Raw genomic sequence first — 51,974 nt, 5'->3', positions numbered from 1 at the left:
TGCGTATGACATTGGCATAACTTCTACATAAAACCGTGGGGCACACGGGGTTAGCTCGCTTATGCTGTAGCCGGTAGGCTACTCGAACGAGAAGCCCCCACTTCTATAAGTGGTGGGAGTATGTCACGAATCGCTGATTAAAGCCGGAGGCTAAAAAAGCATGTTAAAAAGCACCTTAAAAAAACACCTAAAAAGAGCTGATCCCCGGGGAAAGATCCCGGAAAATCAGCTCCTTTTATTTTGACAGTGGGTATTTTTACAGTCTGTATATTGTATAGTTTTTTTAAAGAAAGACAGCCCTGACAGCGGGTTTAAACTCTTAGGTATAAAGGGTGTAGTCTTCGTTGAAGGAGGCAAAGTCCTTTCGTTCTTTAAAGCCCCGGTTTTTATTCTGAAAGTAATACTGAATAATTTCAGCGGCTAGAGGGGCCACATCCTGTCGGGTCATGATTTCCTCCCGGGTGAAAAAACGGGCATCGGTATTCTCAAACCCGTCGGCCTTGGGGGTGCCTTCCACATAGTCTATTTTAAACACGATGTAGCAGTCCACGACCTCTTCCGTACTGTTGGAACGAATGGCAATAATATCCGTAGCCTCCCCTTTGATTCGGGTCTCCTCGAAAATTTCCCGTTCCACCCCGTGATTCAGCTTCTCCCCTTTATCCAAATGTCCGCCGGGCATCAGCCACATACCCTTTAGGCGACCGTAATTCTGCTTAACCATCAGTACCTTGTCATCCACTTCCAAAAGGCCTCCCACACCGATGAAATTGTTGGGATAAACCCATCTGTTATAGGCGTGCTCATTAATGACGGATAAATCATTTCGTTGTTCCTTTTCCTGCTTTGCCCGGTCCAAATCAATAGAGACCTGATAGAGTCCTTCCGATTGATCCCCCTCGAAAAGCACTTCCCCTCGAGGGTCCACCACAAGGGAGTGACCGAAATAGCCGGTGCCTACCCGGTTCACCGCGGCGATGTAAACCTGGTTTTCAATGGCCCGGGCTTTTAACAGGGTGATCCAGTGGGGATACAGGGGTTCCGGAAATTGGGCCACCAGAAAGATGATTTCAGAACCGTTTAAGGCAATTCCCCGGAAAATTTCAGGGAAACGAAGATCATAACAGTTGGTAACCCCAAAGGTGGTTTTAGGGGAGAAAAATCGCGGGATCCGATCGCCCCGATCAAATATCTGGCCCTCCAGATTATTTTGGGAAACCAGATGCATCTTCCAATAGCTGCCCTGTAATGTTCCCGTGGAGTTGATAATAAAAGTGGTATTAAAAAGTTTATCCCCGGTTTGTTGAGGTACACTGCCCCCAATAACCGTGGCCTTGTGTTTCCGAGCCAACTGCTGTAAAAACTGTAAGGGCTTATCATAATTTTCACCATGGCTTTTCATGTTCTTGAAATCAAAATCCACGGACCACATTTCCGGAAGGATAATGAAGTCGGTGGGGTCCGAGTCTTGAAGGAGGGTTCGGATTTTTTCCTTATTCTTCTGGAATCGATCTTTTTCAATATCCATTTGGACAAAAGTAAGATGGACTTTATTCATGGGATTCTCACTTCCTTATTGTTTTTTACCATACAGTATGTTATAAAAGATTCTATAGTAATTTTCCTTAAATTTCAATACAAACACCGAAGAGAAATCCTCTTTGGGTAAAGGAGCGTTTAGTTATGATTCAAGTGGTCCTAAAAGGACATAAAAATATTTACGATACAAGGGAGTTGACAAAACTTTTTGTCTCAGAGGTAGAGGTTTTAGAAGATATTGCAGACCTGTCCGGGGAGGAAAACTTTGTAATCTCTCAGTTGGAAAAGGATGCCCTGGGAAACCATCAGGCCCTTGCCCAGGGAAATATCCACGGGCATACCGCAAACTATCAGGTGCCGGTGGAAAGTCCCGAGGAGGGTCTAACTCCCCGGGAAAGGGCCCTGGCCTACGACAAATACCAAAGAGAAGCCTTAAGAAGCACCCTGTTTATGGTGCTGAGGGAGTTAACGGGAAAAAAACCGGTATGGGGAATTTTCACAGGGATCCGTCCGGTGAAAATCGTACAGAACATGTTGGAGGCGTCGAAAAATTATCAGGAGATTTTTGAAGAATTAACGAAGGAGAAATACCTGAAGGAGGAAAAAGCCCAACTGCTCATCGACATTGCAAAAAAAGAGCGGGATCTGATATATCCCTTAGAGCAGCGGGCCGTGAATATCTATATCAGTATTCCCTTTTGCCCCAGCCGCTGTTATTACTGCTCCTTTCCCTCCAACGACCTGCATCGGAAGGATCGGGAAGTCCAGGAGTACTTAACCAATCTTCATAAGGAACTGGAGGCTTCCATCAAGATTCTCAATCAGAAAAACATCAAGGTGAACACCCTTTATGTGGGAGGGGGTACCCCGAGTATTTTAAACCGGCAACAGTTTGAAGATCTGTTTACTTTGTTAAAGGAGCTTCAGGGATATTCCCGGTTACAGGAAATTACTGTGGAGGCGGGAAGGCCGGACACTTTTTCCGTGGAAGTGCTGCAGTGTCTTAAGGATCAGGGGGTTGGAAGAATCAGCTTAAATCCCCAGACCATGAACCAAGAGACCCTGGTGGCCATCGGAAGAAAACACAGTCCTGAAGAAATTCACCGGGCCTATGAAATGATTCAAAAAGTCGGATTTGACTCCGTGAATATGGATTTGATTGTGGGTCTTCCGGGAGAAACGGCGGCTTCCCTGGACCATACATTAAAGGAAATCGAGAAACTACAGCCGGAAAATCTGACGGTGCATACCCTTGCGGTAAAAACCAACTCCTATTTTAAAGAGCATCCGGAACTGCTTACCCTGGGAGAGGAAGGGGTGCTTTCCATGTTGAAGAAAGTGGAGGCGTTTACCGAGGACCAGGACTATACTCCCTATTATATGTACCGGCAAAAAAATATGTTGGGAAATTTTGAAAACGTGGGTTATAGTAAAAGAGGGAAGGAATCCCTTTACAATATGAAGATTATGTCGGAAAAAGAGACGATCCTGGGTTTTGGCGCCGGGGCGGTATCCAAGGTGGTAAACCTGGAAACCGATGAGGTTCAGCGGGTTCCCAATATTAAAGGCTTGGGCCATTATATGGACCGGATTGACGAAGCCCTGGAGAAGAAAAAGGAAATATTAGAAAGGTTTTAACCCTTCCCGGGGAAAACCCCTTTGAAAAGTTGCTAATCATGTTATAATAAGGGATATATTCATAAAGTGGATGAAAGAATGAAAGAAATTAAGAAAAGATCGTTATCGGAATTCTACACAAGGAAGAAAGGACGTTATCTATGTTCGATTATGTACTCCGAATTGCGGTGATCCTATGGATCGTAAGCTTAACTGGATACATTTTTATTGTACTGAAGGAAAAGATTTATTTGAAAAACAATATGATTTACCTGGATTACAAAAATGTGGACCCGGATCAGATTAAAGAGGTGGAGATTAAGCATTTTAAGCTTGGAAACCATGAACTGATGGCGGGGGACGAAATAAAAGTGAAACTAAAGGGAGCAAAATCCATTAAGGGAACGGTTCTCGGTTTAGCCAAGGATAAAAAAACCATTTTATTGATGGGGGCTAAAGGGGTAAAAAATTTAGAGATCCATGCCATCAAGGAATTAAAAGTGGCTAGTAAATATGGGAAATTTTTCTAAAACCCCGGCAAAACCGGTATGATTATTAAAAAAAGTCGTTTTTTTTCAAAAAAAACCCTGATTTTGCGAAAAAAAATAAAAACTTAGCAGGAATTTTAAAATCAATGGAGAATAGATAAGATAAGGACTCTAAGAAGAGGGGAGGTTCCCTTCGTTGATACCAGAAAATGGAACAAAAACCCATTCTTTCAAAAGAAAAAGAAGAAAAAGGAAATTCAACAAAGCTTTTATTTTGTTAATTGTTTTAGTATACATCGTATCGAGAACCACTCCGATTCTTACAGAAAACCCCAATCGATTCCATACCCTAACCCATGGAACCCTGGAAGACCGTTTATCCTTTGAAGGCCTCATCCTTCGGAATGAAGAAGTGGTAAGAAACGCTTCCCGGGGATTAGTGGTGGAGCCGGGAGAACGGGTGGGGAAGGGACAATTGATCACCGAAGGCTTAAGCAGTCCCGCCTCGGGGGTAATTGTGGAAACCCGGGACGGTTTTGAAGAAAAGCTGGCATTCAATCGGGTGCTGGAAGCTCCGGAGGCTCATCTGGATACCGCGCAAGAGGTAATGGACTTAGAGGCCGTTGACAGCAAAGAAGGCATTCGAATCATTAAAGGCTACCACTGGGGAATCCTGGGAGAGGTATCCCTAGAAGAAGGGAAGGAACTTCAGCCGGGGCAGAGAATCTGGATAGAATCCCGGGGAAAAAGAGTTCGGGGAACCGTTGCATGGAGCGGAGAAAAGGAAACCGGAGAGGGCGCCTGGCTAATGGTGAAAAGCACAGAGCACCTCGATGGTATTTACGATAATCGTAGACAGGATATCACTTTGATTAAACGAGAAGTGGAAGGTCTCAGTGTCCCCCTGGATACTATCTATTATCAGGAGGATCAAGCCTATGTAACCCAACGAAAATCGGGGAATAATGAGAAGGTGCCGGTGAATATTCTTTTAGCCGACGAGGAAGGAGCCATTTTGTCCGCCGATGAATTCACGGATGCCGAGGGAGAAGTGCACCGGACGGTTTCACTGTACGATGAAGTTTTATTAAATCAAGGAAACAGCCGAGGGGAGGAGGGACCTGATGAATAATACAATTAAAGAAAATTGGCTGGAAACCGAGGAAAGAATAAAAAAAGCCAATCCCGACGGAAAAGACATTACGGTGGTTGCAGTAACCAAGACCCATAGCACCCAGGTGATTGAAAACGCTTTGGCCCTGGGATTTTCGGAAATCGGGGAGAATAAAGCTCAGGAGTTTGTTGAGAAATATGACCGGATGGAAGGCCAAAAGGAAAACATTAACTGGCACATGATCGGTCACCTGCAGCGGAACAAAGTGAAGTACGTTGTCGGCAAGACCAAACTGATCCAATCCCTGGATTCCATGCGACTGGCCAAGGAAATTGAAAAGCGGGGAGCCGCTGAAGGGATTACCGTGGATACATTGTTACAGGTTAATGTAGCCAGGGAAGAGGCAAAATACGGTATTTTTATGGAGGATGTCATATCCTTTTTGAAAAATATAGAAACTTTCAAGTCCCTTAAGATTCGAGGGCTGATGACCATGGCCCCTTTTTACCAGGACCCTGAAGAAACCAGGGAATGTTTTAAAAAGTTGAAAAATATGTTTGAAGAGCTGAAAAAAGAGGAATATAACAATGTAAGTATGGATTATCTCTCCATGGGAATGTCCAACGATTTTGAGGTGGCGGTGGAAGAAGGATCCAACATGCTTCGACTGGGAAGAACCTTATTTGGGGAAAGACCTAAATCAAAAAAATAATAATAGGAGGTTTTAGCAATGGCAGAAAAGTTAATTGAAAAAGTGAAGTACTTTGTTGGAATGGATGAGGACGAACTGGAAAATGAAGAGTATGACGGCGAAGTAGAAGAGGAGCAGACCATGCAAACTTCAAAAACAAACAAAGTGTATAACCTTCACAAGAATGAACAGGTAAACGTCGTGATTTTCGAGCCCAAGGATTTTGAAGAAGCCTCTGTAATTGTGGATAATTTAAAAACACGAAAGCCCGTAGTGGTGAACTTAGAAGAGGTGGAAACGGAGCTGGCAAAGAAATTCTTTGACTTTTTATCCGGAGCGGTTTATGCTTTAGATGGTAACATTCAAAAAGTTTCTGCATCGATTTTCATTTTAGCTCCCAGCAACGTGGAATTAACCGGAGCGGGAACCCGGGAAGATTTTAAGGCGAAGGGACCTTTCCCCTGGCAGAAATAGAATGTTAACTGACATAAATTAAGGAGTTGTTCGACATTGTTTGATGCATACACCGTAAGCCAAGCCCTGTTTCAATTGGGCAGAATAATAAATTTTTTGATCCTGGCAAGGATTATCATGTCCTGGGTAAACCCCAACCCCACAAGTCCCATTGCTTCAGTTTTGTACAGTGTTACAGAACCGATTTTGGGCCCCATACGAAGTTTGATATACAACGTGTTTAAATATCAGGGAATGCTGGATTTTTCACCGATTGTGGCGATTTTACTGATCAATTGGCTGATCATTCCCTTCCTGAGAAATTTAGCCTTTATGGTATTGTAATGGAGGGATGTTTTGATCGATAAGGAAAAATATACCCAACATATACAGGACCAGGAGGCAAAGGAACGGGTTGTACGAGCCTTAGGAAAAGTGGAAGGGGTACTAAAAAGTCATGATATACGCTGGACGGAATTTCTAACCCCCTATGAACAACAGCAGGTCATCGGAATTATAAATAGTTTTCAGGATATTACCTATAGAACCGAAGGTGGTTATCAAGGGGCTGAACGTCAGGTGATAACCATTTTTCACGACTACCTGCCCCGGGAGACGGTTCCCCCCGCTGTTGTACTGATGAAAATCAAGAATAAGAACCGGTTCAAAACCCTGAACCACCGGGATTATTTAGGCAGTGTCTTGAATTTAGGTTTAAAGCGGGAAAAAATCGGGGACATTTTGGTCCATCCTGATTACTGCCATATGATTGTGGATCGGGAAATCGGGGATTACATTCTGTTTCAGCTGGAAAAAGTGGGGAATGCTCCTGTGGAAGTACAGCTGGATGACCTTAATAATCTAGAGGTTCCTGAGGAGGAGGTAAAGGAAATCCAAGGAAGTGTATCCTCCCTGAGATTGGATGCGGTTTTGGGGCTGGGTTGCAAGCTTTCCCGGAAGGATGCCCAAAGTCTCATTAAAAAAGGGGATGTGAAGGTGAACTTTCAGGTTGCCCTAAAGACGGCCCAGGAACTGCAAGAGGGAGACCAGATATCCGCAAAGGGCTTCGGCCGAATAAAGCTTCGGGCCCTGGGAAAGGAAACCAAGTCCGGTAGGATTAAAATCACGTTGGAAAAGTTGCTATAATAAGGAGGTACATAAAATGATCACTCCATTGGATATTGAAAAAAAAGAGTTCAGCAAAGGGGTACGAGGTTATAAGGAACGGGAAGTGGAGGAATTCTTAAATGAAATTCTGACGGACTTTGAAACCCTTTACAGTGAAAACAGTCAACTGAAGGAAGAGATTCAAAGGGTAAAGGAAGAAATGGAAAAATACCAAAACATAGAGGAAACCCTGAAAAACACCTTGGTCGTGGCCCAAAACACCGCGGATGAAGTGAAGCGAAATGCCAATAAGGAGGCGCAGCTGATCCTGGATAAGGCGGAGAATGATGCCAAGCTGATCGTGGAAAAAGCAAAACGGGATCAGGAAAAGATCGAACAGCAGCATGAAGAAGCGAAAAAACAGATGAATATATTCAAAGTGCGATGTAAGACCCTGTTGGAATCACAATTAAGCACCATACTGGATGCAGACTTTAACCAGGAGGATGAAATTGACTAATGAAGAAACTCGCTCCGAGGAATGAGAGCGAGATTTTTTTTGAAATAAATTATGGGAGGGATTGATTATCATGATTCAATATGGAATAATTGGAGCTATGGATGAAGAAGTGGATATCCTGCAGGAAGAGATGGAAGTACACTTGGAAAAAGAGATTGCAGGCCTTCATTTTTATCAGGGGGTCCTGGAGAAAAAATCCGTTGTTCTGGTCAGAAGCGGGATCGGAAAAGTGAATGCCGCGGTATGCACCCAGATCCTGATCAGTGAATTTAAAGTGGAAAAAATCATCAATACCGGGGTGGCGGGAGCCCTGGGGGAGGATTTAGAGATATTAGACATCGTGGTATCCACGGAACTGCAGCAATACGATGTGGATGCCAGCAAATTCGGTTACAAAACCGGAGAGATCCCGAGAATGGACACCTCGATTTTTTCCGCTGAACCGGCCTTAGTAAAAAAAGCTTATGAAAAAGGGCTGAGACGATTCGGGGAAAAGGGCATTAAAAAGGGAAAAATTGTTTCCGGGGATACGTTTGTCAGCAGTGTGGAGATGAAGCATCGCCTGGAAAAGGAATTCAAGGCCCGGTGTACGGAAATGGAAGGGGCAAGCATAGCCCAGGCCTGTTATATGAACCGGGTTCCCTTTGTGGTCATCCGAACCATGTCGGATAAAGCCGACGGATCCGCCAATGATAATTATAAAACCTTTGTGACCAAGGCGGCTTTTCGTTCAAAGGAGTTAGTAAAAGACATTATTAGAGAAGAGAACTTTTAGACCCAGGAAGGGAGTTTTTGTTTTGAATATTGGGATGTTTATCATTATATTAGCCATGGATATGGCGACGAAATACTGGGCATACAACTATCTTAGGGAGATTGGAAGCATCCCTGTTATAGAAAATATTTTTCACCTGACCTATGTGGAAAACCGGGGGGCCGCCTTTGGAATTTTACAGGATCAACGGTGGATTTTCATTGTGGTAACCATCGCTACCTTGCTGTTTATTTTGTGGTATTTACGGCAGATGGATCCGGAGATTAAGATACTGAAAATCGGATTAAATCTGATTTTTGTAGGAGCCATCGGCAATCTGATCGATCGTATCTACCTGGGTTTCGTAATCGACTTTATAGATTTTAGGATTTGGCCCGTATGGAATGTGGCGGATATGGCCATTGTTGTGGGAACCATTATTACTATCGGGGTAATCATCTTTTATGAAAAAGCCATAGAAAAGGGGCTGTAAATATGGAAAGACATGAATTCATTGTTGATGCAGAAGACGAGGGGAAGCGCCTGGATGTCTTCTTAGCGGAAAATTTGGAGGAGTACAGCCGGAGCTACCTGCAAAAATTGATTAAAGAAAAACGGGCCCTGATTAAGGGCGAGCCGGGGAAAAACCGGAGCCCTCTAAAGGAGGGGGAGGAAGTAAGCATTGAAATTCCGGAACCGAAACCCTTGGAAATCAAAGGGGAAAACATACCCCTGGAGATAATCTACGAAGATGGGGATCTTTTAGTGGTAAACAAGCCCCAGGGAATGGTTGTCCACCCCGGTGCCGGGAATTACGAAGGCACCATGGTGAATGCTTTGCTGTATCATTGTCAGGGAAAGCTCTCTTCCATTAACGGGGTCATTCGCCCGGGGATTGTGCACCGGATTGATAAAGATACTTCGGGACTGTTAATGGTAGCGAAGACCGACCAGGCTCATCGCAGCCTACAAAATCAATTGAAGGACCGGAAGGTGACAAGAGTTTACCGGCTATTGGTCCACGGTGTAATGGAAGAGGGGCAGGCGGTGATCGATGCACCCATGGGACGGTCCCCGAATAATCCGTTGAAAATGGCGGTTCGGGATGAGGGAAGATTTGCCAGAACCCATATCACGGTTCTGGAACGATTTGAAAAATACACCTTGCTTGAGGCCCGTTTGGAAACGGGAAGAACCCATCAAATTCGAGTGCACCTACAGTATATCGGTCATGCCTTAGTGGGAGATCCGGTTTACGGACCGACGAAAGCCCATTTCTCCTTGGAGGGACAGATGCTCCATGCTAAAACCTTAGGCTTCCTTCACCCAAGAACCGGGGAGGAAATGGAGTTCGATTCCCCCATGCCCGAGGATTTTCAAAAGGTGATTGAAAGCCTGAGAAGGGATAAAACCCGTGAAGAGGAATAAATCAAAGAAAGGGGGGGACACTCCTTGAAAAATATTCTGGATGAAAATGCAATCAAACGATCCATTACTCGAATTTCCTATGAAATAATCGAAAAGAACAAGGGGATTGAAGACCTGGTTCTTGTGGGGATAAAAACCCGGGGAGTGCCCTTGGCGGATCGAATTGCCAAGAGGCTCTTTGAACTTGAAGGACTGCAAGTTCCTGTGGGGAAATTGGACATCACCCTATACCGGGACGATCTTACGGAAAAAAACAAGGACCCTGTGATTAACAATAGTGAAGTACCGGAAGATATCCAAAAGAAAATTGTGATCCTGGTGGATGATGTATTATACACCGGAAGAACCACCCGGGCCGCCCTGGATGCGGTGACGGACATCGGAAGGCCTCAGATCATACAGCTGGCGGTATTAATTGATCGGGGCCATCGGGAACTGCCCATTCGAGCGGATTATGTGGGAAAAAATGTACCCACTTCCAAAAAGGAAATCGTGAAGGTGGAACTTGCCGAGGTGGATGGCAGGGACCGGGTATCCATTATCAAGTAAGAATATAATAAGTAAGGATAGAAAAAGTGACCGCACCCTTAAGGGTGGGCCACTTTTTTTATGGTCTTGATATTTTCTTCCAGGGCGTCCACTAATATCGTGGAAAAGTTTTCATAAATAACCATGCCCGGTTTTGAACCCTTTGGGCTTTTCACGTGTTTTCGCCGGGTGTAGTCTACGGAGACCTTCGTGGCATTTTGCCCTTTGCTGTAGTAAGCCGCCAGGGTTGCGGCTTCCAGAATACTTTCTTCGGAAGGTTCTTTGCCCTCCGACAGCAGGACGGTGTGGGAGCCCGGTTGGTCCTTAACGTGGAACCAGAGATCCTCTTTTCCTGCAATTTTAAAGGTGATTTTCTCGTTTTGTTTGTTATTTTTCCCCACCAAAACTTTTAAGCCGTCGGAGGTTTCAAAGGCAAGGGGGTTTGCCGGGGAGGATTTTTTCTTCTTCGTTTTTTTCTTGGCTTTTAAAATCTTTTGCTCCTCCAGTTCCTCCCGGATTTCTTCAATGTCCGATAAATCCTGGGCATGATCAATACTTGAGAGCACTCCCCGTAAATATTCGATTTCTCTTTTGGTCTGAATCTTTTGTTTTCGAATTTCGATCAGGGCATTTTTTGCCTTGTTGTATTTTTTATAAAACTTCTGGGCATTTTCCGAGGGACTCATCCGGACATTTAAGGGGATGGTCACGGTTTTTTGCTCCGGGTCATAGAAGTTTTGCACTTCGATTTTCTTATCCCCTTTTTTCATCCGGTGCAGATTAGCGGTAACCAAATCTCCTTTGAGTTTATGTTCCTCCGCATTTTCCGCGGTCTTGTAATCCTTTTCCAATTTCCCGTATTTATTGACGAGACGCTGAAGGCGTTGACTTACGGTTTTCCGTAAATCCTGGGATTTTTGTTTTAACCGTTCCCGGTGGTCCTTGGTGTAATAGTAGTATTCTAAAACCTCGCTGATCCGATCAAAGGATTTTTTTTCATAGACCGACAGATGGGTTAAGGGATAGATACCAAAGGCTTTGGGTTTATCCTTTTCCAGATAAACCGCCGGAGAAACCTCATGTTTTTTGAGACTGTCCAGAAGCTTTTTGTATTCCTGATACAGGTCGTAAAAGTTTTCATCCTTTAGGGAATGGAGAGGAAGGTCTTCATCAAGACCTGCCCGTTCAATAAGTTCTCTGGAGATCAGAGGGGAAAATCCGATGATGTTTCCAAAGAGCCCCTTGATTAAAGTCTCCGTGGAAGGGGAGGATATAACCTCCTTGAAGGTCCTTAGGGAATCGATGTCAAAGGGGGAGGTTTTATCCAGGGGCGGGTGTTCATAGGAAATTCCCGGCAGTACCTGGCGAAGGCTGCTGACTTCCATGCCCACCCGTTTAATGCTGTCAATGATTTTTCCGTTTTCCCCGTTGACTAATAAAATATTACTGTGTTTGCCCATCATTTCGATGATCAGTTCCTTCGGCTGCAGAATATTCAATTCATCATAGGAATCGATGGTGATCTTTAACACCCGGTCAAAATAGGGTTGCTCTATGCTTCGGATTCTTCCGTTTTGCAGGGTTTTTCGAAGGAGCATACAAAAGTCGGGGGCTTTTTTAGGATTGGTTTTGTTTATCCTTGTAAGATGCACCCTAGGGTAATTGCTGTGGGCGGATAGGAGCAATCGGTAATTGGTCTTTTGACTGCGGATCAACAGATGGATTTCATCTTTTTCCGGCTGGTGAATTTTGTCCACTTTTCCGTCAATCAGCAGGTTTTCCAGTTCGTTTTTCAAACTATAAAGCAGTGTGCCGTCGAGGGCCATAACTTTTTCCTCCTTCATTTACTTATTGCTTAAATATAGCATAAAACGTAGGGCAAGGCAAAAACCTGAAAGAATCTTTCTCGGTAGAGGATGAAAAACAAAAGATCAGTGGTTAAAAAAGAAAAGATTTGTTATAATGAGGGCAAGCTTATTGTAAATAAAACAAGAAAATGAGAGGAAAATCATGAAAATCGATTTTATAAAAATCCATGGAATCGGCAACGACTTTATTATCACTAAGGATCAATTAGAACCCGGGGATTATTCCCGGGGGGCAAAGAGTATTTGCAACCGTCGTTTCGGCGTGGGGGCCGACGGCTTTATGGCGGTGGAAAAAAGCCTGAAAGCCGATGTGAAGATGGTATATTATAACAATGACGGGTCCCTGGCTAATATGTGCGGCAACGGTCTCCGTTCCTTTTCGAAATATGTTTTCGACAACAAAGAAGTAAAAGGGCGGCGTTTTACCGTGGAAACCCTGGATGGTATAAAACCCGTGGAGATTACCGAGGTGGATCCCCGGGGCCGGGCAGAAAAAATCAAGGTGGAGATGGGTTGGTATCAACTGGATTTTCTATCGAAAATCCTGGAAGTACAAGGGGAAACCTTGGAACTGGGAAGCCTTATCCTGGGGGTTCCCCACGGGGTGATCTTTGAAAAACGCCTTTCCGAGGAACGGCTCAAGAGTTTAGGGCCGGCGGTGGAATCCCATCCCCTGTTTTCGGAAGGTATCAATGTGAATTTTGCTAAGGTTCTTGACGGGGAAAATGTGGAAATCATAACCTGGGAAAGAGGCTGTGGCTATACCCTGGGTTGCGGGACCGGTATGACCGCCGTGGTGGTTCTGGGAAACCTGCTGGGAAAACTTTCAAGGAAGGTTAAGGCCCACTCGCCGGGAGGGACCTTGGAAATTGAAATTTTGGAACGAGAAAAGAGGATAACCATGGAAGGGCCTGCGGAAACCATTTGTGAAGGCACCTATGAACTAAAATAGAGAAAATAGGAGGTTACCCTATGTTAATCAGTATGACCGGTTTTGGAAGGGGAGAAGCCCGGGTTGGGAATAAAACCTTTTCCATTGAGGTAAAATCTGTTAATCATCGTTATCTGGATATGAACATCCGTATGCCTAAACAATTTTTAAACTTCGAAGAACCCATGCGAAAATTGATTAAAGAACAAGTGCGAAGAGGAAAAGTGGATGTATTTGTAAATTATGAAACCTTAGAAAGCTCCAAGGGGGAAGTGAAGGTGGATTTGGAACTGGCCAAGGGATACTATGAAGGCCTCAAAGCCATTGGAGAGCACCTCTCCATTACCGATGACGTAAACACCCTGGCCATCGGACGAATGCCCGAGGTTCTTTCCCTTGAAACCGGGGAAGAGGAGGAAAAGGTGATTGAAGAGGGGATTCATAGTGCTCTGACCCAGGGTCTGAGTCATCTTTCCGCCATGCGTAAAAATGAGGGGGAAAAAACAGAACAGGACTTGGCCCACCGGCTAGAAGAGGTGAAGGCATCCCTAGAGATCATTGAAAATCTTGCCCCCACCCAGGTGGAGCAGTACCGGGAGAAGTTGATGGAGCGCATCGGAGAGCTGGTACAAAACCAAATAGACATTGATGAAGAACGAATTCAGGGAGAAGTGGTGTTCTTTGCAGATAAAAGTAATATCAACGAAGAGGTGGTACGGCTGAAAAGTCATGGAGAAGAGTTTCATAAAACCCTAAGCCTCCGGGAACCCATGGGAAGAAAGCTGGATTTTATTCTCCAGGAGATGAACCGGGAAATCAACACCATCGCCTCAAAGTCTCACAGCATGGAAATATCCAGGGAAGTCGTCCAGGTAAAAAGCGCCTTGGAAAAAATGCGGGAGCAGGTTCAAAATATCGAATAATCCCTATAGGACCGGCAATCCTTTCAGGGAAGGATATAGTTACCGAACAAACAGCAATCCATAAAAGATTAACCATAAAGGAGGAAAAGTATGAGCGGCGGATTAATAAATATCGGATTCGGAAATATTGTGGCGGTGAACAGAATCGTTGCCATTGTCAGTCCCGAGTCGGCACCGATCAAACGGATGATTCAGGAGGCCCGAGAAAGAAGCATGCTGGTGGACGCCACCTATGGAAGGCGTACCCGGGCCGTGATTGTCACTGACAGTGAACATATAATACTATCAGCGATTCAACCGGAGACCGTGGCTCAGCGCTTAGAGAACCGGGAAAAGGAAGAACAGGAAATTCCGGTGGAAATAGATATAGAGCAAGAGGAAGACTAAGATAACCAAGATTCTCAAAATAGGCTTAAGAAATAATCAGAAAGAGGGATGGTATGGAAAACAGCGGACTGTTAATAGTAATATCCGGCCCTTCGGGAGCAGGGAAAGGAACGATTTGTAAAGCTTTACTGGAAAAAGATCCAAGCATTCATGTATCGGTTTCTGCCACCACAAGGGCTCCCAGGATGGGGGAAGTCCATGGGGAAAATTATTATTTTCTTACTATGGAGGAGTTTAAAGAGCGCTTAGAGCAGGATCAATTCCTGGAATACGCTAAGGTTTATGACAACTATTATGGAACTCCGAAGGAAAATGTGATGGAGCAGCTTCAACGAGGAAAAGATGTGCTTTTGGAAATCGATACAGAGGGAGCCTTGAAGGTAAAGGAAAAATTCCCGGAAGGGGTATTTATTTTCATTCTACCTCCCAGGATCGAAGATTTGAAAAGACGAATTATGAATAGAGGTACGGAAAGCGAAGAGGATATTAAGAAGCGATTAGAGGCGGCAAAGGAAGAAATTCAGAAAATCCATGAATACAATTATGGAGTGATCAATGATGATGTGGAACGGGCCACCCTGGATGTGCAAAGCATTCTATCCGCGGAGAAACTGAAAACCGAAAGAAATTATCAGGATCTGATTGAAAAATATATTTAAAGGAGTGTTATTAATGTTAAACCCATCAGTTAATGATTTAGTCGAAATTGTAGGAAGCAAGTACACCTTAATTGTCCTAGCGGCAAAAAGAGCAAGAGAAATCAATTTAGGAGCCATTCCCACAGTGGACATGCCGAATTCCAATAAAGCGGTGTCCATTGCAACCCAGGAGATTTACGAAGGCAAAATTACCTATACAAGAATCAAAGAATAGAGGTGATTCGATGTTAAAGGGAAAGAATGTAGTACTAGGCGTAACCGGGGGCATTGCAGCCTATAAGGCCTGTGAAATAATTAGCGGTCTGAAAAAAATCGGTGCGAACATTGATGTTATTATGACCCGTTCCGCCACGGAATTTATCACCCCCTACACGTTTCAGTCCTTAACCGGGAACGCCGTGGTGGTGAATATGTTTGAAACACCTAAATACTGGGATATGGAACATATTTCTCTAGCTCAAAAATCGGATATATTGCTGGTGGCACCAGCCACTGCCAATCTGATCGGGAAGGTGGCCACAGGGATTGCGGATGATATGCTTTCCACTACGATTATGGCCTCCGACAAACCTGTAGTATTTGCTCCGGCTATGAATACGAAAATGTTTGAAAACCCTGGGGTTCAAGAAAACATGAAGACCCTGCTGAAACGGGGATATCATATTATTCCCCCTAAGGGGGGGATGCTGGCTTGTGGAGACGAAGGGCAGGGAAAGTTGCAGGAAGTCTCCATAATCCTGGAGGAACTGGAAAGAATCTACGACAAAGAGTTGCAAAGGGAAAATAAGGATTTAGAAGGAATCAAGTTTCTCGTAACCGCCGGCCCTACCCGGGAGATTATTGATCCGGTACGTTTTTTAAGCAACCACTCCACGGGGAAAATGGGCTATGAAATTGCCAAAGCCATTATAAAGCGGGGCGGGGAAGTGAAACTGATTTCGGGGCCCAGCGGTTTAGAGGCGCCGGAAGGGGCAGACACGGTTTTAGTTGAAAGCGCGGAAGAGATGTTTGAAGCCGTTCAGGAGTCTTATCCCTGGTGTGATGTGTTAATCAAGTCCGCGGCGGTATCCGATTACCGACCGAAAACCCGGGAGGGGCAAAAGGTAAAAAAAGATTCCCGGAAGGAAGAAATCCAACTCACCTTGGTGCGAAATCCCGATATCCTCTTTGAAATGGGAAAAATAAAAGGTCCGGGGAAAATCCATGTGGGTTTTGCTGCGGAGACGGAAAAAATAAAGGAACATGGAGAAGAAAAAATCCAAAAGAAAAACCTGGACTTTATTGTGGCCAATGATGTAACCGAGGAAGGGGCAGGTTTTGCTCATCATACCAACATTGTCCATTTTATTGATAAAAACGGAGATCACAGTAAAACCGAAAAAGTGGAAAAGTCCGCCATCGCCCATGAAATACTGGATAAGGTACTGCTGAAGAAAAAGTCTGAAAACAGCTAAAGTATTACTGTTAAAATTGATTGCAAAAGGAGGGGTTTTATGGAGGTTGCCAAGGTCATAATCGATCAAAATTCCCATCACACCGACCGACCCTTCGACTATAAAATCCCCGGGGAGTTAAGGGAAGCAGTGAAAGTGGGAAGCCGAGTGCAGGTGACCTTCGGAAAGGGTCATAAGAAAATGGAGGGGTATGTCCTTGGAGTTAAGGATATTGAAAAACCCCGGTATACCATAAAAAATCTTCAAGGGGTGGTACAAAACGTACCACCCTTGTCTGAGTTGCAAATTGACATGATTCTTTGGATGAAAAAAACTTATTTATGTACCTATATGGAGGCAATTTCCGCCGTGGCGCCTCCGAAAGCCTATGGAAACATCAAGGAGAAAAAGGATGTTTATGTAAGAAGAAAAATCTCCTCGGAAAAACTGGAAAGCCAACTGGAGAAAACGCCAAACAACGCCAAACGGCAAAGAGAGATTCTACAGTATTTCCTAGAGGAAGAGGAACTATTACTAAAATCCCTGCCGGGCATTAAAAGCCTATACAAAAATGCAGTTAATGCTTTGGAAAAGAAGGGGATCCTTGAGGTCATAGAAAAAGAAAAGGCCTCTAAGCTCTTAAGTATGAAATCTCCGTCCAATCCTCCCAGGGTGCCCTTAACCACGGAACAAAAGAAGGCCTTGGAAACCATGAAAGAGGGTTTTCAGCAAACTCAGCAAAATGGAGTAAAGGGGAAGACTTACCTGCTTCATGGCGTTACGGGAAGCGGAAAGACGGAACTTTACCTAGGACTGATAGAAAAAGCCTTGGAGATGGGGAAAACCGCCATCGTTCTGGTGCCGGAAATTTCTCTGACCCCTCAAACCATGGAACGGTTTACCGCCAGGTTCGGGGAAGCCATCGCCCTTATTCATAGCTCCCTGACCTTAAAGGAGCGCTACCATGAATGGGAAAAAATTCAACAGGGGAAAGCGAAAATCGTAATCGGTGCCCGTTCCGCAATTTTTGCCAATCTTGAAAACCTGGGGATGATTGTGGTGGATGAGGAACACGAATATACTTATAAATCCGAGCAAAATCCAAAATACCATGCCATAGAGATTGCCAAGTACCGCAGTGAAAAAGAAGGGGCTCAAGTTATACTGGGCTCTGCCACCCCCTCCGTGGAGAGTTATTACCGGGGGGAAAAGGGGATATACGAATTAATATCTTTGGACCGGCGGGTAACGAAGCATCAGCTTCCCCAGGTGGAAATGGTGGATATGCGGGAGGAACTGGATGTAGGGAATTTAAGCATGATCTCGGGAAGTTTAAAAAGTCAGATCGAAGAAAACTTAAAAAACCGGGGACAAACTATACTATTTTTAAATCGTCGGGGGTTTTCAACTTTTCTTTCCTGTAAGAAATGCGGATACGTGGAGAAATGCCAAGACTGTGATATTACCATGACCTACCATCTGCCTTCCGATGAACTTATCTGCCATTACTGCGGAAAAAAGAAAAAGCCTATTACGGAGTGTCCCGACTGTGGCAGCACAACCATTAAACATTTCGGATACGGCACTCAAAAGCTGGAAAAAAATATCGAAAACCTATTTCCCCAGGCGCGAATTCTTCGAATGGATGTGGATACCACCACGGAAAAAGGGGCCCACGAAAAGGTATTAAATGCTTTTAAGAATCGTGAGGCGGATATCCTGATCGGAACCCAGATGATTTCCAAGGGACTGGATTTCCCGGGAGTGACCTTAGTGGGAATAATCGCCGCGGACTCCATTTTAAATCTTCCGGACTTTCGGGCTTCAGAGCGGACTTTTCAGCTACTGACCCAAGTGGCGGGCCGCGCGGGACGGGGAGAGGACTTAGGCTCCGTAGTCCTTCAAACCTATAAACCGGAACACTATAGCATTGAGGAGGCTATAAAGCAGGATTATGTCGGTTTTTATAAAAGAGAAATCGGCCTTCGGGAAGCCTTTGAATATCCTCCCTTTACGGCTCTTTATTTGGTAAATCTTATGGGGGAGGATGAAGACAAGGTGTATAACACCGCGATAAAAATTTCCAAAGGCATTCGATATATACTGAAAAATGAAGGGCATAGTGATTGTTTGGAAGAGTGTATTTTAGGGCCGAACCCCTCGGTAATTACAAAGATTAATAAAAACTACCGTTACAGAATTTTACTGAAAAACATTAATATTGACAAACAGCTATTGAAAAAAGTTCTCAAATATGTTTGTATTAATAAAAGAAAACAATTTGTTCCCGATGAGGTAAACTTAAGTATCGATTTTAATCCCTATAGTATTATTTAAGCGGAGGGTTTTCTGCTTGGGATTTATTTCGAATAGCCCCTGGTGGAAGAGCTGATCAAGGGTTAGGAAAACTTAAAGTCATAGAACAAATTCCCTAGGGTAAACCTAATAGTTCAATGAACACAGGAGGAGATGAACGTGGCAATTAGAATCATTCGTAAGGACGAAGATCCCATTCTTCGTAAAAAAGCAAAAACCGTGGAAAAAATAGACGACCGGGTAAAAACATTATTGGAAGATATGAAAGATACCATGTATGATGCTGACGGCGTCGGACTAGCCGCTACCCAGGTCGGGGTGTTAAAAAGAATAATTTTAGTGGATGTGGGTCAAGGCCTGTTGGAGATGATCAATCCTGAGATCGTAGAGACCTGCGGCGAAGAGATTGACGAGGAAGGTTGTCTAAGCTTACCGGGAGTAAACGGAGAAGTTTCTCGGCCCGAGGCGGTCACCGTAAAGGGACTGAACCCCCAGGGACAGGAAATCGTTGTGGAGGCGAAAGACTTATTTGCCCGGGCCCTATGCCATGAAATTGATCATTTAAACGGGGTACTGTTTACGGACCGAATCATCAAATAGCAAACAACCAACTGAAAAGAAGGTGAAAAGTATGAAGGTTATTTTTATGGGGACCCCGGATTTTGCGGTCCCCTGTCTTGAAGGATTAATTAAGGATAAAAACCATGAAGTGGTGGGGGTTTTCACCCAGCCCGATAGGCGAAAGGGCCGGGGGAAAAAAATGCAGGGTACTCCGGTGAAAACCCTGGCCGAAGAGGAAAACATCCCGGTCTATCAGCCGGAAAAACTGAACACACCGGAATCCTACGAAATTCTTAAGAATATCAACGCCGATATTTTTGTGGTGGTGGCCTACGGGCAGATCCTTTCGAAGGAAATGCTGGAACTCCCCCCTTATGGTGCCGTGAACGTCCATGCTTCTCTGCTGCCGAAATACCGGGGAGCCGCACCGATTCACTGGGCCATCATTAACGGAGAGGAAACAACGGGGATTACAACCATGCAAATGAATGAAGGATTGGATACGGGGGATATGCTGTTGCAAGAGGGCATCTCTATCGGAGATGAAGATACCACGGGAGATCTTCATGACCGGCTGGCCTTACTTGGGAAAAAACTTTTAGTTGAAACTCTGAATAAACTGGAAGAAAAATCAATCACACCCACGCCACAGCCTGAAGAGGGCAGCAGTTATGCGCCGAAAATTTCAAAAGCCTTAGCAGAGATTGATTGGAGTACTTCCGCAAAGGAGATCTACAATCTGATTCGGGGACTGAGCCCCTTTCCCGGGGCCCGGACCCGGTATCAGGAAAAATCTTTAAAAATCCATCGTGCCCGATGGATCGAAGAGGAGCATTCAGCGGATCCCGGCATGATACTTGAGGTTTCCAAAGAAGGAATCCTGGTTGCCGCAGGAAAAGGTAAGATTCAAATTACCGAGCTGCAACTCAGCGGTAAAAAACGCATGGGGGTATCGGAATTTTTAGCGGGAAATAGCCTGGAAGTCCATGGGAAATTAGGTGCTCGGGATGAATAGCGTAAAACGGCTCCTGACCCTACTTTCGGTGATGTTTTTGATAGGTATTCTTATTCTTGCAGGGGGATGGGCTCTTTCCCGGGGGGCGTCCGCGATACTTTTAGGAATCATCAACTATGGCTTGCTGATGGGAGCGATAGCCTTTTTTGCGTTAACTTTTTTACTGATTTATGCTATAATAATGCTTAGAGCAGAAAAGGTGATCCCGAAACCGTTAAAAAACGGGGTGAGGTTATCCATTCGACTGCTGTATCCCATCATTGTGGGAATCGGAAAACCCCTGGGCTACGATAAAAAAACCATACGAAATGCTTATGCCCAACTGAATAATCATCTGATTCTCAGCAACGAGTATCAATTTAAAGGGGAAGAGATCATGATTTTAACCCCCCATTGTCTTCAAAAGTCCACCTGCGGCCTTCGGGTTACCCAAAACCCGGATTTATGCAAGCGATGCGGACAGTGCAATGTGGACGATCTGGTGGGATTGAAAGAAAAATACGGAATTCAACTGGCGATTGCCACCGGGGGAACCCTGGCAAGGCGTAAAATAATGGAAATGAAACCGAAGGCGATTATTGCCGTAGCCTGTGAACGAGACTTAATCTCAGGACTGCAGGATGTAAAAGATCTGCCGGTTTTAGCCATTGTCAACCGGCGCCCGGAAGGCCCCTGTGTGAATACAGAAATGGATATTGAACAGGTGGAGCTGGGAATCCGCCATTTTCTAAAGGAGTGATATAAATGCCAATGCCTTTAATGATGAGTACACAGTCTTTGATGCTGATGATTCCGGCGATTCTTTTTACGCTGTATGCTCAAAGCAAAGTAAAATCAACGTTTAATAAATATTTACAGGTGCGGACACTTAAAGGATTTACAGGATCTCAAGTAGCAAGAGGGATTCTGGATCGAAACGGAATGCATGATGTGAATGTGGAAAGAAGCCAGGGAAGTTTAAGCGATCATTACGATCCGAGAAGCAAAGTGGTTCGACTGTCCCCGGAGGTTTATGAAAGAAGTTCCGTGGCCTCCGTATCCGTCGCCGCCCATGAGGTGGGGCACGCCCTGCAACATGCCGGGGGTTATTTGCCCTTGACCATTCGGAACAATTTTGTGCTACCCATCGCCAACTTCGGATCAAAGACCGCCTGGATTTTTATTTTGGGAGGATTTTTATTCCGAGGGGAAATCATGGGGGTGGACATGCTGGATCTTGGAATTTTACTATTCGCCGCGGCGGTGGTTTTTCAAATCGTAACCCTGCCGGTGGAATTTAATGCAAGTACCCGGGCCGTTGCCTTACTGGAAGGGAACGGTTATCTGGAAGCCTCGGAAATGCCTCAGTCGAAAAAAGTATTAAATGCTGCGGCCCTCACCTATGTAGCCTCCATGGCAGCTGCGGTTTTACAATTAGCTCGGCTGATTATGTTGAGAAATAGACGATAATAAAAAAGGCGCAGAAGTCGCCTTTTTTATTTAAGTAAAAAGGAGGAAATTTATGAATCCGAGAAAAGGAGCTTATCGGGTCTTGTCAAAAGTACTGTATGAAGAGACCTATTCCAATATCGCATTAAACGAAGAAATTCAAAAAGGAGATTATAAGGATAAGGATTTAAACCTCCTGACGGAGATTGTCTATGGTACCATTGAAAAACTCTTGACCCTGAATTTCGGGATCGATCATTTTTCCAAAGTGAAAACAAAGAAGATGGATGAGGCCACCCGACTGATTCTTCAAATCGGGGCCTACCAAATACTTTTTCTGGACCGTGTTCCCGATTTTGCCATTGCCAATGAAGCGGGAAAACTTGCGAGGGTCTATGCCAAAAGATCCAAAGGCTTTATCAACGGCATTCTTCGGAATATGATTCGACGAAAAGAGGAGATTTCCTGGCCGAAAAAGGAGGCGAATCTTCCCTTGTATCTGTCGGTAAACTACTCCTATCCTATGTGGTTAGTAGAGGAGTTGCTGAAATATTATTCAGCGGAGTTTACGGAAGGGTTCATGAAAGCCTCTGCTGAAAATCCCCCTATGTATTTTCGGGTGAATACGCTAAAAGTCTCAAGAGAAAAAGTTCTGGAAGCTTTTAAAAAACAGGGGCTCGAGGCGGAAATCTCAGCCCTTCTTCCTGAGGCAATTAAAGTGCAGGGTCTGAAAAATATTTCCGATTTTCAGCCCCTCAAAGAGGGATGGGTTCATATTCAGGATATCAGCTCCATGTTTGCAGCCAAGTTCTTAGATCCAAGGCCCGGAGAGTATGTCATGGACCTTTGCAGTGCACCGGGAGGGAAAACCACCCATATCGCCCAGTTGATGGAAAACAAAGGGGAGATTATTGCCCGGGACATTTTTCCCCATAAGCTTCGGTTGATCGAAGAGCATAGCCACCGTCTGGGAATTAACATCATTAAAACCCGGCAGTTCAGCGGGGAAAACCTGGACAAGGAGTCCATAGGGAAGGCGGACCGGGTGTTGGTGGACGCCCCATGCAGCGGTCTCGGGGTCATTCGCCGAAAACCGGAAATTAAGTACCGGGTTCGAAAAGAAGGACTCGAAGCACTGCAAAAACTTCAGCGTACCATACTGGAAAATGCGGCGAAATATGTAAAGTCCGGAGGGGTACTTTTGTATAGCACCTGCACGATCCATCCTTTGGAAAATCAGGGGATAACCGAAGCTTTTCTAAAAAACCATGGAGATTTTGTCCCCGTGGATCTAAAAGAAGAAACCGAAAGCCGTGTTAATAGCAACCTCGGTTTTTTCAACGAGTCCGGAGCGGTCGTCATTTTTCCCCAGGAACATCAAATGGACGGTTTCTATATACGCAAATTTCAAAAGCAATAGATAAAGGTCCGTTTTTATAGTAAAATGATATGATAAATAGAAGGGAGGACTTTCATTGTCCGAAGCAAAATTAGATTTACTCAGTATGACGGAAGAAGAGTTACAGAAATGGATGAAAGAAAGCGGTCAACAAAGTTTTAGAGGAACCCAGATCTTTGAATGGGTGCAAAAGGGAAACAAAAATATCGAAGAGATGTCCAATCTCTCCAAGGATTTACGGGGATTTTTAATGGAAAACGGTAAGGTGACGGATTTAAAAGTTGATAAAATGATTCACTCGAAACTCGATGAGACGGTTAAATTTCTGTTTCAATTGGAAGACCAGCATAAAATCGAGTCCGTGCTGATGCGATATAAACATGGGTATACCCTGTGTATTTCAACCCAAGCCGGTTGTGCCATGGGATGCAGCTTCTGCGCTTCCTCTAAGGGAGGCCTGCAACGGGATCTGACGGCAGGAGAAATCATCGACCAGGTGCACCAGGTTCAAAAGAATAAAGGGATTCGAATCTCCAATGTGGTTTTAATGGGGATCGGAGAGCCTCTGGATAATTTTAAAGAAGTGAAAAAGTTTTTATGGAATATACACCATCCCAAGGGACTGAATGTCAGTAATCGAAATATTACCTTGTCCACCTGCGGCTTGGTACCGGAGATCTATAAACTGAGGGATCTGGATTTACCCATTAACTTAGCCATATCCCTACATGCTCCCGAGGATGAGATGCGTGAGGCGATCATGCCCATTGCAAGGAAGTATTCCATTGATCAGGTTCTAACCGCATGTAAGGATTATATTAAAAAAACCAACCGAAGAATTACCTTTGAGTATGCTCTGGTAAAGGATTTTAACGATCAACGGGAGCATGCTAAAAGATTAGCGAAAATTTTAAAAGGGATGCTTTGCCATGTGAATATTATTCCGGTAAATCCCATTGACCAGGGGGACTTTGAAAAACCCTTTGACAAAACCGTCAAGGCCTTTGAAGAGGTTTTAAAGGAAAATCGAATTCCCGTTACGGTTCGAAGGGAACTTGGGCAGGATATTGATGCAGCCTGCGGGCAACTTAGAAACCGGAACTAATTAACTTGATAGCTAGGGAGGTTATGGAATGAAAGGAAGGGCCATGAGCAGTGTTGGAAAAGTGCGTAAGGCGAATGAAGACTTTTTTGGTATCCATGAGAAAGGCCAGCTATTTTATATGGTGGCTGACGGTATGGGGGGCCATAAAGCAGGGGATGTAGCCAGTGAAGAAACCGTAGGCTGTGTTTCTGAGTTTTTACAAAAACATCTGCACCCTGAGGCAAGGGGAGCAGAGGTTGAAAAAATTCTTGGGGAAAGCATTTCAGAGGCGAACACCGAGATTTTTGAAAAAGCCCAAAAGCAAGAGGAATGCAGTGGGATGGGAACCACCCTGACCCTGGCCGTTCCCCTTCCCAAAGAAAACAAGGTATATTTTGCCCATGTGGGGGATTCCAGAGCCTATGTCATTGAAAAGGATGGGATTTACCAGGTTACGAGGGATCACTCCTTAGTACAGGAGCTTGTGATCAACGGAGATATAACCGAAGAAGAAGCGAAGGCTCATCCGAAAAGGAATGTGATTACCCGGGCCGTGGGCACGGAAAGAGAGGTTCGTCCCGACGTATTTTCCATAGATTTTTCCTTTGACTCCGATCATTACATTATCTTATGTACCGATGGTCTTTCCAATGCCATGGGAGAAGAAGAAATCAAAAATACTGTCCGGGACAGTGGAAGTATTGAAAGTGCATGTGCAGCGTTGATTAATAAGGCCAATGAGCGGGGCGGACAGGATAATATTACCGTTCTGATTCTGCAGGGGTCTTAGAAGGGAGGTTAGGTTTAATGATCGGAAATATTTTAGGCAATCGCTATGAAGTGTTGGAAAAGATCGGGGACGGCGGTATGGCCCTGGTATACAAAGGGAAATGTCAACTGCTGAACCGTTACGTGGGAATTAAAGTTCTGCGTCCGGAGTTTATTCAAGACAAGGATGTAGTGAATAAGTTTAAGCGGGAATCCCAAGCGGCGGCAAGTCTTTCTCATCCAAATATTGTAAATGTTTATGATGTGGGGCAGTATGAAGATACTTATTATATCGTTATGGAACTTGTGGAAGGGATCACCCTGAAAAAATACATTCAGGAAAAGGGAAAACTCTCGGAAAAAGAGGCTTTACAAGTGGGAAAACAAGTGGCAAAGGCATTGAAACATGCCCACAGCAACAGCATCATTCACCGGGACATCAAACCCCATAATATTTTAATTCAAAGAGATGAAGATGGGCGGATTCTGGCAAAAGTCACGGATTTCGGCATCGCCCTTGCCACCACCAGCTCCACCTTGACAAATACGGGAAGCATTGTGGGATCCGTGCATTATTTTTCTCCCGAACAGGGACGAGGCGGATATGTGGACGAAAAGTCCGACCTGTATTCTCTGGGAATCACCCTCTATGAAATGGTTACGGGAAGAGTTCCTTTTAATGCGAAAACCCCCATTGCCATCGCCTTAAAACATAGTCAGCAAAAACCGGAAAAACCCTCTACTTATAATCCCGAAATTTCATCGGGATTTGAAGCTCTGATTTTAAAGCTCCTGGAAAAGGAGCAATCCATGCGCTATCAAAATGCAGAACTGTTGATTCAGGATTTCAATAACCTTCAAGGGGAAGGGAAAGCTCCCAACCCCTTATTGGCCTCAATGAATGCTCAGGACGCCACCACCCAGGTTCTCGGGAAAAACGGAGAAAAAAATTACTCCAACAAAGTAAAAAGGAGCTCAAGAAGCGCTGTTAAGGAGGAAGAAGAGGAAAAGAAGAGTAAAAAGCCCATGATTGCCATCGGTATTATTGCGGCATTGATTGCTATTTTAGGGATTACCCTGGGGGCCCTGTATGTTCAAGGGCTTTTCGGCGAAAATGATGATATCCAAATGCCGGAAGTTGTGGGTCTGGAACGGGAGGAAGCCGTGGAGATTCTCGAGGAACACAATTTGGAGTATGAAAGCGAAGAGGTTCATGATGCAGAAGTTCCCGAGAATTTCGTGATCAGTCAAAACCCTTCGGCAGGAATATCTGTAAAAGAAGGAAGCACCGTAGACCTTCGGATAAGCCTTGGTCCCGATATGGCCCTGGTACCAAATCTTATTCATGAACGAGAGGTAGACGCAGAACTGATTTTGGATGAGGCGGGGCTTATCCCCGGAGAGGTGACCTACGAAGAAAGTGATTTCCCTGAAGGGGTGATCATTGAACAGGACCCCGGGTTCCGTTCGGAAGTCAGTGCAGGAAGCGAGGTTAACTTCACCGTCAGTGAAGGAAGACCGGAAAGTATGCCGGACCTGTCGGGGTTGACACGGATCGAAGCGGAACGGATCATTCGGCAAACCGGTTTAATCCCCGGAGAGATTTCCGAGGATTTCAGTGAAGAGGTTCCCCAAGGCCGGGTGATTTCCCAGAGCATTGAAAGCGGTGAGACCGTGGAGCCGGATGAAACCGTGGACCTGGTCCTCAGTCTCGGAGAGGAACCGGAGGAAGAGGAAGAAGAACCGGATCCGGAAATCATTACGAAGGAACTGGAGATTGACATCGAAGACCTTGAAGGAACTGTTGATATTGAAGTTCGTGAAATCAATGAAAACCGACGGTATTATCGGGATAGACATAATGCCGATGAAGAATCCCTAGTGGTGATTCCCATTGAGGGGGAGGAAGGTTCCGGGCAAAAGGTTTTTGACATCTTCATTAACGGAGAATTTCAACGGGAAGTTAGAATGAATTTTTAGGAGGTGCTCATGAAAGAAGGACGGATCATTAAAGGAATCAGCGGCTTTTATTATGTAAGTCTAGAGGACGGTTTGTATGAATGCAAAGGCCGGGGGATCCTGCGAAAGGATAAAGTAAAACCCTTAGTGGGAGACTGGGTACAGGTTTCTCACTTGGATGCCGAGGAGAAAACCGGTACGCTGGAGAGAGTACTTAGTCGAAAAAATCAGCTGAAACGTCCGGAAATTGCCAATGTGGACCAGGTGGTCATTGTAGTTTCCGTGAAAAATCCCAGTCCCTCATTAAATTTGATGGATAAAATCATTGTCCTTGCCGAGGATCTGGGCCTTGAGGTGGTTCTTTGTATCAACAAAGGAGACTTGGAAACGGAAAAGGGCATCACCCAAAATGAAATTCAAGAAATTTATGAGCCCACCGGTTATCCCATGATTTTTACCAGCGCAAAAGGAAATCGAGGCATCGATGATCTTAGAAATAAACTCAAGGGTAAGGTATCGGTTTTTTCCGGTCCCTCGGGGGTAGGAAAATCCAGCCTATTAAATGCCATCAAACCGGGCCTTCAGTTAAAGACCGGGGAGGTTAGCGAACGGATCCAGCGGGGCAAGCACACCACCCGTCATACGGAGCTGGTCTCCGTTGATCAGGACAGCTGGATCGCCGATACCCCGGGGTTTGGAAATTTAGACATCGATGAAATTCAACGGGAGAACCTGCGTTTTTATTTCCGGGAGTTCCTTCCCCATATGGAAAACTGTAAATTCACTTCCTGTCTTCATTTAAAGGAACCGAAATGCGCAGTGAAAGCCCAAGTGGAGGAAGGGACCATATCACAGCAACGATATAACCATTACGTACAGTTTATGACCGAGATCAATGAAAAAAGGAGAGGGTAATCATGAAGTTGGCACCATCCATTTTATCCGCGGATTTTTCCAATCTGTTAAAGGATGTAAAAATCGTGGAAGAGGCAGGCTGTGAGTATCTGCACATCGATGTAATGGACGGACACTTTGTTCCAAACATCACCATCGGACCCTTAGTAGTGGAGAGCCTGAAAGGAAAAACCGATATGATCTTTGATGTGCATTTAATGATTGAAGAACCGGAAAAGTATATTGAAGGGTTTTCCAAGGCCGGAGCGGATATTATCACGGTGCATCAGGAGGCGCCGGTCCATCTCCACCGGGTCATCCAACTGATCAAGGCCCAAGGGGTTAAGGCGGGGGTTTCTCTGAACCCGGCCACCCCCATCAGCACCTTAGAGTATGTACTGGAGGACTTGGATATGGTACTGCTTATGTCCGTGAATCCAGGCTTCGGGGGACAAAAATACATTCCCGCAATGACAGAAAAAATCCGAAAGCTGAAAGAAATGATTGCTGAAAAGGGGCTGAAAGTGGATATTCAAGTGGACGGAGGAATCAACCCGGAAAACGTAAGGGAAATCGTATCCGCCGGGGCGGACATCATTGTGGCGGGTTCTGCAATTTTCAAGACCGAAGACGTTTCCAAAGCGGTTCAAAACCTTCGTATGAAAGGGGAAGGTTAATTGAACATTACCATTGTAACCAACGGAAAAATTGAGAACCTGTCCTGGCTGAAGGGCAAACTGAAAGAAAACGCCGGAAAAGGTCATTCCATCATTTGTGCCGATGGAGCCTCGAAGTACTTAAGGGCCATCGATTTTGTTCCGGATCTTTTAGTGGGGGATATGGACTCCATTGATCCTGAGGGAAAGAAATGGATGGAGAAAAACCGGGTCCCTTTGAAAAAATTCCCTTCGAGAAAGGATCAAACCGATACGGAAATTGCCCTTGAATACAGTGTGTCGAAAAAACCTGAAAAAGTGGAAATTCTCGGGGCCTTTGGTTCGAGGATGGACCATACCCTGGGAAATATTCAGCTTCTGGAAGGTTTTTTTGATTCGGATATTTCCATCGTGCTGTTGGACGAAGAAAATGAAATATGGCTGCTTAAAAAGCATACAACCCTCCGGGGAAGAAAAAATGAAAACTTTTCCATCCTGGCCATTACCGAATCCGTCGGGGGGATTACCCTAAAGGGTTTCGAATATCCCTTGGAAAACCACACCTTGTATCGGGGACATACCTTAGGCATCAGTAATATTATACGAACTGAGGAAGCGGAAATTTCCTACAGGGAAGGAAAGCTCCTGGGGATCATTGCCAGGGATTAGGGTGAGGGTTTCCCCGTTCCCGGGGGAAGAGCCCGGCGATGTAGATGCCGGGGAAAAGACAAAAACAAAAAATAAAAAAAGATCTTTAAAAAAAGATCTTTTACCGTACCGATTCAATAAGGATGTAAAAAAGCCTGCTATTAACTTTTAGATAGTAGGCTTTTTTATTTTCAATCTTGACTTATAAAGCTCGCTGAACTTTTCCGGAACGTAGGCATCGAGTACACACTTTAATTCTTCGCGGGGACCCGTCAATAATTGCCTTAACTCGTCGTAAGTTAGGCGCCCATGTTCTTTTATTATGATTAACAGCGTGGCTTACTCTATGTCCAGATACTACTCCTTTATTGCAAACTGCACAAACCTTAGCCATTATCTACACCTCCTCCAAGGGTTGTCTAAACCTTTAAAACACTATAATGTTATCACGAGAATCCTACTTTGGCAAGTCTTTTATTTTTTGGCACCAAAGTTTTCAAAGCATCTCTAGTTGCACTATTGATGAGATTATTATAAAATAAAGGTTAGAAAACTTTTCATAGTTACTGAAAAAGACTTTTGATAAAAGTCTTACTTTTAAAATACCATGAAATGAGAATAAGAGCAACTATTCTAAGGAGGTTTTATGATGTCAGGAAAAATTATGAGCCAATATGGAGAAATCACGATTGATGAACATGTCCTTGCAACGATAGCCGGTACCGCAGCCATGGAGTGCTACGGTTTAGTGGGAATGGCGACTAAAACGGCGGCAGGAGGAATTGTGGAACTTTTGAAGCGGGAACAGTCCAGTAAAGGCGTAAAAATTACCACAAAGGATAATCTTATTACCGTGGATCTGTTTGTGATTGTGGAATTCGGTACAAAAATATCTGTGGTGGCCAATAACATTATTGAAAAGGTAAAATACAATATTGAAAATCTAACGGGAATGAAGGTGGATAAGGTAAATATCCACGTTCAAGGCATTCGCGTAGAAAAATAGAAGAAGGAGGGATCGCAGTTGGGAACAAATGAAATTGCAGGTTCAATGCTAAAAGAAATGATTATATCCGGTGCCCATTTACTGGAAAAAAATAAATCTATCGTGGATGATTTAAACGTATTTCCCGTCCCCGACGGAGATACGGGAACGAATATGTCCCTGACCATGCAATCGGCCATGAAAGAGGTAAAAGCCGTAAATAATGATGATATTGAAGAGATCGCCGAAGCGGCGGCAAACGGATCACTTATGGGGGCCCGGGGAAACTCCGGTGTAATCCTCTCACAGCTTCTAAGAGGCTTTGCCAAGGGGGTAAAGGGAAAAGAGACCCTCAACACCGAAGACTTGGCGAATGCCCTTAAATTAGGGGCAGACACCGCCTACAAGGCGGTAATGAAACCGGTGGAGGGCACAATTTTAACCGTAGCCCGGGAAAGTGCGGAATATGCGGTAAAAATCGCCAAAAAAGAAACGGATATTGAAGACTTCCTGGAAAAAGTAATCTATCAAGGGGAAAATACTCTAAAAAGAACCCCGGATATGCTGGCGGTGTTAAAGGAAGCGGGGGTTGTGGATTCCGGCGGAAAAGGACTGATCTATATTTACCTGGGAATTCTCGGTGCCCTCAAAGGAGAAATGCTGAGCAGCGAGGATCTGGATATTATGCAAAAAACCGTGGAACACGATCATGATATGCACGTCAGCGGAGATATTGAGTTTGCCTACTGCACGGAATTTATCATAAACACCGAGGGCGCCGACCCGGAAGCCTTTCGGGAAGAAATTAAGGATCAGGGAGACTCCATGCTGGTGGTGGGGAATGAAAACCTGATTAAAGTCCATCTGCATACCAACCATCCCGGAGCAGTGATGGAAAAAGCCATGGCCCTGGGAGAACTGTCGGATATTAAGATTGACAATATGCGGGTGCAGTTTAAGGATAAACACCCCGAAAAGGAAGCCGAGGAGGAAAAGGATTTTGGATTTATTACCGTGTCCATCGGTGACGGCATCGAAAAAATCTTTAAGGATTTCAATGTGGACCACGTGATCAAAGGGGGACAAACCATGAACCCCAGCACCGAGGATTTCATGAAAGCCATTGAAGATATCCATGCGAAAAACATTTATATCCTGCCGAATAACAGCAATATCATCATGGCGGCCAATCAGGCGAAGGAGTTGTCAAAGAAAAATGTTATGGTAATTCCTACGAAAACCATCCCTCAGGGGATTACGGCGATGATCGGCTTTAACCCCGGAAACAGCCCCGAGGAAAACCTGCAGGAGATGACGGAAATCATGGAAGACATTGAAACCGGTCAGGTGACCTATGCGGTTCGGGATACGGTGGTCAATGATAAAAAGATTAAAAAGGGAAATATTCTTGGTATCGGCAACGGAAAGATCCAGGCTGTGGGAAAAAATGCGGAAAAAGTATCCCTGGAGCTGCTGGATAGCCTGATAACCGAGGAACACGAAATCATTACCCTGTTTTACGGAGCGGAGGTGGATGAAAAGTCCGCGGAAAAACTTCAGGGAAAAATTGAAAAAGCCTATCCCGACTGTGAAGTGGAAGTATATTACGGCGGTCAGCCTCTATATTACTATTTATTTTCCGTAGAATAAGAAACAGTTACTGTTTCTTATTCTGTTTACAGAAAAAACCGAGGAAGAAACCGGAATCCGTTGGGGAAAAGAGGGAGAGACAGTGGAGGATTTACAAGCAAACATCCGCAGTTTAAAGGGTGTGGGACCGAAAAAAGAGCAGCGGTTTTTGAAGCTGAATATTGAAACCCTGGAAGACCTGCTGTACCATTTTCCCCGAGGCTACGAGGATCGGCGGGAAATAAAGAAAATTCGGGAGGTGGAGGAGGGGGAGAAAACCTCCCTGGAACTCCAAGTCCATCCTCTGAAAACCCGCAGGGCTTTTGGCAAGGGGCCTTCCCTTTTACAGTTGGTGGGAAAGGATGACACCGGAAGTATGGTGATCACCTTTTTTAATCAGCCCTATCTCAGCCAGAGAATCACCCCCGGAACAAAGATGCGTATTTACGGGGAAGTGAAAAGAGGGCCTCGGGGTCTGGAGACGGCGAATCCCGATTTCATCCTGCTGGGAGATAAGGGGGAAAATTCATGGCAGGAGATATTCCCCATCTATCCGCTGACTAAGGACGTGAGTCACAAAGAGCTGGTGAAGCTTATTCGAATGCTGCTGAAGGGAATAAAGGAAAGGGCGGAGGAAAACTTTGAAAATCTTCCAAACCCTCTTATAGAGGAAAACAAGCTCTGTCGGCGGCGGATGGCTTTAGAGCATATTCATTTCCCGCAAAAGGCGAAGGGATTGAAGGTGGCAAAATATCGCCTGGTTTATGAGGAATTTTTCTTTTTGATGATCACCTTGAATTTTAAAAAAGCAAAAGTCTTAGAACAACAGGGGACACCCTTACAGGGAGGAAAGGAAGTTCAAAATTATCTGGAGACACTACCCTTCCAGGCCACCGAGGCTCAAAAAACCGTTATCGGCGAAATCCTTGGGGACCTTAAAGGCTCGGCACCCATGAGTCGGTTGGTTCAGGGGGATGTGGGCTCGGGAAAGACCGTGGTGGCCATGGCCGCATTGGTGGCGGCGGCAGCGGGGAATACCCAGGGGGCGATGATGGCCCCGACAGAAATATTAGCCAAACAGCATTACAAAACCCTGTCTCATTTTTTGGAGCCCCTGGGCATCTCCATCGGTCTTTTGACCGGCAGCCTGACTCCGAAAAAGAAAAAACGGATGCAGGAAGAAATACGCCGGGGAACAATCGATGTGGTGGTGGGAACCCATGCGGTAATTGGAGACAAGGTGGAGTTTAGGAACTTAAGCCTGGTCATTACCGATGAGCAGCATCGTTTTGGCGTCCGCCAACGAAAAACCCTGTCAGGAAAAGGGAAGAATCCCCACGTCCTGGTTATGAGTGCAACCCCGATACCAAGAACCCTGGCCTACATACTTTACGGGGACTTAGAAGTCTCGGTAATTGATCAGATGCCCAAGGGAAGAAAGCCTGTGAAAACCCAAGCTGCTGAAATGAAAGGACGGGACCGGGTCTATGAACAGATCAAAGAAGAGTTGAATAAAGGGCGGCAGGCTTATGTGGTCTGTCCCCTTATCGAGGAATCGGAAACCTTGGATTTAAATGCAGCCATGGATTTGCAGGAACAACTGCAGGGAAATATGTTAAAGGACTATAAAGTTGGGCTTTTACATGGTAAAATGTCTTATATAGAGAAAGAACAGATTATGAAGGACTTCACCGATGGAAAAATTCAGGTCCTGGTATCCACCACGGTTGTGGAAGTGGGGGTGGATGTGCCCAATGCAACGGTTATGGTGATAGAAAATGCTGAGCGCTTCGGTTTGGCACAGTTGCATCAACTCCGGGGACGCATTGGACGGGGACAGCACCAGTCCTACTGCTACCTGTTGCATCAAAAGGTAAAGGAGCCTACCCGAAGGCGACTGGAGATTATGGAGCAGAGCCATGACGGTTTTGAAATTTCCCAAAAAGACCTGGAGATTCGGGGGCCGGGAGAACTCTTTGGCCTTCGGCAACACGGGATTTACAACTTGAAAATCGCCAATTTTTTTCAACACCAAAAAATTCTTCAAAAAGTCCAGCAGGATGTAAAAAAAATATTGTTAGAGGATCCCGGACTGGAATTAGAGAAGAATCGGAAACTTCGCGGAATCATTGATCAAAAATTACAGCGTTACCGAGATTGATTATAGCGTAAAGGGGAATGTGTATTATGAGGGTAATTGGAGGCAGTGCAAAGGGACAGCGGCTGCAGTCCCTTCCCGGGGAAAATACCCGGCCCACCTTGGACCGGGTCAAAGAATCGATGTTTAACATGATTCAGCTCTATGTACAGGGTGCTAAGGTTTTGGACCTCTTTGGAGGAAGCGGCGCCCTTGGCATCGAAGCTCTGTCCAGGGGCGGGGCCTTTGCATACTTTGCAGATGAACATCGGGGAAGCATCCCGGTGATGGAGGAAAATTTAAAGAAAACCAAGTTTCAATCCCAAAGCAAGATCCTTGCAATGGATTTTCGAAGGGCCCTGGAAACCCTGGGTAAAGAGAACCAAGCCTTCGATTTGATTTTCCTGGATCCTCCCTATGGGAAAGCCTTGGCCGCTGAAGCCCTTAAGATGATTGCAAAGGGAGAACTCCTGGCCTCCCAGGGCCTGGTGATTATCGAGCAGGATAAAAAAGAGTCCTTAGAGATCCCCACGGATCATTATGATTTATGGAAAGAGAAAAAATACGGAAACACCTTTGTTCGAGTTTTAAAAAATCGTTCGGAGGCATAGGTTGGAGGTGTGAACAATGAAAGTAGGAATTTATCCGGGAAGTTTTGATCCCTTAACCAATGGACATTTGGACATTATACATAGGGGTTCGAAGATTTGTGATAAATTAATTGTATCGGTGTTGAGTAATCCCAGTAAAACCTCCCTGTTCACGGTAGAGGAACGGGTAAAAATGATTGAGGACAGTGTGACGGCATACGATAACGTGGAGGTTGATCATTTTTCCGGACTGTTGATCAATTATGCCCGGGAACGAAATGCGGATGCCATTATTAAGGGCTTGAGGGCCGTATCGGATTTCGAGTATGAATTCCAAATGGCCTTGATGAACAAAAAGCTGTGCGATGAAGTGGAAACCATTTTTTTAATGACCAGTAACAAAAACTCGTTTTTAAGTTCCAGTCTTCTAAAGGAGGTTGCAAAATTCGGCGGGTGTATAGAAGGCTTGGTTCCCGAGAAAATTAAAGAGGCGGTTTATCATAAACTAAAGTAGTATAAAGGGGGAAGGTTAATGGAAGTATTACAGCTTCTTGATATGTTGGAGGATTTGATTGAAGAGAGTTCCTCGATTCCTTTTGCACAAAAGGCCATGGTGGATAAGGAAGAGGTATTGGAACTCATTAAAGAAATGCGCATTCAAATCCCCGATGAAGTCAAACAGGCAAAATGGATTAAAGAAGAGCGGCAACGCATTTTAGCTGAGGCTCAGAATGATGCGGATACTATTATTGAAGAAGCCCATAAACATATCAATTCCCTCGTGGATGAAAATGAAATTTCTAAAATGGCAAAACAGCGGGGAGAAGAAATTATCCAGCAGGCCCAGGAAAGTGCCAAGGAGATGCGATTGGGTGCCAGGGATTATGCCGATGAAGTGTTAGAAGGGGTGGAGGGTTCGCTGACAGAGCTACTTGAAACTCTGCAAAAAAACCGTAATGAATTAAAGGGAATGGATGAATAGTCCACTCCCTTTTTTTACGAGCTTTTAGCCTTCGAAATAATGGGGCCGTTTTTTGTATTCCAAGGCATAGGTTTTCCGTTGAGGATCGGGCATACCAAGGGTGAAAAGATCCGTTCCCCTCAGATCGTATTCCAGCATGGATTTTTCCAGGGGATTTTGGGGCTGATAATGTTTGAGATTCGTAATGATGGGCAAGGTGCATTGCTTTTGCATTTTTTTTAAAAGCCCCCGGCCCCGGTGGTTGAAAGCCAACACCCGGAGGTATTTAGGGCCCCCCGTTCGGTTGTAGGAAAAAAGGTCCTCTTTATTCAGGTCCAGCAGCAGATGCATTAAAATCCGCTGAATACGGGTATAGGTATAGCGTTTGGTTTTAACATTTTCCAACAGTTCCTTCAGGGAAGCGCTTTTCTTTCCTTCCGTCCAAAGGCGGTTTTCAATGCCTTCCGTGACATCGAAAAATCTTTGCAGATCCTTCGGGGTGCTTCGTCGGAGGAGACCGAGGAGAAGATCCTCGAAATGACGACTGAAAACCGGAGCGGAGCCTTCTTGGATGGCATCATTCAAGAGGGTTAAGGAGGCCCCGGGCAAGACGCCGGCGAGGGCCCCGGCTTCTTTCCCCGAGGCTAAATGTTCCCGTATTCCTGTGGCGCTGGCAATAGACCCTTGGATTCTTCGGTCATGATAAGGAGCACTGATTCGCTGCAGGGTGTGGGGGGTAATGGCACTGTTGGTTCGACGCAGGGTCTTTAAATACTCAATGGCCAGTATATTGTTGGGGCTTTTTAAGACCTTTTCCAGCTCCCTTGCTTCCCGGTGTTCGGCGCCATCCCTTTCTTTAAGATAAAGAGCCAGGGCTTCGGACCGGGCCACGGGGAAAAGCAGGCCTCGGCTTAAGGCGGCTCTTAGATACCGCTCATAGGTCGGGGGGCTTGTTACAAGAACCTCGGCAATCCTTTGGAGAAGGGGAAGAGCCCCATGTTCGGAGCCGAAGGAAAGATCCGTGACAATACCGGCAGCGTTTAAAAGCTGGATTCCCCCATAACTGAAAAATTCTGCGGTGGCGCAGGCATAGACCGTGGGGATCTCCAGGACTAAATCCACACCGGAATGAACCGCCATTTCCGCCCTGCGCCATTTGTCCAGCAAAGCCGGCTCTCCCCGTTGCAGAAAATGTCCACTCATAACCGCAATCGTAGCATCACAGGCGGAAATTTCTTTGGATTTTTTTATATGATATTGATGACCGTTGTGAAACGGATTATATTCGGTGACAACCCCGAGTACTTTCATAAAAGGCCTCCCATAACTATTTAGTCCCAATATTGTATATTTATCAAATGGGGGAAGAGATTATTCCTTTAGTGATTATATCATAAGGGGAAAAAAAACCATATATTATCATGATAATCCTTGATAAAAAGAGAAAAATCTATTATTATTAGTAGTGTCAGATTAAAATTAGACAAATAATTATCAATAATAATCATCAATAGACTCACTAATAATATTCACTAATTATATTCACTAATAAAGAAAATTCTAAGGAGGCTGCAAGTTTATGAAAATTTTAGTACTGAACTGTGGAAGTTCATCGTTAAAGTATCAGTTGATTAACATGGAAAATGAAGGATTGATGGCTAAAGGGGTGGCGGAAAGAATCGGAATTGACGGTTCCTTTCTAAAGCACGAATCCGAAAACAACGGAAAAGTAAAGATTGAAGAGGAAATGAAGGATCACAAAGACGCCATCCGTATTGTGTTGGATGCTCTTGTGGATAAAGAGCACGGAGCCATTGCCTCGATGGAAGAAATCAGTGCCGTAGGACACCGGGTGGTTCACGGCGGTGAAAAGTTCTCCGGTTCCGTAGTAATTAATCAAGACGTGATTAATGCCCTAGAAGAGTGCTCAGAATTGGCGCCTCTTCATAACCCGCCAAATCTGATGGGAATTTATGCATGTCAGGAAATCTTACCGGGACTGCCTATGGTAGGGGTATTCGATACCGCTTTCCACCAGACCATGCCCGAAGATTCCTACATCTATGCACTGCCCTACGAGTATTATGAGAATCATAAAATTCGACGATACGGTTTCCACGGAACTTCCCATAAATATGTGGCCATGAAAGCCGCGGCACTCCTTGGAAAGTCCGTTGAAGACTTAAAACTTGTCACTTGCCATCTAGGAAACGGTGCCAGCGTTGCAGCGGTGGACGGCGGAAAGTCCGTGGATACTTCTATGGGATTCACTCCCCTGGAAGGACTGGCCATGGGAACCCGATGCGGGGATATTGATCCCGCCATTACCACTTTCTTAATGGAAAAAGAAGGTATGGATTATAAAGAGCTGAACAATGTGATGAACAAAAAGTCCGGAGTCCTGGGCGTATCCGGAGTATCCAGTGACTTCAGAGACATCGAAGAAGCGGCGGAAAAGGGGAACAACAGAGCAAAGCTGGCCTTAGACCTGTATCATAAGCGTGTGAAAAAGTACATCGGTGCCTATGCCGCAGAAATGGGCGGTTTGGATGCTGTGGTATTTACTGCGGGACTGGGTGAGAATTCTCCGGAATCCCGGGCTGCGATTTGTGACGGTCTGGAATTCTTAGGAATCAAAGTGGATGAAAGTAAAAATAACGTTCGGGGAAAAGAAACGATCTTCACTACCGAAGACTCCACCACCCAAGGAATTTTAATTCCCACCAATGAAGAGTTAATGATTGCCCGGGAAACCCTAAGCCTCGTATAAAATCCTTTAAAGATTAAGCAGTGCCTGATAGTTAGACGAAGTCCTTTCATAAAAGGACTTCGTCCTTTTAAACCCTGTCAAATATAAGTACTTGACAAAACCTTAAATGGTTTGTATAATCAAATTTGTCAATGTTCAAGAGGTGGGTTATAATGAGAATAAATCTTAAAAAAGCAAAGGAAGAACACGATCAATATCTGGACTTAGACCTTAGTATTGATCTTGAGTCTATTGAAGGGGTTCATAGCTTAAAGATTAAGGAACCGATTCGGGCTACGGGGAAGATTTTCTTTACCCGGGAGGGTATGTTTTTAAGTCTAACCGGAGAGGCTCGGATAGAAAACAGCTGTAGCCGATGCCTGAAAAAGTTTGAAGAGACCTTGCAGTTAAAGTTAAACTATGAGATTGTAAGCTTAGAGGAAGCTAAAGAAATGGACGAGGAAGAGGACATTTTAGTGGTGGACCATGATGTGATAGACTTAGAGGAAATCATCATCGAAGAGCTGATTATGAAAGCCCCTATGAAACCTCTGTGCAAAGAAGATTGCAAGGGGATTTGCGGCAGTTGCGGTCAAAACCTGGAAGAGGGAAGTTGTAATTGCACGCCCCGTGAGGAAGCAAAAGAAACCATTGATCCAAGACTTGCAAAGCTCAAGGGCTTATTGGAAGAAGATTAAGGAGGTGTAAGTCAATGGCAGTACCAAAGCGCAAAACCAGTAAATCTAAGAAAAACATGAGAAGAGCTGCAAACAGCAAATTTTCCGCAGCAGGATTCGTAAATTGTCCTAACTGCGGAGAAACGAAATTACCTCATAGAGTATGTTCTGATTGCGGACACTACAAAGGTAAAGAAGTGGTTGAAACTCAATAATAAGCATCCTTAAGAAGATAGTAATGTAGTCATACATTGCTATTTTTTTTTATGGTTAATTCAAGAAAAATTCTTAAGCAGCATCGAAAAAATAAAAAAAGAATTGATTTTTTCATAAGCATGCTATATACTGTTTTTATGACTAGGTACTAACTATTAGTGCTAAAAGCGGGGGAGCTATTGGAATGAGTAGAAAGAAACGGGTTTCAAAAAAAGAAAGACAGGAAAAATTAAAGGAAATGATCAAAGAAGACCCTTTCCAAAATGACGAGGAGCTGGCATCGAACTTTGGAGTCAGTATTCAAACCCTTCGGCTGGATCGAATGGAGTTGGGGATTCCGGAACTTAGGGAACGCTTTCGCAATGTGGCCCAGGCCAATTATGAGAAGGTTCGGAGTATGACAGGGACCGAGATAGTGGGGGAACTTATTGACTTAACCCTGGGAAAACAGGGACTATCGATTCTGGAAACCGATGAAGAAATGGCATTTACCAAAACCAACATTGTTCGGGGGCATCATATTTTTTCCCAGGCAGAATCCCTGGCCATGGCCGTGATCGATGCGGATGTGGCCTTAACCGGAGTGGCCAATATAAAATATTTAAAACCCATCTATCTGGGGGATAAATTAGTGGCAAAAGCGGAACTTGTACGAATCCGGGGAAATAAACATTTTGTTCATGTGAAAATTACGGTTAATCAAAAACAGGTATTTCGGGGGAAATTCATCTTTGTCTCCTTGAGTATGGATATGGATGAGGAGTAAAACATGAAGGATTCCTCGGGGAACCGAAAAAAAGGAAGCCTAAGGAAATGAAAAAATGAAGTGAATAAAATACTTAAGGTAAAATACTTAATTAAATCGGAAACAGGAGGGGTTTTCATGATATTAGCCATCGACGGCATGGGAGGAGACCATGCACCAAAGTCCACAGTAAAAGGGGCCGTGGATGCGGTGAAAGAATACGGAATAACGGTAATGATCACCGGAGATCAGGAAGTACTGTCAAAGGAACTTCAGCAATACGATTACGATAAAGAAAAAATTGAAATCATCCACTGCAGCGAAAAAATTGAAAATGAAGATCCGCCGGTAAAAGCCATCCGAAGAAAAAAGGATTCCTCCATGGTAGTGGCCTTAAATCTTGTAAAGGAAGGAAGGGCCGAGGCCGTGATTTCCGCAGGAAACACCGGCGCCCTGCTGGCCGGCGGCCTGTTTGTGCTAGGACGGATTAAGGGAATCGACCGCCCTGCCCTGGCCCCGGTATTTCCTCATGAAAACGGTGCCTCGGTACTGATCGACGGCGGAGCCAACACGGAATGCAAGGGGAAAAACTTACTGCAGTTCGGGGTTATGGGCAGTCTTTACTCGGAGCATATTCTCGGGGTAAAAAGCCCGAAGGTTTCCCTGGTGAACGTAGGGGAAGAGAAGGGAAAGGGCAATGAGCTTACGAAAGAGGCCTATGACCTCTTAGAGGAAAGCGACTTAAACTTCACAGGAAATATGGAGGCCAGAGACCTTCCCCGGGGAAAAACCGACGTGATTGTATGCGACGGATTCACGGGAAATATTATTTTGAAATTAACCGAAGGAGTTTTCATGACGGTGTTTGATCTGTTAAAAGAGAAATTCACCAAGTCCTTTATGACGAAGATGGCGGCGGGGATCCTAAAACCGGAACTTCGACAAATCAAGAAGGATTATGACTACACGGAGCACGGAGGCGCCCCCTTCTTAGGGGTACAGGGTGTCCTGATTAAAGCCCACGGCAGTTCCGACGGCAAAGCCGTTAAAAACGCCCTTCGCCAAGGGAAGCGGTTTGCGGAGAATAAAATCGTAGACAAAATACAAGAAAGCCTTGGGAATTAGGAGATGATGATTTTGAATCAGATAAAAAGTATCGGAATCACCGGCACGGGGAAAGCTTTGCCGGAGAAGATCCTTACCAATAAAGATCTAGAGGCCATGGTGGATACCAATGATGAATGGATCCGTTCCCGTACGGGGATCGGAAGCCGCCGGGTAGCGGATGAGGATACAGCGACGTCGGATTTAGCAACGGAATCCGCAGTAAAAGCTTTGGAAGACAGCGGCTTAGCTCCGGAGGATGTGGACCTCATTATTGTAGCCACGGTAACTCCGGATATGGCTTTTCCTTCCACCGCCTGTATCGTACAGAAAAACCTGGGAGCGTCCAAAGCCATTGCCTTCGACATCGAAGCCGCTTGCTCGGGATTCGTTTACGCCATGTCCGTGGCGGAAAACATGATCCAAGGAGGCATGGCGAAAAATGCACTGATCATCGGGGCCGAGACCCTCAGTAAAATCATGAACTGGGAAGACCGGAATACCTGTGTCCTTTTCGGAGACGGAGCGGGAGCCGCAGTTCTTCAGGAAGTGGAGGAAGGCTACGGCATTCAGGGCATTACTCTGGGCGCCAACGGTGCAAAGGGAGAGGTCTTAAAACAGCCGGCGGGGGGATCGAGAATTCCTGCCAGCCACGAAAGCGTCGAAAATAAACTTCACTACATTGCCATGGACGGCAACGAGGTTTTTAAGTTCGCCGTACGGATTATGGGACAGTCTTCTTTAGAGGTCTTAAAGAAAAGTGGACGGGATATCGAGGATGTGGATTTTTTAATACCCCACCAAGCCAACATCCGGATCATCGATGCCGCAGCAAAGAGACTGAAGCTGCCCAGGGACAAGGTGTATATAAACCTTCATAAGTACGGAAATCTATCCGCAGGGTCCATCCCCGTAGCCTTGGACGAGGCGGCGAAGGAAGGGAAACTGATCAGAGGGGAGAATATTTTACTGGTAGCCTTCGGCGGCGGACTTACCTGGGGATCGAGCTTAATAAAATGGTCAAAAGAGGTGTAGACAATGAAAACGAGAATAACGGAACTACTTAATATAGATTATCCCATTATTCAAGGGGGAATGGCCTGGGTATCCAATGCGGATCTGGCCGCCGCCGTATCGGAAGGGGGAGGCCTTGGCATTATCGCCGGGGGGAATGCCCCCAGGGAAGTGATTGAAAAGGAGATTAAGCGGGCCCGAACCTTAACGGATAAGGATTTCGGAGTGAATGTAATGCTTCTTTCTCCCTTTGTGGATGATATTATGGATTTAGTGATTGAAGAAAAAATCCCGGTGATCACCACGGGAGCCGGAAATCCCGGGAAATACATGGAGCGGTTAAAAGCCATCGGAACCAAAGTGTTGCCCGTGGTACCCTCGGTGTCCTTGGCCCGGCGCATGGAAAAAATCGGCGCCGACGCCGTGATTATTGAAGGCACCGAAGCGGGAGGCCATATCGGAGAGGTTACCACCATGTCCTTAACCCCCCAGGTGGCCGATGCTTTGAATATTCCCGTAATCGCTGCGGGGGGCATCGCCGACGGACGGGGGATGCTTGCGGCCCTCAGTCTCGGAGCGGAAGGGGTACAAATCGGAACCCGGTTTATCTGCTCCACGGAATGTACTGTACATGAAAAATACAAACAAAAGGTGATTGCCGCCAAGGACCGGGATGCGGTGGTTACCGCCAGGACTACGGGGCACCCGGTAAGAGTCCTTAGAAATCGATTTACCAAGGAGTTTATGAAGCTGGAAAAAGCAAATACTTCCACGGAAGCCTTGGAAGAAGCGGGAGTTGGAAAGTTACGACTGGCCGTTGTGGACGGGGATGTTGACAGCGGCTCGGTGATGGCCGGTCAGGTGGCAGGCCTGGTAAAGGAGATCAAACCCTGTAAAGCAATTATTGATGAAATTATTCAGGATGCATCCGTTAACAATCAAAGAATCACAGAAATTATAAAGGAGGGGTAATGATGGGTAAAGTAGCATTCGTGTTTCCCGGGCAGGGAGCCCAGTACTCGGGGATGGGAAAAGAGTTTTATGAGAATTTTCCCTCCGCCCGCAGGGTTTTTGAAGAGGCCGGAGACTGTTTGGGAATGGATATGAAAAGTTTATGTTTTGAAGGTTCCGAGGAGGAACTGAAAAAAACGGAAAACACCCAGCCGGCGATTCTAACGGCCTCTGCTGCAATGTTGGAAGTTTTGGAAATGGAAGGCATTCAATGTGAGATGACCGCCGGGCTTAGCCTGGGAGAATACACTTCGCTTGTAGCATCCAAGGTGCTGGACTTCGAAGATGCGGTGAGAATCGTGCAAAAGCGAGGACGTTATATGCAAGATGCGGTGCCGGAAGGGGTGGGCGGAATGGCCGCCATCCTGGGACTGAAAAGAGAATTTTTACAACCCTGTATTGAAGAGGCTTCCGCCTATGGTTTGGTGGAAGTGGCAAACTATAACAGTCCCGCTCAAATTGTACTCTCCGGAGAAGTTGAAGGTGTAAAAAAGGCCGCGGAACTGGCAAAGGCAAAAGGAGCAAGAAAAGCGGTGATCTTACCGGTGAGCGCTCCTTTTCACAGCAGCCTGTTAAAGCCTGCGGGCATGAAATTGGAAGGGGTTCTTCGTAGGGCCCGTATCGCCCCTCCGGAGATCCCTGTTGTAACCAACACCGAGGCTAAAATCCTGGAGGGAGCACAGCATGTGATTCCCAGCCTGGTACGTCAGGTAAGCCAGTCGGTAAGATGGCAGGACTCTGTGGAATACATGATGACCGAAGGGGTGGATACCTTTATTGAAATCGGTCCGGGAAAAACCCTAAGCGGTTTCATTAAACGGATTGCAAAGGAGAATAACCGGTCGGTGAATATGATGAATATCGAAAATGTCCAGGACTTAAAAGGACTTACCGAAAGAATTCGAGTTTAAGGAGGGGTTTATTTGAGACTGCAAGGCAAAAATGCATTGGTCACCGGCGGTTCCCGGGGAATTGGAAAAGCCATCGCCCTGGAACTGGCAAGACAGGGAGCCAACGTGGCCATCAACTTTACAAGCAATGAGGAAAGAGCCCTAGAAGTGGTTAAGGAAATAGAAGGCCACGGGGTAAAGGCGGTATCCATTAAGGGAAATGTTACGGAAACCGCCGACGTGGAGGCAATGATCCGTACTTTTAATGAAAATTTCGACACCCTGGATGTTTTAGTGAACAACGCAGGGGTCACCAAGGACAATCTCCTGATCCGTATGAAGGAAGAGGATTGGGACGGAGTGATGGATGTGAACCTGAAGGGGGTATTCCTCACCACCAAGGCCGTGGCAAGAAAAATGATGAAGCAAAAGAAGGGTAAAATCATCAACCTATCCTCGGTGGTAGGGGTAATGGGCAATCCCGGACAGGGGAACTACTGCGCCTCCAAGGCGGGGGTCATCGGATTTACCAAATCCATTGCCAAGGAACTGGGAGGTAAAAACATCTCCGTCAACGCCATCGCCCCGGGTTTTATTGAAACCGATATGACGGAAGTCCTGTCCGACAAAGCCAGGGAGGAAATGCTTCGGAACGTACCCTTAAAACGTCCCGGGAAACCCGAGGACGTGGCGAGACTGGTAAGCTTTTTAAGCAGTGAAGACGCCGACTATATCACCGGCCAGGTCATCCATGTGGATGGCGGTATGGTGATGTAGCACCGGCTTAATCAATAAAATACAAAACCAAAATTATAGGAGGAATACAAAATGACATTTGAAAAAGTAAAGGGAATTATCGTAGAGCAGTTAGGATTAGAGGAAAGCCAGGAGATTAAGAAGGATACTTCTTTAATCAATGATTTGGAAGCCGACTCCTTGGATGCCGTGGAAATCGTAATGGCTATTGAAGACGAGTTTGGAATTGAGATTCCCGATGAAGATGCGGAAGGCTTTAAAAATATCGGTGACATTGTGGACTTTGTAGAAAAGAACAAGTAGAGACAAAAAAAACGGAAGAAGCCCCGAACGGGGCTTCTTATCTGCTGAAAAGAAGGGCAAGTTGTTGATAAAGGAGGTTTTATTTTGAAAAAACGAGTCGTTGTTACAGGTCTTGGGTGTATTACCCCGGTAGGTCACGGGAAAGACGCCTTTTGGAAGGCCTTGATGGAAGGACGGTCAGGGGTGGGGGAAATCACAAAGTTTGACGCCGCCGACTATCCTACAAAGATTGCCGCGGAAGTAAAGGACTTTCAAGCGGAAGAGTATATGGAAAAAAAAGAAGCGAAAAAAATGGATTTGTTTGTACAGTACGCCGTGGCGGGGGCAAAGCTTGCCATGGAAGACAGTAAAATCGATCCGGAAACAATAGACCATGAGGATTTCGGTGTGGTTCTCGGTTCCGGGATCGGTGGAATCGCCACCTTTGAAGAACAGCATAAAAAAATGCTGGAAAAAGGACCGCGAAGAATCAGTCCCTTTTTTATCCCCATGATGATAGTAAACATGGCCTCCGGTCAAGTTTCCATGAGTCTTGGAGCCAAGGGGCCGAACACCACGGTGGTTACCGCCTGCGCCTCGGCCACCAACGCCATCGGAGATGCCTATAAAATCATCCAGCGGGGGGACGCAAAACTGATGATCACCGGGGGAACCGAAGCCTCCATCACGCCGGTGTCCATTGGGGGATTCTGCTCCATGAAGGCCATGTCCACTGCCAATGAAGCCCCGGAAAAAGCCAGCCGCCCCTTTGATAAAAAGCGGGACGGTTTTGTCATGGGTGAGGGAAGCGGCATACTGCTTCTGGAAGAACTGGACCATGCTTTAGCCCGGGGAGCGGAAATCTACGGGGAAGTGGCGGGATACGGCATGAGCGCCGATGCCTACCATATCACCGCACCGGCACCGGAGGGTGAAGGTGGAAAACGGGCCATGCTCAAGGCCCTGGCCGACGGAGACACGGCTCCGGAAGCCGTGGATTACATCAATGCCCACGGAACCAGTACGCCCTACAATGATCAGTTTGAAACCATGGCGATAAAAAGCGTCTTTAAGAACCATGGGAATAAGCTGGCGGTAAGCTCGACGAAATCCATGACCGGCCATCTCTTAGGGGCCGCAGGCGGGGTGGAAGCCATCGCCTCGTTACTGGCCATCAAGCACGGCATTGTACCGCCGACGATTAACTACGATACCCCGGATCCGGAGTGTGATTTGGATTACACTCCCAACAAAGCCCAAGAGCGAACCGTAAACTATGCCATGTCCAATTCCTTAGGTTTTGGAGGCCATAACGCAACCATTCTCTTTAAAAAATACCGGGATTAGGGGAAGGCCCTATGTTTCCGAAAAAGCTTCACGTACTCCTTTAAAACTATGGAACTCATCCCTCGGGGAGGGTTCCGTAGTTTTTTTTATAGGTTAATTTGCTTTAGAAGTAAGCGGGATTTATGGTATACTAGAGGTCGGAGTTATAAAATAATACTAAAAAATGAATAGAAGGAGCACGGATCATGTCATCACTGAAAATAGGATCCAATCGAAAGAAAAAACTGCAAAAAATCCAACGGGAAATCGGTTATTTGTTTAATAATGAAAAAATATTGAATCAGGCATTGGTTCACCGATCCTATGCCAATGAATTTAAACGGGATAAGGTTTATGATAATGAACGATTGGAATTTTTAGGGGACTCTGTATTAGGCCTAGTGGTCAGTAATTATTTATTTAATGAATACCGGGAACTGACCGAGGGAGAACTGAGCAAGTATCGTTCCAACCTGGTATGCGAGGAGTCCTTAAGTGAAATCGCAAACAACTTAAAACTGGGAGAATACTTGCTCCTGGGAAGAGGAGAGGAAGCCAGCGGCGGAAGAAAACGTTCTTCGATTTTAGCCGATGCCTTAGAGGCGCTGATCGGAGGAATCTACTTAGACGGAGGGATGGCAGCGGCACAGCGTTTCATCGTGCTGCGTTTTTTCCATGAGGATACCTTTGAGCGGGAGAGGATTTCAAAAAAAGATTATAAAACCACTTTTCAGGAAAAAATACAAAAGCTCGGTTATGGAGAAATAGAGTACCGGATTACTAGGGAATGGGGTCCGGACCATGATAAAAACTTTGAAGTAAAGGTTATCGCAGGGAGTCAAACCTTTGAAAAGGGTAGCGGAAAGACCAAAAAAGAAGCGGAGCAACAGGCGGCCCAAAACAGCATTGAAAAAATCGAACAGGGATAAAAGGGGGGAAGGATTTGCATCTTAAAAGAGTGGAACTGAAGGGTTTTAAATCCTTCGCAAGCAAAATAACCATGGACTTGGAGACAGGGGTTACCGGGGTGGTAGGCCCCAATGGCAGCGGAAAAAGCAATATTTCCGACGGCATTAAATGGGTGCTGGGTGAGCAGAGTGCTAAAACCCTCCGGGGAGCCAAAATGGAAGATGTGATCTTTTCCGGTACGGAAAAGCAAAAGCCGCTGGGAATGGCAGAGGTTTCCCTGGTATTGGATAACGAAGACGGAGGAATTCCCATCGATTTCTCGGAGGTAAAGGTTACCCGAAGAGCTTATCGATCCGGGGAAAACGAGTACTTAATCAATCAAAGTCCCTGTCGCCTGAAGGATGTCCGGGAACTATTCATGGACACCGGCATTGGAAAGGACGGCTACTCCATTGTAGGCCAGGGAAAAATCGATGAAATCCTCAGCCATAAAGCGGAGGACCGAAGAAAAGTCATTGAAGAAGCGGTAGGCATTGTTAAATATAAAAGCCGTAAAGAAGAAGCTCAGCGGAAGTTAAAGGGCACGGAGGAAAACCTCCAACGGCTGTCGGATATATTAAAGGAACTGGAAAGCCGCATCGATCCTTTGCGGGAGCAAAAAGAAAAGGCAGAGAAATATTTAGTCCTTTATGAAACCCTGAAAGAAGGGGAAGTAAAACAAATTCTAAGAGATATAAGGGAAATTGATGAAAAAACCCGGGGATTGGAAGAGGAAAAACAGAGGCGGAGTGAAGAAATCCGAAAAATAAAAGAAGAAATGGAAAAAGGGGAAGAAGAGATCCTCTCCTTGGAAGAGCAGATTCTGGAGTATCAGCAAAACCATGAAGAAAAAGAAAAGGAATACTACGAAAAAAAGGATCAGATTCAGGAAACAGAAGGTCTCAGAAGAATGAATGAAGGGGAAGTGCAGCACCTGAAAGATCGGGAAGAGGAGTTGCAACAAAGAATCCGTCAGGGAGAAGAACGAAAAGAAGAGATTAAAACAGAACGTAGCCAAGGACAGCGAGAGATCTCGGAGCTGCAATCCTTGTTAACAACCCTGGATCAGGATTTAAAGGGGGAAGAGGATCTCTACGGAAAAAGACAGGAAAAAAATCTTCATCGGAAAGAAGATGTGGAAAGAATTAAGGGAGAGATCATTGGGGATATGAATCAGCTTTCCGATTGGAAGGTGGACCTTGCCAATTTGGCAAGTTTAAAAAAATCCATTGATCAGCGAAAAACCCAGATTGAAAATAATCTTGAAAAAGACGAAACCCTCCGGGAGGAAAAGGAAGAGCGGGTAAAAACCCTGGAAAAGGATTTCGAAGACCGGGAGAATAAGGAAAAAATCCGGAAGAAAGAGCGGGAAGCGCTGGAGGCGTCCCTGAATAAAAAAGAAAGGGAAACACAAAAATATCTGCAAAGCATTCAAGAAAAAGATCGCCATTTGGAAAATAAAAAGTCGAAAATCCAGATGCTGAAGAATCTGGAAGCCTCGAAGGAAGGCTTTAACCGAAGTGTTAAGGAGGTTTTGCAAAAGGGAAAAAGGGATCAAAGTTTTGCCCGGGGTCTATACGGGGCCGTGGCGGATTTGATAAAAGTACCCAAGGGGTATGAGTTGGCTATTGAAACCGCCTTGGGATATGCCATGCAAAACCTGGTGGTAAAAGATGAAGCAAAGGGGAAAGAACTGATCGAGCACTGTAAAAACAATAAACTTGGTCGGATTACCGTGTTGCCTAAAACCACAGTCACGGGAAAAAACCTGCAGCCCCGGGAGCAAAAAAAAGTTCAGGATGAACCGAAAGCTTCGGTTGCCTTAGATATTATTCAGTATCCCAAAGAGTTGAGTTCCGTTTTTTCTTCTTTGCTGGGAAAGGTAGTAATCCTTCCGGATCTGAACCTGGGGGTTCCCATGGCCAAGGAGTTAAATCACCGGGTAAAAATCGTGACCCTGCAAGGGGATGTGATGAACCCCGGAGGGTCCATGACCGGGGGAAGCCGGCAACAAAAAAGTCAGGGGCTGCTGGCCAGAAAAGGGGAACTGAAAACCTTGCAGCAGGAGACCCTGGCCGAGGAAAAATCCCTGGAGAACCTTCGAAAAGAGGCCGGGGAGCTCCAAAGGGAAACCCGGAGTCTTGAGGATCAAAGGCGGGAGATGGATCAAAAAATTCAGCAGATCGCCATTGAAAAGGCTACTTTGAAAGAACAATTGGTGCAAGAAAAACAGCGTTTGGAAGAATCCCGCCGGGAAATCGCCGATCGCAAAAAAGAACTTGGACAGTTGGAGGAGACCGAAGGGGATTATAGTAAAGAACATCGAATCCTGGAGGAAAAAATCAACAGCCTTGAAGCCCGGCTGGAAAAGAACCGATCCCATATTCAAGTGGAGGAAAAGGATTTATTACAGCAACTGGACGAAATTGAAGGCCTGAAAGAACGCATCCAGGAAATGCAGGTTCGAAAAGCCTCCATAGAAGAGCAAAGTAAGGCCTTGGGAAGTAAGGTTCAGGCCCTGGACAAGGAGATTCATCGCCAAAACCGGGACATTGAAGAAAACAAAGAAGCCATTGAAAAGGGCCATCGGGAAAAAGAAAACATTGATCAAAAAATCGAAGCACAGACCCGGGAAATTGAACAGGGTAAAATCGCTTTGGAGGCGCTGAAAAAAGAAGCAAAGGTCTTTAAGGAAAAAGAGGAAAAGGCCCTTGAAAGGAAAAAAGAACAAGAAAAACGCCACAAAGAACAGAACGGGAGCCTTAAGGGAGCCGAAGAGGACTTATATAAATTGGAAATGAAGGCAACCAAGCTTGAGGTTCAAAGAGAAAATCTGCACCAGGGCCTGTGGGAAAAATACGAAATGAGCGATGCCCAGGGAAGGGAGTGGATTGCTTCAAAAGAAGGGAGTCTCACCCTGGGGCAAATCCAGTCCTTAAGAAAGCAAATCAAAGACCTGGGCCATGTAAACCTGGAAGCCGTGGAAGAGTACCGGGAAACCCAAGAGCGCTTTGACTTTTTAGACCAGCAGCAAAAGGACCTCTTAGAAGCAAAAAAGAGCTTGAACCGAATCATCAAAGAGATGGAAAGCACGATGAAGACCCAGTTTCTTCAGCAGCTGAAGGTAATCAAAAAAGAATTCAATGAAACCTTCGCCCGGTTATTTGGAGGCGGCAAAGCGGATCTGGTACTGGAAGACGAGGAGGATCCTCTAGAGACGGGGATCACCATCCTGGCAAGACCCCCGGGGAAAAAGCTTCAAAGCCTCTCTTTGTTATCGGGAGGAGAACGGGCTCTAACCGCCATTGCCTTGCTTTTTGCCATATTAAAGATCAAACCCAGTCCCTTTTGTGTTCTTGATGAAATTGAAGCGGCCCTGGATGAAAGTAATGTATACCGCTTTGCGGGATTTTTAAAAGAGTTGGCCGGGGATACCCAGTTTATTGTGGTAACCCACCGAAAAGGCACCATGGAGGCGGCGGATATGCTCTATGGCGTTACCATGGAAACCGAAGGGATTTCAAAGCTGGTGTCCGTGAAAATGAAAGACTATGTAGAAGATGAAAAAGCCATGTAGGAGGAAAAATAATGCTGAAAAATTTGTTTAAAAAAAGTGAAGAACAAACCCGGGAGGAAGAAAGCAAGGAAGAACAGGAAAGTACTCCCGAAGAAGGACAAAGCCCCGCCTCCTCTCAAGAGGAAGAAACCCCCGGGGAGGGCGTTACCCTGGGAGGGCTTTTCGGAAGATTGAAGGAAGGGCTGACGAAAACCAAAAAAGGGATTACCGACCGGGTGGATGATATGGTTAAATCCTATACGAAAATTGATGAGGATCTCTTTGAGGAACTGGAAGAAATTCTGATCACCGCTGACCTTGGAGTAAACACCACCATGGAAATCATTGATCAGCTTCGGGACCGGGTTCGGGAAAATAAAACCACGGATCCCATGGAAGTAAAAGGACTGTTAAAAGAACTGTTAACCGAGGCCCTGGAGGAAGTGGCGGATCCCAATTTAAATCTGGAAACCACCCCTTCCGTTATTATGGTGGTGGGAGTCAACGGTGTGGGAAAGACCACCTCCATCGGAAAAATCGCCCATAAACTGAAGGGAGAAGGAAAAAAAGTGCTGCTGGCGGCGGGGGATACTTTCCGTGCGGGAGCCATCGATCAGTTGAAGATCTGGGGGGAACGTTCGGGAATCGATGTGATTTCCCACCAGGAGGGCTCGGACCCGGCGGCGGTGGTCTATGATGCCATTCAGGCGGCGAAGTCCCGAAAAGTGGACGTGCTGATTTGTGACACCGCGGGAAGACTGCATAACAAGAAAAACTTGATGAACGAGTTGGGAAAGGTGTTTAAAATTGTGAATCGGGAATGCGACGGACTTTCCCGGGAGTCCTTGTTGGTACTGGACGCCACCACAGGACAAAACGCCATCCAACAGGCAAAAATCTTTAAAGAGGTAACCAATATCAGCGGGCTGGTGCTGACGAAGCTGGACGGCACCGCTAAGGGGGGCATTGTGATCTCTGTAAGCAAGGAGCTGAAGGTTCCTGTAAAACTCATCGGCGTGGGAGAGAAACTCGAAGATCTTCAGAGTTTTGAGCCTAAGACCTTTGTGGAGGCCCTCTTCGACTAAAAAAAATCCCGCAATCTATGTCAACCCTTTTAGAAAATGTCCTTAAATAGTTAAAACATAAGCACCAGATTGCTGGCGGTAATCGTGATTTTGTAAAATACAGAAATTACCAAGGTATAATGTTTTTGGGTAACCTTAATAAACT

At 45.5% G+C, this 51,974-nt stretch carries 54 protein-coding genes; 50 read left to right on the top strand and 4 right to left on the bottom strand.

Annotation, left to right across the window (positions count from 1 at the left end; all coding sequences use genetic code 11):
• Nucleotides 1-319: 319 nt before the first annotated feature.
• Nucleotides 320-1,558, bottom strand: coding sequence for a nitrilase-related carbon-nitrogen hydrolase (locus ISALK_RS11785; protein ID WP_160722526.1), 1,239 nt, complete (start codon nt 1,556-1,558; stop codon nt 320-322).
• Between the two features lie 125 nt (nt 1,559-1,683).
• Here ISALK_RS11785 and hemZ point away from each other — a divergent pair, with 125 nt between their 5' ends.
• The 12 genes from hemZ (at nt 1,684) to pyrR (ending at nt 10,260) form a co-directional block, all read left to right on the top strand.
• Nucleotides 1,684-3,177, top strand: a complete 1,494-nt coding sequence (hemZ, locus tag ISALK_RS11780; protein ID WP_160722524.1) for a coproporphyrinogen dehydrogenase HemZ — start codon at nt 1,684-1,686, stop codon at nt 3,175-3,177.
• 140 nt (nt 3,178-3,317) lie between these two features.
• Nucleotides 3,318-3,686 (top strand): hypothetical protein, encoded by a 369-nt coding sequence (locus ISALK_RS11775; protein WP_160722522.1) that lies wholly within the window; start codon nt 3,318-3,320, stop codon nt 3,684-3,686.
• 154 nt (nt 3,687-3,840) lie between these two features.
• On the top strand, nt 3,841-4,776 hold the full coding sequence (locus tag ISALK_RS11770; protein WP_160722520.1) for a biotin/lipoyl attachment domain-containing protein: 936 nt from the start codon (nt 3,841-3,843) through the stop codon (nt 4,774-4,776).
• The gene (locus ISALK_RS11765; RefSeq protein ID WP_160722518.1) at nt 4,769-5,470 is read left to right on the top strand and encodes a YggS family pyridoxal phosphate-dependent enzyme; all 702 of its coding nucleotides are present in this window, start codon (nt 4,769-4,771) and stop codon (nt 5,468-5,470) included. The genes ISALK_RS11770 and ISALK_RS11765 overlap by 8 nt, the downstream gene beginning before the upstream one ends.
• Before the next feature lie 18 nt (nt 5,471-5,488).
• A complete protein-coding gene (locus tag ISALK_RS11760; RefSeq protein ID WP_160722516.1) occupies nt 5,489-5,923 on the top strand; it encodes a cell division protein SepF in 435 nt (144 codons plus the stop codon).
• A 36-nt stretch (nt 5,924-5,959) separates the two neighbouring features.
• Nucleotides 5,960-6,247, top strand: coding sequence for a YggT family protein (locus ISALK_RS11755; protein ID WP_236660367.1), 288 nt, complete (start codon nt 5,960-5,962; stop codon nt 6,245-6,247).
• A 12-nt stretch (nt 6,248-6,259) separates the two neighbouring features.
• Entirely contained in the window at nt 6,260-7,048 is a 789-nt protein-coding gene (locus tag ISALK_RS11750) for a YlmH family RNA-binding protein (RefSeq protein ID WP_160722514.1), read from the top strand.
• 16 nt (nt 7,049-7,064) lie between these two features.
• Nucleotides 7,065-7,529 (top strand): DivIVA domain-containing protein, encoded by a 465-nt coding sequence (locus ISALK_RS11745; RefSeq protein WP_160722512.1) that lies wholly within the window; start codon nt 7,065-7,067, stop codon nt 7,527-7,529.
• Nucleotides 7,530-7,599: 70 nt separating this feature from the next.
• Nucleotides 7,600-8,304, top strand: a complete 705-nt coding sequence (locus ISALK_RS11740; protein WP_160722510.1) for a 5'-methylthioadenosine/adenosylhomocysteine nucleosidase — start codon at nt 7,600-7,602, stop codon at nt 8,302-8,304.
• 22 nt (nt 8,305-8,326) lie between these two features.
• Nucleotides 8,327-8,776 carry a signal peptidase II gene (lspA, locus tag ISALK_RS11735; RefSeq protein WP_245394426.1) on the top strand — a complete coding sequence of 150 codons (450 nt, stop codon included), beginning with the start codon at nt 8,327-8,329 and terminating at the stop codon, nt 8,774-8,776.
• 2 nt (nt 8,777-8,778) lie between these two features.
• The gene (locus tag ISALK_RS11730) at nt 8,779-9,711 is read left to right on the top strand and encodes an RluA family pseudouridine synthase (protein WP_160722508.1); all 933 of its coding nucleotides are present in this window, start codon (nt 8,779-8,781) and stop codon (nt 9,709-9,711) included.
• A gap of 24 nt (nt 9,712-9,735) precedes the next feature.
• On the top strand, nt 9,736-10,260 hold the full coding sequence (pyrR, locus tag ISALK_RS11725) for a bifunctional pyr operon transcriptional regulator/uracil phosphoribosyltransferase PyrR (protein ID WP_160722506.1): 525 nt from the start codon (nt 9,736-9,738) through the stop codon (nt 10,258-10,260).
• A gap of 38 nt (nt 10,261-10,298) precedes the next feature.
• On the opposite strand, the gene ISALK_RS11720 is transcribed toward pyrR, so the two are convergent.
• The gene (locus ISALK_RS11720) at nt 10,299-12,065 is read right to left on the bottom strand and encodes an Rqc2 family fibronectin-binding protein (RefSeq protein ID WP_160722504.1); all 1,767 of its coding nucleotides are present in this window, start codon (nt 12,063-12,065) and stop codon (nt 10,299-10,301) included.
• A gap of 184 nt (nt 12,066-12,249) precedes the next feature.
• On the opposite strand from ISALK_RS11720, the gene dapF reads away from it, so the two are divergent.
• The 18 genes from dapF to ISALK_RS11630 all read left to right on the top strand — a co-directional run bounded on the left by dapF (nt 12,250) and on the right by ISALK_RS11630 (nt 29,189).
• A complete protein-coding gene (gene dapF / locus ISALK_RS11715) occupies nt 12,250-13,059 on the top strand; it encodes a diaminopimelate epimerase (RefSeq protein ID WP_160722502.1) in 810 nt (269 codons plus the stop codon).
• A gap of 20 nt (nt 13,060-13,079) precedes the next feature.
• A complete protein-coding gene (locus ISALK_RS11710; protein ID WP_160722501.1) occupies nt 13,080-13,961 on the top strand; it encodes a YicC/YloC family endoribonuclease in 882 nt (293 codons plus the stop codon).
• Between the two features lie 90 nt (nt 13,962-14,051).
• Nucleotides 14,052-14,348 (top strand): extracellular matrix/biofilm regulator RemA, encoded by a 297-nt coding sequence (remA, locus tag ISALK_RS11705; RefSeq protein ID WP_160722500.1) that lies wholly within the window; start codon nt 14,052-14,054, stop codon nt 14,346-14,348.
• Nucleotides 14,349-14,401: 53 nt separating this feature from the next.
• Complete coding sequence (gmk, locus tag ISALK_RS11700; RefSeq protein ID WP_160722499.1) at nt 14,402-15,007, top strand: guanylate kinase; 606 nt, start codon at nt 14,402-14,404, stop codon at nt 15,005-15,007.
• A gap of 13 nt (nt 15,008-15,020) precedes the next feature.
• On the top strand, nt 15,021-15,221 hold the full coding sequence (gene rpoZ, locus ISALK_RS11695) for a DNA-directed RNA polymerase subunit omega (RefSeq protein WP_160722498.1): 201 nt from the start codon (nt 15,021-15,023) through the stop codon (nt 15,219-15,221).
• 10 nt (nt 15,222-15,231) lie between these two features.
• Nucleotides 15,232-16,461: a bifunctional phosphopantothenoylcysteine decarboxylase/phosphopantothenate--cysteine ligase CoaBC gene (gene coaBC / locus ISALK_RS11690; protein WP_160722497.1), complete on the top strand. Its 1,230-nt coding sequence runs from the start codon at nt 15,232-15,234 to the stop codon at nt 16,459-16,461.
• Between the two features lie 39 nt (nt 16,462-16,500).
• Nucleotides 16,501-18,777, top strand: a complete 2,277-nt coding sequence (gene priA / locus ISALK_RS11685; RefSeq protein ID WP_160722496.1) for a primosomal protein N' — start codon at nt 16,501-16,503, stop codon at nt 18,775-18,777.
• Nucleotides 18,778-18,915: 138 nt separating this feature from the next.
• Nucleotides 18,916-19,356, top strand: coding sequence for a peptide deformylase (gene def, locus ISALK_RS11680; RefSeq protein WP_160722495.1), 441 nt, complete (start codon nt 18,916-18,918; stop codon nt 19,354-19,356).
• A gap of 31 nt (nt 19,357-19,387) precedes the next feature.
• Nucleotides 19,388-20,332: a methionyl-tRNA formyltransferase gene (fmt, locus tag ISALK_RS11675; protein WP_160722493.1), complete on the top strand. Its 945-nt coding sequence runs from the start codon at nt 19,388-19,390 to the stop codon at nt 20,330-20,332.
• Nucleotides 20,325-21,071, top strand: a complete 747-nt coding sequence (locus ISALK_RS11670; RefSeq protein WP_160722491.1) for a DUF116 domain-containing protein — start codon at nt 20,325-20,327, stop codon at nt 21,069-21,071. The genes fmt and ISALK_RS11670 overlap by 8 nt, the downstream gene beginning before the upstream one ends.
• A 5-nt stretch (nt 21,072-21,076) precedes the next feature.
• Entirely contained in the window at nt 21,077-21,781 is a 705-nt protein-coding gene (locus ISALK_RS11665; protein ID WP_236660366.1) for a zinc metallopeptidase, read from the top strand.
• 52 nt (nt 21,782-21,833) lie between these two features.
• Nucleotides 21,834-23,180, top strand: a complete 1,347-nt coding sequence (rsmB, locus tag ISALK_RS11660; protein WP_160722489.1) for a 16S rRNA (cytosine(967)-C(5))-methyltransferase RsmB — start codon at nt 21,834-21,836, stop codon at nt 23,178-23,180.
• 55 nt (nt 23,181-23,235) lie between these two features.
• On the top strand, nt 23,236-24,264 hold the full coding sequence (gene rlmN / locus ISALK_RS11655) for a dual-specificity RNA methyltransferase RlmN (protein ID WP_306770737.1): 1,029 nt from the start codon (nt 23,236-23,238) through the stop codon (nt 24,262-24,264).
• 28 nt (nt 24,265-24,292) lie between these two features.
• The gene (locus ISALK_RS11650) at nt 24,293-25,033 is read left to right on the top strand and encodes a Stp1/IreP family PP2C-type Ser/Thr phosphatase (protein WP_160722487.1); all 741 of its coding nucleotides are present in this window, start codon (nt 24,293-24,295) and stop codon (nt 25,031-25,033) included.
• Between the two features lie 17 nt (nt 25,034-25,050).
• Nucleotides 25,051-26,991 carry a Stk1 family PASTA domain-containing Ser/Thr kinase gene (gene pknB / locus ISALK_RS11645; protein ID WP_160722485.1) on the top strand — a complete coding sequence of 647 codons (1,941 nt, stop codon included), beginning with the start codon at nt 25,051-25,053 and terminating at the stop codon, nt 26,989-26,991.
• 9 nt (nt 26,992-27,000) lie between these two features.
• Nucleotides 27,001-27,885, top strand: coding sequence for a ribosome small subunit-dependent GTPase A (gene rsgA / locus ISALK_RS11640; RefSeq protein ID WP_160722483.1), 885 nt, complete (start codon nt 27,001-27,003; stop codon nt 27,883-27,885).
• On the top strand, nt 27,885-28,541 hold the full coding sequence (gene rpe, locus ISALK_RS11635; RefSeq protein ID WP_160722530.1) for a ribulose-phosphate 3-epimerase: 657 nt from the start codon (nt 27,885-27,887) through the stop codon (nt 28,539-28,541). Before rsgA ends, rpe begins: the two co-directional genes overlap by 1 nt.
• Entirely contained in the window at nt 28,542-29,189 is a 648-nt protein-coding gene (locus ISALK_RS11630; protein ID WP_160722474.1) for a thiamine diphosphokinase, read from the top strand.
• Nucleotides 29,190-29,370: 181 nt separating this feature from the next.
• Here ISALK_RS11630 and rpmB read toward each other — a convergent pair whose 3' ends face one another.
• Entirely contained in the window at nt 29,371-29,562 is a 192-nt protein-coding gene (rpmB, locus tag ISALK_RS11625; RefSeq protein WP_160722473.1) for a 50S ribosomal protein L28, read from the bottom strand.
• Between the two features lie 255 nt (nt 29,563-29,817).
• Here rpmB and ISALK_RS11620 point away from each other — a divergent pair, with 255 nt between their 5' ends.
• The 6 genes from ISALK_RS11620 to ISALK_RS11595 are packed head-to-tail and all read left to right on the top strand — an operon-like array spanning nt 29,818 to nt 35,491.
• The gene (locus ISALK_RS11620) at nt 29,818-30,174 is read left to right on the top strand and encodes an Asp23/Gls24 family envelope stress response protein (RefSeq protein ID WP_160722472.1); all 357 of its coding nucleotides are present in this window, start codon (nt 29,818-29,820) and stop codon (nt 30,172-30,174) included.
• A gap of 45 nt (nt 30,175-30,219) precedes the next feature.
• Entirely contained in the window at nt 30,220-31,803 is a 1,584-nt protein-coding gene (locus tag ISALK_RS11615) for a DAK2 domain-containing protein (RefSeq protein WP_160722528.1), read from the top strand.
• Nucleotides 31,804-31,813: 10 nt separating this feature from the next.
• Nucleotides 31,814-33,943 (top strand): ATP-dependent DNA helicase RecG, encoded by a 2,130-nt coding sequence (recG, locus tag ISALK_RS11610; protein WP_306770738.1) that lies wholly within the window; start codon nt 31,814-31,816, stop codon nt 33,941-33,943.
• Between the two features lie 26 nt (nt 33,944-33,969).
• On the top strand, nt 33,970-34,530 hold the full coding sequence (rsmD, locus tag ISALK_RS11605; protein ID WP_160722468.1) for a 16S rRNA (guanine(966)-N(2))-methyltransferase RsmD: 561 nt from the start codon (nt 33,970-33,972) through the stop codon (nt 34,528-34,530).
• 16 nt (nt 34,531-34,546) lie between these two features.
• Nucleotides 34,547-35,023, top strand: a complete 477-nt coding sequence (gene coaD, locus ISALK_RS11600) for a pantetheine-phosphate adenylyltransferase (protein ID WP_160722464.1) — start codon at nt 34,547-34,549, stop codon at nt 35,021-35,023.
• An 18-nt stretch (nt 35,024-35,041) separates the two neighbouring features.
• Nucleotides 35,042-35,491 carry an ATPase gene (locus tag ISALK_RS11595; protein ID WP_160722462.1) on the top strand — a complete coding sequence of 150 codons (450 nt, stop codon included), beginning with the start codon at nt 35,042-35,044 and terminating at the stop codon, nt 35,489-35,491.
• Between the two features lie 24 nt (nt 35,492-35,515).
• On the opposite strand, the gene ISALK_RS11590 is transcribed toward ISALK_RS11595, so the two are convergent.
• The gene (locus ISALK_RS11590) at nt 35,516-36,781 is read right to left on the bottom strand and encodes a nucleotidyltransferase (RefSeq protein ID WP_160722460.1); all 1,266 of its coding nucleotides are present in this window, start codon (nt 36,779-36,781) and stop codon (nt 35,516-35,518) included.
• A 268-nt stretch (nt 36,782-37,049) separates the two neighbouring features.
• Here ISALK_RS11590 and ISALK_RS11585 point away from each other — a divergent pair, with 268 nt between their 5' ends.
• The 14 genes from ISALK_RS11585 to ftsY all read left to right on the top strand — a co-directional run bounded on the left by ISALK_RS11585 (nt 37,050) and on the right by ftsY (nt 51,829).
• Entirely contained in the window at nt 37,050-38,240 is a 1,191-nt protein-coding gene (locus ISALK_RS11585; RefSeq protein WP_160722458.1) for an acetate/propionate family kinase, read from the top strand.
• A gap of 152 nt (nt 38,241-38,392) precedes the next feature.
• The gene (locus ISALK_RS11580; RefSeq protein WP_160722456.1) at nt 38,393-38,917 is read left to right on the top strand and encodes a YceD family protein; all 525 of its coding nucleotides are present in this window, start codon (nt 38,393-38,395) and stop codon (nt 38,915-38,917) included.
• Between the two features lie 14 nt (nt 38,918-38,931).
• On the top strand, nt 38,932-39,111 hold the full coding sequence (gene rpmF / locus ISALK_RS11575; protein ID WP_160722454.1) for a 50S ribosomal protein L32: 180 nt from the start codon (nt 38,932-38,934) through the stop codon (nt 39,109-39,111).
• Between the two features lie 185 nt (nt 39,112-39,296).
• A complete protein-coding gene (gene fapR / locus ISALK_RS11570; protein ID WP_160722452.1) occupies nt 39,297-39,878 on the top strand; it encodes a transcription factor FapR in 582 nt (193 codons plus the stop codon).
• A gap of 117 nt (nt 39,879-39,995) precedes the next feature.
• On the top strand, nt 39,996-40,982 hold the full coding sequence (gene plsX / locus ISALK_RS11565; protein WP_160722450.1) for a phosphate acyltransferase PlsX: 987 nt from the start codon (nt 39,996-39,998) through the stop codon (nt 40,980-40,982).
• A 21-nt stretch (nt 40,983-41,003) separates the two neighbouring features.
• Complete coding sequence (locus ISALK_RS11560) at nt 41,004-41,996, top strand: beta-ketoacyl-ACP synthase III (RefSeq protein WP_371723927.1); 993 nt, start codon at nt 41,004-41,006, stop codon at nt 41,994-41,996.
• Between the two features lie 3 nt (nt 41,997-41,999).
• Nucleotides 42,000-42,947, top strand: coding sequence for an enoyl-[acyl-carrier-protein] reductase FabK (gene fabK, locus ISALK_RS11555; RefSeq protein WP_160722446.1), 948 nt, complete (start codon nt 42,000-42,002; stop codon nt 42,945-42,947).
• Between the two features lie 2 nt (nt 42,948-42,949).
• Nucleotides 42,950-43,897: an ACP S-malonyltransferase gene (gene fabD / locus ISALK_RS11550; RefSeq protein ID WP_160722444.1), complete on the top strand. Its 948-nt coding sequence runs from the start codon at nt 42,950-42,952 to the stop codon at nt 43,895-43,897.
• Between the two features lie 12 nt (nt 43,898-43,909).
• Nucleotides 43,910-44,653, top strand: a complete 744-nt coding sequence (gene fabG, locus ISALK_RS11545) for a 3-oxoacyl-[acyl-carrier-protein] reductase (RefSeq protein WP_160722442.1) — start codon at nt 43,910-43,912, stop codon at nt 44,651-44,653.
• A gap of 51 nt (nt 44,654-44,704) precedes the next feature.
• The gene (gene acpP, locus ISALK_RS11540; RefSeq protein ID WP_160722440.1) at nt 44,705-44,935 is read left to right on the top strand and encodes an acyl carrier protein; all 231 of its coding nucleotides are present in this window, start codon (nt 44,705-44,707) and stop codon (nt 44,933-44,935) included.
• A gap of 84 nt (nt 44,936-45,019) precedes the next feature.
• Nucleotides 45,020-46,261, top strand: coding sequence for a beta-ketoacyl-ACP synthase II (gene fabF, locus ISALK_RS11535; RefSeq protein ID WP_160722438.1), 1,242 nt, complete (start codon nt 45,020-45,022; stop codon nt 46,259-46,261).
• A gap of 185 nt (nt 46,262-46,446) precedes the next feature.
• Nucleotides 46,447-47,169 (top strand): ribonuclease III, encoded by a 723-nt coding sequence (gene rnc / locus ISALK_RS11530; RefSeq protein ID WP_160722436.1) that lies wholly within the window; start codon nt 46,447-46,449, stop codon nt 47,167-47,169.
• Between the two features lie 14 nt (nt 47,170-47,183).
• Entirely contained in the window at nt 47,184-50,765 is a 3,582-nt protein-coding gene (smc, locus tag ISALK_RS11525) for a chromosome segregation protein SMC (RefSeq protein WP_160722434.1), read from the top strand.
• A gap of 11 nt (nt 50,766-50,776) precedes the next feature.
• Entirely contained in the window at nt 50,777-51,829 is a 1,053-nt protein-coding gene (gene ftsY, locus ISALK_RS11520; protein ID WP_160722432.1) for a signal recognition particle-docking protein FtsY, read from the top strand.
• The last annotated feature ends 145 nt before the right edge of the window (nt 51,830-51,974 follow it).

It is taken from the genome of Isachenkonia alkalipeptolytica, from assembly GCF_009910325.1.
GTDB classification, from domain to species: Bacteria; Bacillota; Clostridia; order Peptostreptococcales; family T1SED10-28; genus Isachenkonia; species Isachenkonia alkalipeptolytica.
Note: the sequence above shows the minus strand (reverse complement) of the source record. Positions and strands in the feature narration are given on the sequence as shown.

Coding starts and splice junctions, on each gene's coding strand:
- hemZ (WP_160722524.1), top strand. CDS start 1,684: ATGATTCAAGTGGTCCTAAAAGGACATAAAAATATTTACGATACAAGG.
- rsmD (WP_160722468.1), top strand. CDS start 33,970: ATGAGGGTAATTGGAGGCAGTGCAAAGGGACAGCGGCTGCAGTCCCTT.
- pknB (WP_160722485.1), top strand. CDS start 25,051: ATGATCGGAAATATTTTAGGCAATCGCTATGAAGTGTTGGAAAAGATC.
- ISALK_RS11730 (WP_160722508.1), top strand. CDS start 8,779: ATGGAAAGACATGAATTCATTGTTGATGCAGAAGACGAGGGGAAGCGC.
- ISALK_RS11775 (WP_160722522.1), top strand. CDS start 3,318: ATGTTCGATTATGTACTCCGAATTGCGGTGATCCTATGGATCGTAAGC.
- plsX (WP_160722450.1), top strand. CDS start 39,996: ATGATATTAGCCATCGACGGCATGGGAGGAGACCATGCACCAAAGTCC.
- ISALK_RS11650 (WP_160722487.1), top strand. CDS start 24,293: ATGAAAGGAAGGGCCATGAGCAGTGTTGGAAAAGTGCGTAAGGCGAAT.
- fabK (WP_160722446.1), top strand. CDS start 42,000: ATGAAAACGAGAATAACGGAACTACTTAATATAGATTATCCCATTATT.
- ISALK_RS11785 (WP_160722526.1), bottom strand. CDS start 1,558: ATGAATAAAGTCCATCTTACTTTTGTCCAAATGGATATTGAAAAAGAT.
- rsmB (WP_160722489.1), top strand. CDS start 21,834: ATGAATCCGAGAAAAGGAGCTTATCGGGTCTTGTCAAAAGTACTGTAT.
- ISALK_RS11595 (WP_160722462.1), top strand. CDS start 35,042: ATGGAAGTATTACAGCTTCTTGATATGTTGGAGGATTTGATTGAAGAG.
- rpmB (WP_160722473.1), bottom strand. CDS start 29,562: ATGGCTAAGGTTTGTGCAGTTTGCAATAAAGGAGTAGTATCTGGACAT.
- ISALK_RS11615 (WP_160722528.1), top strand. CDS start 30,220: ATGCTAAAAGAAATGATTATATCCGGTGCCCATTTACTGGAAAAAAAT.
- ISALK_RS11670 (WP_160722491.1), top strand. CDS start 20,325: ATGAATAGCGTAAAACGGCTCCTGACCCTACTTTCGGTGATGTTTTTG.
- ISALK_RS11620 (WP_160722472.1), top strand. CDS start 29,818: ATGTCAGGAAAAATTATGAGCCAATATGGAGAAATCACGATTGATGAA.
- coaD (WP_160722464.1), top strand. CDS start 34,547: ATGAAAGTAGGAATTTATCCGGGAAGTTTTGATCCCTTAACCAATGGA.
- ISALK_RS11590 (WP_160722460.1), bottom strand. CDS start 36,781: ATGAAAGTACTCGGGGTTGTCACCGAATATAATCCGTTTCACAACGGT.
- fmt (WP_160722493.1), top strand. CDS start 19,388: ATGAAGGTTATTTTTATGGGGACCCCGGATTTTGCGGTCCCCTGTCTT.
- gmk (WP_160722499.1), top strand. CDS start 14,402: ATGGAAAACAGCGGACTGTTAATAGTAATATCCGGCCCTTCGGGAGCA.
- ISALK_RS11710 (WP_160722501.1), top strand. CDS start 13,080: ATGTTAATCAGTATGACCGGTTTTGGAAGGGGAGAAGCCCGGGTTGGG.
- ISALK_RS11720 (WP_160722504.1), bottom strand. CDS start 12,065: ATGGCCCTCGACGGCACACTGCTTTATAGTTTGAAAAACGAACTGGAA.
- ISALK_RS11760 (WP_160722516.1), top strand. CDS start 5,489: ATGGCAGAAAAGTTAATTGAAAAAGTGAAGTACTTTGTTGGAATGGAT.
- fabD (WP_160722444.1), top strand. CDS start 42,950: ATGGGTAAAGTAGCATTCGTGTTTCCCGGGCAGGGAGCCCAGTACTCG.
- ISALK_RS11585 (WP_160722458.1), top strand. CDS start 37,050: ATGAAAATTTTAGTACTGAACTGTGGAAGTTCATCGTTAAAGTATCAG.
- ISALK_RS11745 (WP_160722512.1), top strand. CDS start 7,065: ATGATCACTCCATTGGATATTGAAAAAAAAGAGTTCAGCAAAGGGGTA.
- acpP (WP_160722440.1), top strand. CDS start 44,705: ATGACATTTGAAAAAGTAAAGGGAATTATCGTAGAGCAGTTAGGATTA.
- ISALK_RS11580 (WP_160722456.1), top strand. CDS start 38,393: ATGAGAATAAATCTTAAAAAAGCAAAGGAAGAACACGATCAATATCTG.
- remA (WP_160722500.1), top strand. CDS start 14,052: ATGAGCGGCGGATTAATAAATATCGGATTCGGAAATATTGTGGCGGTG.
- ISALK_RS11740 (WP_160722510.1), top strand. CDS start 7,600: ATGATTCAATATGGAATAATTGGAGCTATGGATGAAGAAGTGGATATC.
- ISALK_RS11765 (WP_160722518.1), top strand. CDS start 4,769: ATGAATAATACAATTAAAGAAAATTGGCTGGAAACCGAGGAAAGAATA.
- rnc (WP_160722436.1), top strand. CDS start 46,447: ATGTCATCACTGAAAATAGGATCCAATCGAAAGAAAAAACTGCAAAAA.
- rpmF (WP_160722454.1), top strand. CDS start 38,932: ATGGCAGTACCAAAGCGCAAAACCAGTAAATCTAAGAAAAACATGAGA.
- priA (WP_160722496.1), top strand. CDS start 16,501: ATGGAGGTTGCCAAGGTCATAATCGATCAAAATTCCCATCACACCGAC.
- ISALK_RS11665 (WP_236660366.1), top strand. CDS start 21,077: ATGCCAATGCCTTTAATGATGAGTACACAGTCTTTGATGCTGATGATT.
- coaBC (WP_160722497.1), top strand. CDS start 15,232: ATGTTAAAGGGAAAGAATGTAGTACTAGGCGTAACCGGGGGCATTGCA.
- rpoZ (WP_160722498.1), top strand. CDS start 15,021: ATGTTAAACCCATCAGTTAATGATTTAGTCGAAATTGTAGGAAGCAAG.
- fapR (WP_160722452.1), top strand. CDS start 39,297: ATGAGTAGAAAGAAACGGGTTTCAAAAAAAGAAAGACAGGAAAAATTA.
- dapF (WP_160722502.1), top strand. CDS start 12,250: ATGAAAATCGATTTTATAAAAATCCATGGAATCGGCAACGACTTTATT.
- rsgA (WP_160722483.1), top strand. CDS start 27,001: ATGAAAGAAGGACGGATCATTAAAGGAATCAGCGGCTTTTATTATGTA.
- ftsY (WP_160722432.1), top strand. CDS start 50,777: ATGCTGAAAAATTTGTTTAAAAAAAGTGAAGAACAAACCCGGGAGGAA.